This is a genomic window from Agaribacillus sp. DX54 (genome assembly GCF_056858335.1).
In genome coordinates, this window is sequence record NZ_JBXEQE010000030.1 from 1 (window position 1) to 57,671 (window position 57,671).

Here is a 57,671-nt window from a genome sequence, read left to right on the forward strand (position 1 = left end):
TGTCCATACAGCTCAAAATCAAAACTTTTTCGAAGTTATCCACCGAATTTTCCGCAAAATTGCACTTTTTGAAGAGACCAAAATCCAATAATGTCCTTTTAACACAAAAAAAGCTGAACCTACATTAGTCCAGCTAACATTTTTTATGTGTCTTTAACTAATTTTCAAGGAAGGCCCAATTAGCCATAAAAACCTCAATTTCCCTCACCTGAAAACACCTTTCCAAAAATAAAATTATTCCCTCAAAAATTACTTCAGTCCATTTAATGCTTAAAAGACAGTGTAGGAAATCAATATAAAGTACTTTCTGCCTAAAAATTTGTGTTTGAAACATCGTCACTTTCAGGTTCAGATTCCTGGTCAGTGTCCTCTTCCTTATCCTTTTTCCTTTTCTTCTTTTTCTTGTCCTTATCTTTCTTTTTCAAAAAGCCGAAAATACCTTTTTTCTCTTCGGGTGTCTCCGGATCTGCTGCTTCCGGCGGGGCATCCGGTTCTTCACTAATATCAGGTGGGGCAGCTTTAACAGGTCTTCTTAAATACTTCCCAAAAAGCTGCATATATTGTAACTGATCCTCATTATACCGGTCTCTGCGACGAATGCTCCGGGGGGTTTGCCGGTTTTCTGCCATCAGTGAGTCAGAGGCATCATAGATCTCCTGGGCTATGAGAACAGAGTCCAGTTCACGGTCCAAAGTGGGCATTATCACATCCATTTCCACTGTATTCCACTCATCCTGTTTCTTCCTGTAGCTGACTCTTTTGACAATCCCGTACTTATTTTTTCTTACTGTATTATCGAATTTAGGTATTGAATCGACATCAAACTTTGAGAATTGATCATACCGGGCTTTCTCATCCAGGATAAAATAGCTCTGAAAGGCCGGGCAGGTTTTATTTGGCATGCAGGATGTCAAATACAATAACCATATGATATTTAATAAAAATAAATACTTTCTCATTCAATTTCTGATAAATCGATACGATCACGTATCTTATATTCCTTTACCCTTAAATAAAAGCTAACTGTAAATCAGTTAACACTCCTTATGGTTATTGTCATTTACAATAGGTTATTACTTTAAAAAGCTTAAAAAAGTTCACTTTTTATATTGCAAATTTTGTGAATATAACTAATAATTTATTTTCTACCCTAAAATTGGCTGTCCAAAACATTATTTTGGCGTAACATTGCCAAAACCAACCCCAAAATAGCAGACAATTGCTTGAATTGCCGATGATTTCTTACAAACTCAAACGACAAATCGCCCCAATTATGTATAAAATTTTCCCACTAATCTTACCCACCCCCACCTTTCATTTTAATTCTCACTTTCATTCTCATTTTTATTTTAATTCCCATTTTGATTTTTATTTTAATTCCCTCCCCTACCATAGTCCTTAAGAATCTCCATCACCCGCTCAACAGGCAGCGCTTCCACCTTACGCCCCTGATAGCCTTCCATGGATTGGGCTGTGAACAGGCTATTAAGAATCGCCTCCTCAGTCGCTTCTATAGCCGCTAAAAACAGCGGTGTCACAGCATCATTTTTCAACTCAGTACTTTCCAGTGTATGCCCACCGGATTGATAGGGTATTCTCAGGGCTTCATGTGTGGAAACTGCTATGACATAATCTCCACTCCCATTAGAAACAATCCCACCGGTTTTGCCCAAACCGAGCATAGCCCTTTTAGCCAGCCTTTTTAAATTCCTTTCCTTCAAAGGGGCATCGGTCATGACCACAATCATACACGATCCGTCAGACGAATGATGGCGGTTATCTTTGAAAGGATAATTGCCCAGCTCCACCCCCACCGGGACACCGGCGATCTCCAGCACACCGCCAAAGTTCGTTTGCACCAGCACGCCCACTGTGTAGCCTCCGAGTTCTTCGGGAACAACGCGTGAGGAAGTTCCTATCCCCCCTTTGTATCCAAAACAAACCGTTCCCGTTCCCGCACCTGCATTTCCTTGCAGGACAGGGCCACCGGAAGCATTTTTAATGGCTTGCCAAATGTGTGCTTCTTCCACATGCATACCGCGAATATCGTTTAAATAACCGTCGTTGGTCTCACCGACTACCGCATTTACTGATCTTACATTTTCATTACCGGGTTGATCCAGCACATATTTTACCACAGACCTGACAGCATCCCCCACGCTCAAGGTATTGGTCAGAATAATTGGCGTTTCAATGTTACCCAGTTCATTCACCTGTGAGTACCCCGCCAATTTGCCAAACCCGTTGGCAATAAAGATGGCCGCAGGCACCTTTTGCTGAAAAATGTTTCCTTCATGAGGCAGAATTGCAGTGACGCCAGTGCGCACGTGTTCTCCCCGGATCAGTGTGGTGTGGCCCACCATTACCCCAGGCACGTCGGTAATGGCATTTAACTTCCCGGTGTTTAATATGCCCGTTTTAATGCCCAGGTCACGGATTCCAGGTTGGTCTTGTGACATGGCTGTTAGAGTTTTTACAGATGCCAGTAAAAGCAGGTAAAATAGTCTGATGGTCATAGCTAAAAATTTACCGTGAAGTTACGTTTTTCAGCTATGACCGGACTAATGAAGAAAGGAAAATTTTTTTATCAAATAGAGGACTCCCTGTCGAACTTACCGAGGGTCATGCCCAGCTTGATTCCTGGCATCACTCTTTTAAGATTATCTGTGAGATAGACCTGTGGTGAAATCTTAAATTTGCTGGAGTCATTCCCCCCTACGATCATTTCAAGCATCAGGGTTGAGTCATCGAAGTTATTGGTATTATCGTGTAAAAGATAGCCGGCTTTCATGCCTACCCAGAAAGGTTTTTTGTCTTTACCGGAAAGATTGCGGCTGTAACTGGCCGTTACAAAAGTGTTAAAGCCATTATTGACTTCATCTTTATCAGCGACATGCAGATGATCGCGGGAACGATCATTTTCTGCCACTGCATAAAACTGGTACCTTGTATCCACGCCGATACCAATCATGTGATCACATTTTCTATTTACCTCAGAAAATTTAAACAAAACGCCCCCTTCCAGCCCCAGGTTGAAGCTCCGGTCAACAGCAGTCAGGTTGCCGCCTAATATGACCGTCACAGGCTTGTTTTTTTGGACTTTCAGGACGGCATCCTTCCCTGTAAATGGAACCTTATAGCCATTTGCCGGAATCTCCCTTTGTGAGGGTTCGACCGCAGGCTTTGCCCACCCCCTACTCAGCAGCAACGGCCACAATTCCCCTGAAGGCTGATAATCATGATCCGGGGTAAAAAGTGCCGGGATGATGTGCTGATTCTTATTATCGGCAGACTGGATAAGGTTATGATAGATCAGCAACTGGCTTTTGAGGTTGGGATCGGTAATAAAAAACGGATTAATCCCTTCTTTAATTTTTTCAGCACTCATCTCATCCGGTTTTGCACTGGATAAAATGCTTTTTTCCAAATTTGACGGGTCTTTTTGCCCCCGATGAGGAACAGATCTCTCATCGTCTGTCACCACCGCCATGGTAGTAGCAGCCGGTTGTTCTTCAATGACCGTCCAATAATTTTTAACAGAATAAACGGAAACCACCATGAGCGTGATGGCAGCCGCGGCGGCATATAACCAATAAGAGCCCAGTAAGTTTTCAACAGGCCAAAGCGGCAAAATAGTCTTTGTCCGGGTGGGACTGCTTAATTGCTCATTTAATTTTTCCCACCCTGATTCTTTAGACCACGACACATTGGGAGGAAGGCCTTCCAGTCCGTTGACTTCCTTCCTAAACAATTCATCAAATTCTTTAGATTTCATAATGAATCCCGTTTTTTTCCAAAATTTTTCTCAAAAGCGCACGCCCTTTGCTAAGTTGGGACTTTGAAGTATTTTCGCTGATATTTAACTTCTCTGCGATCTCTTTGTGACTAAACCCCTCAATGACGTACAAGTTAAATACAGTACTGTACCCTACCGGTAACTGCAATATCAGATTATAAATCTCTTCGGCTGCAAGCTCACCGGTTATGGTAGCATTTTCACCAATATCAACCATCAAAGCAGCATCCACATTCCTGAAATTGTTGTTTTTTCGCAAGAACATCAGCGACTCGTTAATCATAATGCGTTTAATCCATGCCTCCAGACTGCGATCGCCCCTGAAGTCCACGTTTTTCAGATGATTAAATACCTTTAGAAAACCGTTCACCAAGAGGTCTTCGGCATCGTGCTCATTTTTGACGTAGCGATAACAAACTCTGAACATTTTATCAGCATACAGCTCATAAAACTCCTTCTGAGCACGGTTATCACCTGCAATACAGTTCTGTATAAGTTGCTCTATAACCAATTGGGTTTTATTTTCTAAATATTGCGTACTCATCAGTGATAATGCATCATTAATGGTAGGGGTTGCCTCACAGATTAAAAGTTTACAAAAACCGGGCCTGTCCGAATCAAAATCACAGACCATTACAATCTAGCCAAATTAATCTTTGAAGAATGTTAAAGATGGGTTAAAATTGGTTAATTTAGGTTAAAAATCAGTCTTTTTGCAGATTTTCAGATATTGTTTAATAACGAGAGATATCACCGCCCAGGTTGCCCTTGATATTCTCTAAGCCAGGGCGCCCTTTGTACCTGACGCTACCACCGGTAGATGCTGAACCGGTAATCGACTCACTGGCAAATACTTCTGCGGTACCGCCTGTATTGGCTTTAATTTCCACGTTTTCACTTTCCAACCCGTAGGCAAATAAGTGAGCGCCACTGACTACTTTGGTATGCTGGTTTTTTGCCTGGCCCGATATCTCCAGTTGTCCGCCACTGTGTAAATTAATTTCCACCGAATTCACATCAATTTTCACACGGGCATAGCCGCCACTGGCGACATCGACATATAACTCATTTTGTTCTATCAACGACGCTACAAAAACATCCCCCGATCCTGTGGCTGTAATTTCATTTAACCTTTGGTACACCACATCTACCCGCACATCGATTTGTTTATAAATGCCTTCCTGCATCTTGATTTTCAGTATTCCGTTATCCACAAAGGTGTTCACTTTGGAAATTTCTACTCCCCTGGCCCGCACCTTTACACTTTGCCGGTCGCCTTGTCTTAATGTAACCCGGATGTTACCAAATACTTTGACACCATCGAAGGCCGGGACGTTTCTGGATTGTACACCCTGAGCCCCGGCACTGTTGGTGACAAAAGCCGTAATAAATATTGTCAGAATCAAAACAAGATATTTCATCACACCAGTTAATTTTTTTCAATAACCAAAAATCCAATCAAAAATTATACCTCACCCCCAATTTTTCTATCCCAGGGCATACCCCAAATAATCATTCCTACCTTGGGGCAGCATTTTAATAAGTGCTTATTTCTCCTGTGCAGCAGTCCCCTCCGGGAAAAATATGACAAATATTTAACATACGTCAATTAAAAATCATTATTTTGATGCTACTTTTGCATTAAAAAATACCAAATGGCTCATTTTGGTTGCTATGATTTAACCTTTTTCCGGAAGCTGTTGTTGAGTTTGCTGGTTTGCAGCCTCGGATGCAGCCCTGCTTTTCTCCCGAATAGTGACATTAAGGCCCGGAATATAGAAGTGAATGAAAGTGCTTCGGCAGACAGCACGATTGTCGCCATGATCCGGCCTTATAAAACTAATCTGGACCGTGAAATGAAAACCGTCATAGGCACTGCCAGATATCATCTTGACAACCATCCCGGCCGGGGAGAATCAATACTTGGAAATTTTGTAGCTGATTTGCTATTGCGTGAGTCAGAAAAAAAGTATGGTAAAAAAATAGATATGGCGATAATTAATTCGCATGGCGGGTTGAGAACTACCATCAGCAAGGGGCCCATTACGAAAGAAAAAATTTTTGAATTAATGCCCTTTGAGAACAATATGCTGGTGCTGGAATTGTCGGGTTCGCTAACACAGCAATTTTTTGACCACTGTGCCAAAACCCGGAGAAACAATGTTGCCGGAGCGAGGTTCACTATCGAGAATGACAAGGCGGCCGGAGTCAGGATTAATGGTAAAACGCTCGACCCAAATAGCAGCTACACCCTGGCTATTTCAGATTACCTCGCTGAAGGAGGAGGTGGATTTGGTTTTTTGAACCAGGCCAACAGGCTCGCTAACCTCAACTATAAAATAAGGGACATGATCATCGACCATATCAAAAACCTGACAGATCAAAACAAAATGATAGAAGCGCAACTGGATGGAAGAATAAAAATCATCAATTAGCTATGGACAGAAGACTATTCCTGAAAAAATCAGCCTTTACGGCTGCCGTCCCGTTTGTTCCGGGGGCATTTTTAGCACATGGAAACAAGGTACACCTGACAATTCTGCATACCAACGATATGCATTCCAGAATTGAACCGATACCTGATGACGGAAGAAGGTACGCTGGGATGGGAGGCATGGCCAGGAGGGCCGCGTTGATTAGCAGAATCAGGGCTGAAGAAGAAAACGTATTACTGTTGGATGCCGGTGATGTATTTCAGGGAACACCTTACTTCAATTTTTTTGGTGGTGAATTGGAATTTAAACTAATGAGTGAAATGAAATATGATGCCGCTACGCTGGGCAATCATGATTTTGACAATGGTGTAGCAGGACTTTACAAAATGCTTCCGCATGCCAGGTTTCCGTTTTTATGTGCCAACTATGATTTTTCGGGCAATGTACTGAAAGGTCGTTTTCAACCCTTCCAAATATTCCGGAAAGGCCCTCTTAAGATAGGGGTATTTGGCCTGGGCATTGAACTAAAAGGCCTTGTGAATGAAAACCTGTTCAAAGGAACTAAATATAATGACCCCATAGCCATCGCCAAAGAAATGGTACAAGAGCTGGAGCTGAAAAAATGTGATTTAATCGTTTGCCTCTCTCACCTGGGTTATAAGTATAATGGAAAAAAGGTTTCGGATCATACATTAGCTGAGAAGGTCAATGGTATAGATCTGATTATCGGAGGGCATACCCACACATTTCTGGATATGCCGGTCCTGCGTAAAAACAAGGACGGCCATGAGACGATCATTAACCAGGTAGGGTGGGCAGGTATAAAACTGGGGCGGATCGATTATGTATTTGACAGGAAAAAATCAAAAGTCATCAGAAAATCCGAACCCATTACGATCAGTTAAAGTTACAGCCTTTCCACGAAACCCGGTTTTATTGACCGATGAGCCTGGCGTAAGACTTCAATAACGCTTCGGCACATCGTTCACCATCCATGGCTGCTGAAACAATGCCACCTGCATAACCTGCTCCTTCACCACATGGATATAGTCTTTTTACCTGAAGGTGTTCGCAGGAGTTCCGGTCCCTTGGTATGGTAACAGGTGAAGAAGTGCGGCTTTCAACACCGATTATTTGCGCCTCATTGGTCAGGTAGCCTTTCATTTTTTTTCCAAAAACCAGAAAAGCCTCCTGCAATGCAGTGGCTATAAATTCAGGGAGGACATCCCACATGTTTACAGGGCACAGGCCCGGTTGATAGCTGGAAGCCGGCAGGGAGGTTGAAACCTGTCCGTCTATAAAATCCATCAATCGCTGGGCCGGAGCCGCCTGGGTGTTTCCACCTGCTCGGCAGGCGGACTTTTCTACAGCCTTTTGAAATTCCATAGCCGCAAGTGCACCATGCTGCCTGTAAGCCTGGAAATCCTGAGCACCAACCGATACGACCATGCCGGAATTAGCATATTTTGAATCGCGTCTGGAGGGGCTCATGCCATTAACCACCACCTCTCCGGGAGAAGTGGCAGCAGGAACAACAAATCCGCCAGGGCACATGCAGAATGAAAACACACCCCGCTGTTCACCACCGCCCCCGACAACCTGATGTGCCAAGGAATAAGAAGAAGCCGGCAGATATGTACCCCTTTGTGCACAGTGATATTGAATCCGATCAACTAACTGCTGGCTGTGCTCCACACGTATGCCAAGGGCAAAAGGTTTGGCTTCGACATGAATTTTTCGCTGGTCCAGCAACTGAAAAATATCCCTGGCTGAGTGGCCTGTGGCCAATATTACTGCGATACCTTTAATTTTTTCACCATCCCCGGTAACCACACCTGTCATCTCACCGGCGTCCATGATAAAGTCTGTAACACGGGTGTTGAACAAGATTTCCCCACCGGCAGCCCATATACTTTCTCTCATAGCAGCCACCACCCTGGGGAGTTTATTGGTACCTATGTGTGGGTGGGCTTCGTACAAAATATTTTCGGCAGCGCCGTGGGCGACAAGAATTTCCAGTATTCTGTTGACATCACCTCTTTTCTTCGAGCGGGTGTAAAGCTTGCCATCGGAATAAGTACCGGCTCCCCCTTCCCCAAAGCAGTAGTTTGAGTCCGGATTTACGATATGTTCCTTATTGATGGCTGCCAAATCCCTTCTCCGGGCCCTGACATCCTTACCCCTTTCAACAATTACGGGTTTAATACCATTTTCAATCAACTTTAACGCTGCAAACAGTCCCGCCGGACCCATGCCAACTATAATCGCCGGACTGGCATTGGAAACGTCAGGATAATCTTTTTTGTAAGCAATTAAAGCAGGCGGGGATTCTCTGACGAACACTTCGACGGCTACATTGATCTTTATTTTCTTTGAGCGGGCATCGATAGAACGCCGTTTCGAACGAATGGTGACTTCTGAAAGATCGGTTAACCCGAGTTTCTTTTTAACCACTTGCTCAAAATTGTCCCGGTCGTAAGCCTCCGGAGGGGATAAAACAAGATTCAGCGTTTTTTTCATATCTGTTAAGGTATTTATCCTTAAAAAAGATATTGGCGTTTCAAATCACAGCCACAAAATTAGCAGATTTTAATCCATCATTAACGGGATTGATCAACTATAATTTCACAAAAACCCCAAAAGAGTAAGCAGGATTTGCCAGTACCCGCCTTCCTGAAAATGCCGTGCCCACAGAGGCGGTAATCCCATATTTATCTTTGTAAGTATATATCAATTCAGGGCTAAAAGAGGTATATTCAATGTTATTGGAAAAAACCCCATTGGAGGGCGCTTCAAGATCACTACCATTTTCCAGGGACTCAATACCATACAGGCGGCCTAACAAGGTGAAATTTTTAACCGTTACACCAGCTTCCAGCCCATATCTGATTTCATCTGAAAAATTATTGGTCCGGTTATTAAATCCGATCAAAACGGTAGCGTAAGCGCCAATGGAGGAAAATGACCTGCTTGCCTCGACTGTTACCATTTGATTAAATTCGCCATCACCAGTTTGTAATATCCTGGTATCACCACCAGCCTCATTCCCCAAAGGCAATCCCAGGGTTAGGCTGGCGCTCACCACGACAGGTGCATTTTGTAACAAACCATACTTAATCGTAATATCGGTATCACCGATCGAATTAACCGCATCCCCCTCTTCCAGTAACTCCCTTGTAGAAGCGGAAACCTGCTCATTCAGGGTGGCCCGGCTGAAAAAGGGAAAATATATAATACCCGTGAGCCTGTCGGTAAAACCGTACTCGCCATAAAAACTAACGGTATGAATACCGGCTGTGGATATATCGATAATCTCACCATTCGGGGCAAAGTATTCATCACTTCTTAACCACCAAAATCCCAGTTTAAAAAACCCATGTCCTTTTGGTTGTGGCCAACCTCCTCCGGCATGGCCAAGATAGGGCAGCAGCAGGATAACAAAAAAACAAAGGGTAGCATATTTTACTTTAGCTTTTGTCATGGCTTTTATCAGCATTAAGGGTTTAAAATTTATCTTCACTCCCAAAGTCGATTCTTCATTTATTCTTCAAACTTTCCTATTCCAAAGGCTATACCAAAGGGTTTACAGTATATCAATACATAATCGTAGGTACCTAACTGTACCCCATTACCCACATTGTAAGTTTGCGCTCCGGTATTGGATTGCAAAGCTGCCAACTCTACTCCTCCGGTGGTGCTGGACGCGCTGTTTGTGAGATAAACAAAAAGCCCCGGGCCGTTGGAGGTGGAAAAACCCTCCGAAAAAGTCAACTGCAACTCGCCAGTGGCATCAGACAATGTAAATGTACCGGAAACCTCGTAATCCCTGTTTCCCTGGAAGGTACCCGTTCTTTCATTGCGTGGTACCGTTGTATTTTCCCCTGCAATAACACCAACCATGTCAACGGCTCCGTTGGCCATTGCCGAGATAGTGACGCTTCCTTCCGAATTAGCCATCGCCAGCCCCGATGCATCAATGGAAATAACGGCCGGATCGGAACTGGACCAGGTTACATCGGCATCTACGATATTGCCGAGCTCATCAAAATACTGGGCTTGAAACTGATAAGACTCTCCAACCCTGATGCCATCGGCCCTGGTGGTAATGGCGATCCTGGCAGGCATGGTCTCCTGTTCTACAAGATCGGTACCGATACAACCCGTAAACAATACCAAAAGAAAAAAGTAATTCCTGATAAGTAATTTGATATTCATCGTGCGATTCGACTATAGATAGTTTGGATATACAAAGATGCTTTAATAAACTTTTCTATAAAATGATTGGTTACAGAATCACTACCTTTCGTCGGCCTTGCGACATAATGGTCAAATGGCAAAAGCTGTCAGGTTATCAAAGGAATTTGCTAAAATGCATAGCCGAGGTTGATCCCCAGTCTTACAGGAATGGATAATCTTGGTTTTCTCACATCACTGAAGATTTCCTTGAAAGAATCTTCCGGGGGAAATTTTTCCCAATAGTCACGATAGCCTAAACCTATGCCGGCAAAAATATCCAATGTCAAGCCAGGTTTACCGGCAAATTTCATCATTCTGTTACCCACAATTACCGAATATTCGTACCGGTTTTCTTTGGCATCTATAGAAAAGGAGCCATTGGGCAATCCAGGATCATTAATATTGGCAGAATGGTTTAAAGAGGAAAAGCTCAGCTCATGGCCAAAATATAACATGCCCAGTTTTTGATCTTCCTGATAAAACTTTTGCCGGAAGCGCACCGCAAACCCCCTTTTGTAAAGCTCACCGAATTCAACATTGGAATCATCCGTGAAAAACGGGTCTCTGATGTAATTGAAGAGTAATTCGTAACCCAATCTTTCCTGCATATAATATTCTATAGAAAAAGGCACCGATCCCACCAGCATGGCAACGGGGTTAGTGGCAATGATTATGCCCTTAAATTCATTGATTCTGGGCTGAAAGTATTTCAGCTTTTTGTTCTTAAAAAGAAATTCCGGAATCTCATAGTAGCCGCTCTCCTCCTGACTGAGGACAACCTCTTTTTCCACCGGCGTATATTCAGCCACCCCTTTGTCATCGTAAACGGTAGTGTAGTACCCCGCCAAATCCCCGTTTCTTTTATACAACTTCCATACCCCTACGTTTACCCCATCCTTGATGGTGCCTTCCATACGTAATTGACCGTCCTTGTAGTAACCCCTGAACTGGCCGACCCCATCTTTAAAATCACTTTCTCCCTCCAGTTTGCCATCTTCGTAGTAATACAACCACTTGCCATGGTTTTTCTCATTTTTTATGTAACCGGATATCTTCAGATTACCCCCTTCGTAATATTCTTTGTAAGGTCCATCGCCCTGCACAAAAGTACTTTCCCCCTTAAAAACCCCTGATTTATGATACAACTTCCAGAATCCGTCTTTGACACCTGATTTTTCCATACCCTCGGAGCTTATTTTCCCATTTTCATGGAAGTATGTCCACTGACCCTCTGACAAGCCATTTTTATAAGTTCCCTTTGATGAAAGTTTTCCATTTTCATAAAAATATTCCCAGGAGCCGTTTTTTAATCCATCCTGGTAGTATCCCCGGGCTTTTACATGGCCATTTTCATAAAAATAAACCCATAAGCTGTCGCTTTTTCCTTCATTATTCATGCCCTTGGCCCTGGTGGCACCCGACCGGTAGTATTCGGTGTAAATGCCCCTATCACCCTTGTAACTGGCATTGGCCTTCAAAGTGCCGTCTTCGTTAAAATATTGCCAGGCTCCGTTTCTTTTGCCATCTGAAAACAGTCCTTTGCTTTTCACACCGCCCTGTTCGTAGTAAAATGTCCAGAGGTCATTTCTTTTTCCACCGATCAATACACCTTCCATACTTTTTTGCCCATTTTCAAAGTAATATTCCCATTGCCCGGTAGTGCCGTCAGGCTGTAGGTTCCCTCTCATTTTGATAGCCCCATTTTCGAAAAAGTACTCCCAAATGCCTGTTGACCTATTGTCCCGGTAGGAACCCCTGGTTTTAACTTTGCCGTTGGCATGATAGGCTATGTATTCACCATCCAGTACGTAGGTATTTGTGTCTTTGACATAATAAATTTCACGGAGGGCTTTTTTACCCTCGTAATAGTTTTTTAGCTGAATATTTTGGGCATAGGCAACCTGTGTGGGCAGACAACAAAGCGTAAGCAATGCCCACATGATGAAATGACAATATGGTGCCTTTAAAACTATCATTTTACCAGTAACAGGTTATCTTTCCGGGGTATATCTATTGAACGATCATCGACCTTCCCCAATTGTTTAACTCCTCGTCAGTCCATAAATTGGGAAAGTATACAATTTTCTGAAATCTTGGTGGTAAGTATTTTTGCCAGTTTGAGCCTCCTGTGGCCTTAATATCTTCGGGATCCTTTTGCAGATACCTGACCGCCGATTTGTAATGTGAAAGCGGCCAGTTGACATTTGCATTCAGATCCAGTTCCCTCAAAGCCTCTTCAAGCTGTTCCGTACTGCCATTTTCAATGACGTATTTTTCATATACCTTCAGCAAGTTGTTGTTTTTCATGGCCTCACATTTCCTCAGGAGCCTCGAGGTATACTTTTCCTCAAATTGCCGGAGTGTTAAAGTTTTTTTGCCGGTTGCCAGTTCGGTAGCACCCTTTTTCCAGTAAACTTTATCGTACAAAATCCTGACATCCTTCTCGCCTGCCAAAGCCTCTCTTGATTCCCAGTGCACCAGGTTGATCATATCCGTCGCACATATCTCGATCATTCTATACTGGGCAGACTGAAACCCACTGGCAGGCAAAAGGGCCATACGAAATTTTAAAAACTGGTCTTTTTCCATACCCTTTACCATAATGTCATAGGAGTAAATGAGCTGTTTAAAGTAGTTGTTTATCCTTTCCAGCTTGCCAAGAAAAAACGCTTCGGTGACATTTGCCTGTTCCGATATTTGTTTCATTTCCCATAAAATCAACTTAAAATACAGCTCGGTGATCTGATGATAACAAATAAATATCATCTCATCCGCAAACCCTGTTTTGGGGGTTTGCAGGCTCAGGAGGGTATCCAGATGAACATAATCCCAATAGGTTAAATAATCTGCATATAGCAGGCCATCTAAGTAGGAGGAAATATCCTGCCCCATTACCTCATACTTTTTTTCCAGTTTTTTCAACTGGCCAAGTAGTTTTGGGTCTATTTCAGAATTACTCATTCTTTCAATTTGACTAGTTCTTACAAAGATTGGGTTGCAGCCCTTTTGTATATTACAAAAAATAAGGTTGTTACTATGATATATTCAAAGTTATTTAATTATGTGATCAATAAACCAACTAATTTCAATAATTCCTTACTTTCATGGTCGCTGATGAAAAAACTTAGTTTTTAATATTGTAAATTTGAGGCGCAAATCATAAACAATTTAAACCAATGTCAGGAAATACCATAGCGGCTGATAAGTCAACGCATCATCAAACTCATGTAGACCGATTTACTTCTCCTGATTTTTACGAAATCGACGATCTGCTTACCGAAGAACACAAGCTCATCAGAAGCTCAGCGCGTGATTTTGTAAAAAAGGAAATCACCCCTAACATTGAAACCTGGTGTCAGAATGCCCATTTTCCAGAGGAGATTGTGGGGAAATTCGGGGAAATAGGAGCTTTTGGCCCTACCATACCTCAGGCATACGGAGGTGGGGGGTTGGACTATATCTCATACGGCCTGATTATGCAGGAAATTGAGCGCGGGGACTCAGGCATGCGGTCAACCGCTTCGGTACAGGGCTCATTGGTGATGTATCCCATATACAAGTTTGGCTCGGAAGAACAGAAACGCAAATACCTGCCGAAACTGGCCTCAGGAGAGTTTTTGGGATGTTTTGGCCTTACTGAGCCAGACTATGGGTCCAATCCAGGAGGTATGGTTACTAATTTTCGGGATGCCGGCGATCATTTTGTTCTGAATGGCGCTAAAATGTGGATTTCGAACTCGCCAAAAGCCGATATCGCCGTGGTTTGGGCCAAAAACGAGGCAGGCAGGATACATGGCCTCATACTAGAAAGAGGAATGGAAGGTTTTACCACACCTGAAACACACAACAAATGGTCGTTGCGGGCCAGTTGCACCGGTGAGTTGGTTTTTGATAATGTAAAAGTCCCCAAAAAAAACCTGTTGCCCGGGAAAAACGGCCTTGGCGCTCCTTTGATGTGCCTCGATTCTGCCCGTTTTGGTATCGCCTGGGGGGCTACGGGTGCAGCGATGGATTGTTATGATTCGGCGCGCAGGTATGCCATGGAAAGAATTCAATTCGATAAACCCATCGCTTCTTTTCAACTGGTGCAGAAAAAGCTGTCAGAAATGCTGACAGAAATCACCAAAGCACAGCTCCTTAACTGGAAACTGGGTAAAATGATGGACGAAGGAAAGGCAACTACAGCCCAAATATCCCTGGCAAAAAGAAACAACGTGGATATGGCCCTGAAGATCGCCAGAGAGGCCAGACAAATTCATGGTGGCATGGGTATCACCGGGGAATTCCCTATCATGCGGCACATGATGAATCTGGAATCTGTCATCACTTACGAAGGCACCCACGATATCCATCTGCTGATATTAGGCCATGAAATTACCGGTATTCCCGCTTTTTCCTAGCATACAACACTTCCCCACTCATCTCCCTCCGTGCCTCTCCGTGTCTTTGTGCCTCCGTGGTAAGACAATGGTTAACCACAAAGACACGAAGAGGCACAGAGTATGGGGGATTTTAGTTTCTCGCTTCTTTGACGGAAGCTTTGATGGTAAGCATCGCCACAGATTTTCTGGGATCGTTGGAATAGATTGTGATGGTTTTATGTTGCGTTCCCCTTCTCCCGGCAGAATCAAAAGTCACATCCAGACGAGTAGAATCGCCCGGATGAATATCGTACTTTTCCGGCTTTGAAACCGTACACTGGCAATTACCAACGACCTTCCTGATATTCAGCACATCCCCGCCATTGTTGAAAATGGTGAAACTGGTACGCACAATGTCCCCCGAAGTAATCTCACCAAAGTCATACACATTTTCGTCAATTAAAATGTGAGGTGCTTTTTTGTAAGCTTCATTGGTCATGGGTGGGAAAAATTCCTCTACCGTAGCCATAATATTTAATCTTTTATCCGGCATGCCGGCATCATCGGTGGCAAGCACCAGGTGATCGATGCGGTAACCCAGATCAGCTTTTACAGTAGGATCAAAGGTAACCGTCAACGTGCCCTTTTGCCGGGGATCCAGAGTTTTTGGTTCGACAACCACATTGATGTGTGCGGGCGTTATGCTGTTTTCTTTAAAGTTAATGGGCTGTGCTCCGTCATTGTAAAGTGTAAATATTTTTGTCACCGGCTCTGTATGGGTAATCTTGCCAAAATTCAGCGTCCGGTACTTCAAACGAAGATTTCCCATTAAGGCCGGATAATCATCAGCAGGCGTTTTGGGCTTGGGGGTAACATTTCCCTCAATAGACAGAATCGTAGCACCAAAATTGGTATTGACGGTCAATGATTTCTTAAACGGTCCCGGCCGGGGGTTATAGCGGACTTGTACAAATCCTTTTTTCCCGGGCAAAACTGCCTCTTTGGACCATCCTGGTGTCGTACATCCACAGGAAGCCTTCACCCCTCTGATCAAAATTGTATCATTACTTGTGTTGGTAAACTGAAATTCATGCGTTACAGGGCCATCTTCTTCCTTGATATTACCAAACTTATAATTGCTTTGGTCGAATTTCATAGGGGGTTGCTGGCCATTGACATGAAAAAAAAGCCCCATAGCCACCAACCAGATTATACCTTGCTTTACACGTGTCATCTCTTAAAAAAAATTATACTTGGTACACATCATTTCCATTACCAAAAATAGGTAATAAATTTCCACCATCGATCTGAATTGACCACTAATTACAACAAAACCTTACGTGAATTATTTTTTGGCGATAATCCACCTTTTATCCCGTCACCAACGCTGACTATTCCAAACCCAGCGCATCGCGATAAGTTTCATGTTCAGGTTTGTTTTTGGCCCAGTAATCCAACAGCATGGATTCATTTTTAACAGCCTTGGTGGTCAGCAATTTACCACCCGCACCCCGGTAAGAATCTTCCCAGCCGGTGATCCTGTAGGGAAAGGCTGATTCAAAATATATTTTAATCGTTCTCTCAGGATTTTTATAGGCAACAGTATACTCCATGACGCCTTCACCACCGAATTCAGCATTTTTATTGTTATTCAAACCAGCCACTGCACGAGTGTTTTGCAACTGATGGTGTGTTAGTCTTGAAGCAAATGAACCTGGAATGATGTTGATCTGCCCAACAGGTAATTTGTCGGGGTTTAGCCGGATGATATTCCATAATTCATCCTCTAAAACTGATAATTTAAGGCTTTGCTGTTGATCGCCTTCAGATTCAAAATAGGAGTATCCGCTCAATTTATAATCATTTTTCATTTTATTCAACTGCAGATAAGTATGTCCGCACCATTCTTGTGATGAGGTGGTGAGTTTTACTGAACGGGGGTTGTTATCCGTATCCACGGGGGTAAAGCAGGAAAACATCATGGAATAGGGATAAATGCCGGTCGTAAAATTCTTGGTAAAATTAAGTTTCATTACCTTAACTGCGTCATCTGCATTTTCATAGGGATCGTCCAGTTTTACCTGCTTTTCCCTTGAAAAATCTTCCGTAACAAAAATTAATACCGCGCTTCCATCGTGCAAATCACCGTATCTGGATTGTGTAAGATGGTAACTGGTCAACTCGGCTTTGCCAGCATACCAGTAATCATTAAATTTCCGGGAGTGAGGGTTTTCGGTACCAGCATCCGGCTGTGCCTTTCCATTGCAGGCCGCCAAAACGATAACCGGTAACATCGGCAAGAAATTTTTCAAAGGTCTCATTAATATAGTGGTGTTAATGTACAAAAACGTACTGGATTTAAGATTGTTTAACAATTTCCGGTATAAGATTATATACGCACTTACGTTTATTCTAAAATTTATCACTTTTTCCGAATCTATGTTACAATACCGGCAGTTTGCTCAAAGCGATATTTGATTATATTTGCATGACACATTATACTATATCCGAACAAAATTCTTAAAGAAAAAATTTATGCCTGGAAAAATAAACGTAGGAATTTTATTTGGGGGTAAATCCGTTGAACACGAAATTTCTGTCAGATCAGCAACCAATGTCGCTGCTAACATCGATAAGGCAAAATACAACGTTGAATTAGTTGGCATTGACAAAAAGGGTGGGTGGTATCATTGTGCGTCAGTAAATGAAGAAATTACCAGGGGAGACCCGGTTTCTTTGAGGTTATCTTCCAAAGGACATTTTTTCTACAACCTTTCCAGAGATGAGGAAATTTTGCTGGATGTGATATTTCCTGTACTGCACGGCACCGATGGCGAGGACGGTAGTATTCAAGGGATGTTGACAACATCTGGTATTCCTTGTGTGGGCTCTGGCGTTCAGGGCTCTGCCAATTCAATGGACAAATACATTTCAAAGCGACTTCTCAAAGAAGCCGGGGTACCTGTCAGTAAGTTTTTGTATGCCAATTTCAGACAACGGGATAGCCTGAACTTTCAGGACATTGCCACCGCTGTGGGTGTGCCCTTTATTATTAAACCTGCCTGCTTGGGTTCGTCAGTAGGCGTCAGCAAGATCAGCAACGAAAGCGAATTCACAAAGGCCGTCCAAAACACCTTTACTTATGACAACGAGGTGATATTTGAGGAGTTTATTGAAGGAAGAGAGCTGGAATGCGGTATTATCGGGAATAGCCAGCCCATTGCTACCAATCCCGGTGAAGTAGTGGTAAGCGGTGATTATGCGTTTTACACCTATGAAGCCAAATATCTCGATCCTAACGCCGCACAAATCATTATTCCGGCAAAGGTACCGGACCAAATAAAAAACAGCATAAAATACTGGTCTGTAGCCGCTTATCAGGCATTAAATTGCGCAGATTATGCGCGGGTGGATTTATTTTTAAAAGCCGATGGCACCATTTTAATTAATGAAATAAATACTATTCCGGGATTCACGGATTCCAGTATGTTTCCTATGCTTTGGAATGACGTCGGCATTTCTTATACTGCATTGATTACCAAGCTAATAGAGATGTCTTTGGCCAGGACCAAGGAAAAACAAAGGCTGGAAACCAACTTTGCCGCCCGGGAGTATCAAAGTTGAATAAAATACGATTTATTTATAAGGCAATCAGAGTTATGATATTTAAACCCAATTCCATAAAAGACGTTCTTGGACATGTTGGCATCATGGTAGCTATTAGTATCGGATTGATATTACTCTTTTTTTACTGGTACTTACCAAAAGCTACCAACCATGATGAAACCATTACGGTACCTGACCTGGAGGGACGTCACATTGAAGAAATTGCCGATTATTTATCGGCAAGAGAATTAACCTATGAGGTTTCGACAGATTCCGGCTACTCAGTGGATCACCGGCCTCTGACGGTGCTAAAGCAATACCCAAACCCTCAAACACTGGTAAAGGAAAAAAGAAAGATATACCTTACCCTGAATGCCCGGAATCCACCAAAAGTTAAAATGCCCAAACTGACTGACCTTTCTGTGAAAATCGCCCGGATCAAACTGCAGTCATTGGGACTCAAGGTGGGAGCTATTAAATATGAACCTGATATGGCTTTCAACGCGGTGCTGAGGCAGGAATTTGAAGGGAAGGAGATTTCTGAGGGAACCAGTATTTTCAAAGGATCGAAAATTGATCTTGTGGTGGGTGATGGTTATGGGAAAAGGGATTTTCCGGTTCCTGACCTATTGGGCATGCAACTGGAGGAAGCAGAGTTTGTGCTGGCAGGAGTTGGATTAAAAACAGGATCGATACTGGAAGCCCGGGAAATTGAAAATGATACGCTACCGGCCGGTACCATTATCAGGCAAACCCCTGAAAAAGGAGAAAAAATAAGGATTGGGGAAGTGGTGGATATATGGGTGAAAGAATACGAAAAATATCTGGACGAAAAGGAAGAAAACGAGTCCTGAGACGTTATTAAGTTAAATGCCACTTATGGGTCACCGTGCTGTTCGAAAACATTTTCTTTTTTTAGGATTGCTTTTTCTCATAAACCAAGGGCTTTTTGCCCAGCTTGAGATAGTACCCATTCGCAAAAATACAAATAATAAAAACCAGCCATGGCAAAAACAGGCAAGAACGGCAGAGGTCGAACCATTGACACTTCCTTTTTGGGATGATTTTTCTACTTCGACTGAATTTCCGGATACCGCTTTATGGTTGGGAAGCCAGAATGTACATATTTCCCAAGGCGCGGGAATAGAACCACCCACCTTTAACGTGGCCACCTTTGACGGGATAGATGCCAATGGAGATGTATATTCCAACATTGAAACGGCAACAGGACTGGCAGATTCTTTGTTATCCAAGCCCATTAACCTGAGTGGCATTAACGTGAACCTCCAAAATACGGTGTATCTAAGCTTTTTTTGGCAGTTGGAAGGGTTTGGGGAAATCCCTGACCCTGAAGACTCGCTGAGACTTCAGTTTAAAGATATCAATGACAATTGGATAACCGTATGGAGCATGACCGGTGGAAACACTGATATAACCGATCAATTTACACAGGAAATTTTGCTCTTGGACCCGGTTCGGTTTTTACACGATAATTTTCAATTCAAATTCGAATCTTTCAGCCGTTTGATCGGTGTATTTGACACTTGGCAATTGGACTACATACTATTAAACAAAGGCAGGGACGGCACCGACCCCTCTCATTTAGATCATGCCATTACCTCCTACCCCACCAGCTTATTCGGACGTTACACGGCAGTGCCGTCCACCCAGTTTTTTTCAGACAACTTCAACGTCCGGGATAAGTTAACCGGTGCCTCGGTCGGGTACTTTAACCTCGATAAATTTTTGCAACCGATCGAATACACCGCCATTGTCACCGATACCATCCGGGGAGAAGTGCTGGACACCCTTAATTTTAACGAACCCGACCCTACCATCCCCGGACCATTTGAAAGAGACATTTATACCACCAACCTATTGAATATCAATAATATACCAGAAGTCGATACGGCTGTATTAAAGTTAGACTTTTACATTGATACAGGAGATACTTTGCTCATAGACGAGGTGATTGGCGCCGACACGACCTTTAGCGAACGGTTTGATCTCAGGAGTAATGATACAATCACCACTTTTTTTACCATAAATGATTATTTCAGCTACGATGACGGGAGCGCTGAATTTGGTTTAGGAATCAATCAGACCAGTGGCAGGATGGCTTATCAGTATGAACTCTTTACCACTGATACCCTAACGGCCATCGACATTTATTTTCCTAATATTGGAGCTACCTTTGACAATACACCTATAGAGCTGTTTGTATTGCGGGATCTGGAAGATAACGATAATTCTGTCCTGGCGCAATTCTCTACCTCGATAAAAAATACCATAGGCATCAACAAATTACAATCTTATGAACTCAATCCTCCTATCGTGGTTAATGGCAAAATATATATTGGTTTCAGGCAAAGTACGGACCGGCGAATTCCGGTTGGGCTCGACCATAACACGGATAGTGGCGATAAAATATTTTTTAATGTTTCAGGGGACTGGGAACAATCCAGTGAGATTGCCGGCAGCCTTTTAATGCGCCCGCGTTTTGGAAGAGTGGCCATCGTGACGGGCATTCAAAAGCCCGAACCTATCGCCAATGCGTTGACCGTATATCCCAATCCATCTTCGGGCGTTTTTCAGATTGAAGGGGCATTTGACAAAGTCGTATTATACAACATCAACGGACGCCTGATACCCATTAAGCTTTCCAAAAAAGCCCCAAACCTGGCCACGCTCGATATCACCGGCCAGGCCCCCGGCATTTATCAGCTCCGCTTTGTCAAAAACGGCAAAACCTTCGGCAAAAGAATCATCCTGAATCATTAGCATATATTCTGCCCCTTCCATTCAAAGCCACATAAGCTAAGCGACACAGCCCCCCTATATATTTAACCGCAAACCACGACCTCCATGTCCCATAGGGACAAAATATCGGTAGCAAAACGTTCTGTTTCCCATCAATGACATTCATTGAGGAAAAACATCGATACCAAAACACAAACCAAAAACAATGTATTCCAACAAGAATAACAGTTTATCCAGCGATGCGATATGTCATTCCCATTCCAAACCAACGTTCGGTAAAAAGGTAATGCCCTACGGTTACATGGGTTCCCGGCTTATAGTTTTTAGCTCCGGGCAAGGTGAAGCTAAAGCCTTTAATTCGGATTGACGATTACAGGCAACAGAGGCCTGCGCAGATTCGGATTCCTTTTTTTCATTCATTTTCACATTGAAAGGTGTCGGGCTAAATGAAACAACAAAGACAATCAGGCTGATCCAGCCCAGAATTTTTCTTTGCAAGGACAAAGGTTTGTCATAATAGGCAGGGGGATGGTAAACACCAATCACACGGCCGATGATAAAGGCAAAAACCAGCCAGCCCAGATAGCCTTTAATCGTAGGGTCATAAAAGCTGATTAAAAACTGGCCCGTCAATATGAATACCGCTATGAGCAATTTGTCTATTGGGCTCCTGTCCAGTCTGCCAAAAAGAAAATATAAAGCTGCCAGATAGAGTGGTACATGCCATAAGATTTCAGTAAACTCCGAGGTAGGGCTTATTAAACCAATGCCAGCATAAAAAATCAGTGCATAATACAAAAACTCTGAGATCTTCTTGTGTTTTTCAAACCCAAACAACCCATACAACACATGGCCACCATCCAGTTGGCCAATTGGTAATAAGTTTAAAGCTGTGAAGAACAAGGCAAGATAACCGGCAAATAACCAGGGATAATGCATCATCTCATAGACGTTAGGTATTTTCGATGGGTCGGTGACCACATATTTTTCAAAGAACTGAAAAGTCAGATTAGAACCGAGGGCAATGACAGAATATGAGCTTAGCGCTTCAAATTTGCCATCGGGATAGGCTTTTTTAAAATTGATAGAGTCATATTGCCGCTGATATTCGTAAGAGTAAACCTGGTCCTTGTAATCCAGCCCAAATTCCTGGTATTCAGGGTGTATAGTATAAATATGTTCAGGTTCAGGTAGGTGGGTAAACCCGTAATACAAAACGCCCAATGCCACCACAAAGCCCGCCAGCGGCCCTGAAATACCTACATCAAAGAATTCCTTTCTGGATTTGATACCCTCTTTTATACGAATTACGGCTCCCATAGTCCCGATTAGAGGTACCTGAAACCAAAAAGGGATGTAATAAGGCAAGGTGACATTGATCTTGTACCACCGGGCAGTGAAATAATGTCCAAATTCATGAACAGTTAAAATGCCCAAAAAAGGTATGGAAAAATAAAATCCACTGAGAAAATCGTCAAAACTGTAATCCTCGGAATAGAAAATGGATCCACTACCGATCCATTCAGCCCCAGAAAGTGTAGTCGTGATAACTGTGGTAATAAATAACAAACCCTGCAGCATGGGCGTACCATACTTCTTATAAAAACTCATCCCTTATAAAACCCAAATTTAGCTTATTCGACCGTACCCAATGCGTCTGAATGTTCAATACTGCTGCCCCGTTGATGTTATCCCTGTTGTCTTCAAAAAATATCGTTTCTTCAGGCGCCAGATTTTGCTCGTCCAGAACATGCTGATATATCTCCGTATCCGGTTTTCTTTTATTGATCCGATAAGAATAATAAATATAGTCAAAAAGCTGATGATATTTATGCAGATCATAACTTTGATCAATAATTTTTTCAAATGCCTGTATATGTATGTCATTGGTATTGGAAAGCACAAACAGGTTATATTTTTCCTTCAATTCCTCGATGAGCAACAGCCTGTCAGATGGGATATCAAGCAGCATTCCATTCCAGGCATCATCAATCTCCTGATCCGTCAGATCTTTCCTCAGCAGTCTTTTAATACCCGCCCTGAATGTTTTTGACGAGATAAGGCCCTTCTCATAATCATGAAATAGCGGGGAGGACTCTACCAAACTCATTACCTGTCTCACCGACATCCCGCCTAAGCTGGCAAGGTGTTGAAATGTTTTAGGGATATCCAGATTGATAATCACACCTCCTAAATCGAAAATGATATTTCTGATTTTTTTGCTACTCAATTTCAATTAATTATTTGAATATTAAACCACAAATATGTAACATTGCACTCCGAAATTCAAAGTGTGACACCATAAAAGTGTACCAAAAACTACTCAAACCCAAACCCACACACCAACTCACACTCAATTCGGGCCCATAGCTCAGTTGGTTAGAGCACTTGACTCATAATCAAGGGGTCCCAGGTTCGAGCCCTGGTGGGCCCACCCCCAAAAGCTTCATCTTCTTCCAGGTGAAGCTTTTTTGTTTTTGAGGGAAGCGTTATCCAGGTTGCAAATCTATTATTTTAAACCTGAAACTAAAATCCACGCTCACAGCCTGGGCCAGATTATTCGTTGTTTAGTTAAAAAAATGCCCGGTGACGTAAAAAGCGCCATGATCAACCGTGATTTCAAAAATCAGAAAATTTGCTGCAAATCCAGCTTTCTGACATTGCCTTTAGTTTTTGAATTTCATCTGCATCTACTTCTTTTTTTATCGTCGTATTCCATTCCGCCTTTTCCAGGGTCTTTGAAAAAACAAGGTTTGGGGTTTGGATTTTCTACATATCCATCTATGGATACCGTCATAGATAAAACTAGCTTTCTCATGGGTTTGGATCTGGATGATGATCAAATCAAAGTTGGGGTGTTGTTTTTCGAATCGCTATTCCTTTCCAGCACAGATTTTTTGCTGGCCTCCGGCAGTTTTTAAAATACAAGCTGGTTATAAACCCCAAAAGCTATACCTAGTAATAGTTATTCAGGTTACCTAACACTGGCGATTTACATGCTCCGGCAAGCTGTGTATCTTTGTCCAACTTAGAATCGATCTAAATAAATGAAAGTTACCATAAACCTGCTCCTTATTCCGGGAATGAAGTTAAGTGTTTTTGCACAACAGTGCTCAATCACCCAACAGGTTACAGCGGTAATGTGTCTTTCTCCTTTTACCGGAGATTTTTTTACCACTGTAGATGGTAATAGCTACCTTGCGGTAATCAAAAAAACAATCAATGCCATACACGATCACGATCCGGTGACCGGAAAGGCCGGCAAAGCCTTCAATGCTAACGGAGAAACTTTAATTGGAATTTACGATTTATCCTGAAATAACGCATGAGTATCTTAACTACCTTTCTCGCAGGCTTTTTACTATATGGTACCTCCAGGTACTTTCCGGAATCATTGCACGCATTTCAGAGATATCTGGTGGCCAGAAAGCTTTTGACCAGGACACTAGGCATATTGCTGATGGTGGTCGCTGTGCTGATGTTTTCTTTCCATTACACCTGGGGGACGGCCATCATTGTTTTTACAGCCACCTTCATAACTGTATTGAGTCTGCTAATTGTGTCCTTAAAACTTAGTCGTTATGCATTAATCGGTTGGGTGGCGGTGATTGTGGTGGCAGTATTAATTGAAAATATTTGAAAAATGCCAGCAAAATCAAAATATCTTTCTCCTGCCAGCAAAAGAATATCAAAAGTCACTGTAGCTGTTTTAGGAAGCTATGTGTTAACGATGGCTATACATCTCGCAGTAGCTGTAATGCTTGAAGACAAGTCCCCACTTATTTTCACTACCGGCTACAGCGCCTTTTTTATGTGGGTATTTTTTATGGTCATGGCATTTTTGATCAATAAGGCCTGGCATGTGTGGGGACTCTATAGTATTATAACTATGATATGCACCGCAATCATCTATATCTTCAAATGACATGAAACTGAAAGGATTAGGAAACAGGGCTTACAACGTGTTATTCCACACGCATACCGTCACCGGTATTGTGATCAGTTTTGCACTTTTTGTTATATTTTATGCGGGTGCTTTTTCACTTTTCAGGCATGAAATTTACAAATGGGAAAATCCCGCAGCAAGGATTGATGTACCGGCCGGTTTTGATTACGACCGGGCTTTCAGGGCGGTAGATGAGGTATTTCACCTTGACCCCCACGCAATCACCCATATTGTATTTCCCAACCGGCATGATCCCTTTTTCAAAGTATATGGCGCAACCCACGACACAGATAGCACAGTGAAACGGATTAGGGCCGCTGTTCATCCGGCAACTTATGCGGTAACTGACCTTTCCGAACCACCTACCACGGTAGGTGATACTATTTATCACTTGCATTACTTCGGCCAGATTCCGGTTGCCGGCCTGTACATCTCAGGATTTGTGGCGCTTTTTTTCCTTTTTGCCACTATCACAGGGGTGCTCATTCATTGGAGAAATTTAATTACTAAATTCTATGCCTTCATTATCAAAGGGAAATGGAAACAAATATGGACAAACGCCCATACGGTACTGGGGATACTGGGCTTGCCATTTCAGGTAGTTTATGCAGTAACCGGGGCATTTTTTGGTTTACTTACTTTACTGTTACTACCCAGCGTCCTGGTATTATTTGACGGTGACCGGTCACAGGTTTTCGAAAAGGCAAGGCCCTGGATGGCGATCGAGTTGGATGGAAATACTGCCAGCAGTGATAATATCAGCATGGAGGAATTGATCGACCATGTAAGACAACAATACCCTCACTACCAGGTAATTCGTGCAATTGTCAGGAATTATGGCAAAACAAATGCCCTTTTAACCGTAAACATCGACGATCAGACGGGCATTTTGGCGTCGGGTAATATCACCATGAAAATGAAAGATGGTACGGTTATACCGGAGGCAAGTATACTTCCCGATACCAAAACATATAGCCACGCTGCGCTGGAGTTGATTGCCAAGCTGCACTTTGCGAATTTCGGGGGCATTTTCCTTAAAGGGATCTATTTTATACTCGCATTGATTACCGCCTTTGTCATTATCAGTGGCATTCTGATCTGGAGAACCGCCCGTGACAATGGGAAATATACATTGAAACAAAGGCTGTTTCATCACCGTGTCACCAAGGTTTATCTGGCCATTTGCTTAAGCCTGTTCCCCGCGTTTGCCATTATCTTCCTTTCCAATAAACTGGTCCCGATTGATTTGAACGGGAGAGTGGCCATTGTCAATCAGATTTTCTTTATCAGTTGGTTAGCCTTAACGGTGACCGGACTGTTCCTGAACAGTTATTCGCGCCAGAACAGAAACTATTTGCTTATCGGCGGTTTCTTGTCCTTACTGGTGCCTGTTGTCAACGGAATAGTTACCGGAGACTGGTTCTGGCAGGTTTGGCGTACTTTGCCTCAGGTAGCCTATGTAGATATTTTTTGGCTTGCAACCGGAGTTTTTGCTTTGGTAATCGTTTTTAAAGTACTTAAAATAAGTAAAATTAAAGATATTCCTACCGAAGAAAAATCGTTGGCATTACCTGTAAGAGAAAAAACTGTTACGCCGGTATTTCAGCCAGAAGTATTTGAAAAGCCTTAAATCACGACGGCTCGTTCAATGGTGATATAAAATGTAATGCCATTTTCCAACCAGCCTGTAAGCGCTATTTTAGTATGGTTTTGCCACGGCTTACATCTGGCAGCACTTTGATTTTTTTAAAGAACATCACACATATTTTCCTGATCTGTTGAAAACTGGCTGGTTACCGACGATCAACAAACCGGAAGAAAGATATTTATATCTCAGAGATTTAGCCGTGACCGAAGTTCCTGTAAATCATCATAATCAAATGCTTCATTTGCAAAAATCCGGGGGTAATAGACATCCTTTAATCCCTGGTGAAATGACTCAACTTCCCGAAGAAAAGCAAGATGGCTGTTCCGGTCTGTTTGTGCCATTGAAGATAGTCTTTCATGCACTGCGGCAGCAGGGGCCAGCCATTGCCATTGATTAAGTAGTTTATTTCTCGCCGCCACCTGCTCCTCAAACTGTTCATTGAGGGTCTTTGCCTGAGTGTCAAGCAGGGTGAAGCTTGCGTAATACCACTTGTGAAAATCTGTGGTGTCACCTTGGTTATACTGTGGATGTTCCGGATAAAACTGATCAAAAACAAAAGACTTTGGCGACTTCCAGTTTTTATCATTGAGAGCCCTGACAGAATGAATTACCTCTGAACGCTTGGGCAAAGGTTGATCAGCCAATACAAACAGGTTGAGCATCGCCGGGGTGATCAGGGTCAAAATCAGCCAAACCCCTAGCCCCATCATGGCACTGAGTGCAGCACTTTTCCGCAACCACACGATACCTGCCATTATCAGCGCCCATAAAAAACAATAGCCATAAATAAGCAATAACCATTGCATAAAAAGCCCCACATGCGAGGTAAAGGATATGCCTTGAAGCAAAAAAGCCAAAATCAACAACAACGTGGCAAGCAAAATGACAACAGCAAAACGTAAAAAGCCTCTACTCGCTAAAGTGAAAAACAAGGGTACAGGCTGAGACTGTAAAAGCAACAGGGTACCGCCTTCTTTTTCAGCAGCATAAAGGTTGTAAAACAGGGCAACAATAAGTAGGGGCAGGAGAAAAATGTAAACATATGACAGGTCAAAGTTCCCTGTAAGTAATTTCATAGGGTTAGCCAGCTCTCCTACGTATATCTGCTTGTGCAGTGACGAGACATCGAATCCATAGTAAGAAGGAAAAAGATCCCTTTGTCCCAGGCAAAGGCCTGCCAAGGGTGATGGATCATTAGCGAGATAATAGGTGAAATGCTTGTTCCACCCAACACCAACAGGCGATAGGGCTCGTTCAAACTTTTCCTTGTTTCTAACCAGGGTAGTATCCAGGGTCGCCCAATGCAATAAGCTATCAAATTGCTGAATTTCATGTTGCTGAACATGAGTGATACGGGTATTTTGTTTGTCTATTTCAAATTTCCCAAAGTAAATACCGTAAATCCCGGCACCTAGTGTGACAAGAAGCAAAATTTTAAGTGTATCACTTCTCCTGAGAGCCATCCATTCGAATTGGAAAATGTGCAAAAGTTTTTTCATGGTTTTGCGCTTTAATTTTATTTTCACCATTACAGTCCGGAAATCCTATTGGAATACTTTACCGAAATGATCAAAAGTATAATCAACCAAAAAGCGAGTGCTGCCATTCCGCGCCATTGATCACGTAATATGCTTACGGTATCCGGAAGATGGTATTCAAAAGGCTCAACCTGTGCCCACATATCTTTATCTGCATTATAGTCAGCATAAGCAACTCCGGGTTTGTGATTGAGCTCCATATCTTTGTTCATTTTTTTAACAAAGGCCCTGCGATAGTTTTCAGCCTTACGTGCAAAAAGCACATGGTGGTTAAAATCTGTTCCGGCCAGCCCCATTGAAAGATGGCGGATAGCAAGATAGGGATCAATAAAGCCCATCCACTCCGAAAGCCGGTTTTGTTGTTTAAATATCTGCTCAATTTTTGAAAACTCCTGATCATACACGTCGTCGGTATACTCTTCCCCTGCCTGCATAGCAATACCACCCCAGTTAACCGGGAGTTCTTCAACGGTAGAAACGCCATATTCATCCAGCACCTGCTGTTTTAATGTGGCCAAACGTGCATCGGAAGGATTGTGGCCATCGATCCCGTTTTTTACCTTTTCCTTAATAGCCTGTCTGAATTCAAACTGTGACGGTGTTAGATAGAGCTTACCGGCAAAGTTAGTGGTCGCCTTGGGAAGAATAATGCAGGCTACAATCCATATGCCAAGCAACGTGAGTAACGAAAATCCGGAATTCTTGCTAAAACCAGAAATCAGGACAGCCATCATCACAAACAACAGGAAATATAAGGAATACAAACCTGTTAAACTAAGAAATTTGACCGTCACTTCCGTATCCAGGCTGGAAGACTGCCTGTCCAATAGTAAGTAAGCCAAAAAAATAATTGGAATAAACAGCAAAAGTACCATAAAGTAAATGCCCCAAACCTTTCCCATTAACAATGTTCTCATAGAAAGCCCCTGTGCATGTATCATTTTTAAAGTACCTTCTTCGCGCTCTTTTGTGAAAGTATTAAAAGCCAGAAATATAATAAGCAGCGGCAGCAATAGTTGAAATATCAATGCTCCGGTGAGCTCACCAAAACGGGTCATGCCATTGCTATCCTGTGCACCACTAAATAACACCTCATTCTGCTTGTGCGCTTCCAGAAAAACCGAAACACCGGTATAGTGATCAAGTCCCACATCTAAAAAGCTTAATACCGGCTTGGGCTTGAATGCGAACTGGCCAAAGTGCGCGGCACTATGGGGGTGTTTGTTGCCCTGATTCAGCCATTGGTCATACATAGCGGATTGTGCAGCTTCACGCTGCTTTTGTATTTGCCGCTGTCCTTCTTTTCCCACTAAAACTGCAGTGATCATCAGGGACAGCAGTATCGCTGCCGAAACCTGCAACCGAACGTCCCTTACAGAGGAGAGAAACTCCTTTTTAATGATAATTTTAAGCATATACCGTAGATTTCATGGTTTCCAGATACAGCCTTTCAAGTTCGTTTAATGAAATGTCTGAGCTTTTTAAGATATGAATAAGCTCTCCGGATTTCATAATACCGATGTGGGTTCCGGACGCTTTTGCCCGGAACAAGTCATGGGTGGTCATAAGGATGGCCACCCCGTTTTCACGCATAGACATCAGCAACTGTGCAAAGTCGTTGCTCGCTTCCGGATCCAGGCCGGAAGTAGGTTCATCAAGTAATAGGTTTTCGGCGTTTTTAGCTTTGGCAATGGCAATGCCAACTTTTTGCCTCATTCCCTTGGAATATTGAGAAACGCGTTTAATGACAGCTTCTTTCTGCAACCCAGCTTCTGTTAACAATTGCGTAGCAGTTGCCTTATCGGGCGGGGTTCCTCCTAACCCTGCAAAAAATTGCAGGTTTTCCATACCGGTCAGATTACCATATAAATTCAGGTTTTCAGGAATATACGCCAGGTGTTTTTTGGTTTCTTTGGCGTGGCGTGTTACATCCAGGCCATTGATTTTCACCTCACCCAAAGTGGGTTCAATAAAACCCATAAAAAGATTGATGGTAGTGGTTTTTCCTGCACCATTGGCCCCAAGCAGGCAAAACAGCTCACCTGGCGATACTTTTAGATTGAGACTTTTCAATGCTTCGTGTTTATCAAAAGTTTTGGATAGTCTTACAGCTTCTAACATAATAAAGATGGTTTTGGGTAAAATAATGATTCTGAGACCGGCAATTTTAATAAACTTGCCAGGAAATGAAATTCTACTTCCGGGGCAGAAATATTTCTGATGAATTTAGGAAAGGAAAGCTGGGGGACCTCTTTCATAGACCGTAAAAAACATTAAAAGATTGAATCTCTATAAAAAAAAGATGACTACCAAAGTAAGTACAAGGCTTTTGATCTGTAAGTGTTAATTCAAAGGTTTGGTCAAAAAACAGCTCACAAAAAAGGCAGGAAGGTCCCTGCGAGGTAGCCGTAAAGTCCCCATTACAATGAGCGCCATATCCGGTTTCATGTTGCAGCGCATGTAAACTAAAAAAAAGCTGCAAGGAAAACAGATACCCTGCGGAAAATAGCATCACTATTTTTCTTACCGGTCTCATAACAAATTCTAAAATACGCAACCGGTTGATTTAATGCAACATCATTGCATTAAAGAAAGACTATTTCTTTCAAAAAAAATTGCTTGGCCGACTAAAACTAAATAGCCAAGTTTAATACCCGTTAATATTCACGGTGACAAATTAGGACAAAGGGCCACCTCAATCATTAAGATGACCCTTAAAAGGTGATTTCCAAAGACTGCGACGCTTACGGATCAGCCATACCCTTTATCGGAAAATGGTATCGATTCCTAATTTCCCTGCCACGAAGCCGCTCCATTGCCTGTACCATCGCTGGTGTAATCAAAAGGTCCTGGGTTGGTAATAAACTCACCTGTTGTCCAGATACCTTTGGTCACCGCTACATCTACCCGGCCACTGGCTCCCACATCTTCACCATATTGCATGAAATCCAGCATGGCAGCAGCATCACCAAAACTATTATCAAGATAAACCGCAATATCAGAAGCATTATCATTTAACGCCCTTTCAAAGCTGATAACCTCATCCGGGTCAAGCGTCAAATCTGCCCCATCAGTGGTCAGCGTATTTAACCGGGCATAGGATCTTAAATTACAAACCCAGTAATCAGTTAAATCCGACGGGGCATTGCCAAAGTTCTTCAGATAAAACCTGTCCCCCGCAGGATCCACTTTAAAAATTCTTACATTGGCGGTTCCGGTTGCTCCGGTCCAGAAGGAAGCACCGTTTTCATTCCCATTTCCGTTATAATCAAATGGTGAAACACCAGTCACAAACTCACCTGCCGTCCATATTCCCTTGGTCACCGCTACATCCACCCGGCCGCTGGCTCCCACATCTTCACCGTATTGCATAAAATCTATCATAGAAGTGGCGTCGCCAAATTGATTGTCAAGATAAACAGCAATATCAGAAGCATTATCATCCAATGTCCTTTCAAAACCGATCTCCTCATCAGGGTCGAGCGTCAGATCTGCCCCATCAGTAGTTAGCGTATTTAACTGGGCATAGGACCTGAGGTTACAAATCCAATAACCGGTTAAATCTGCCGGAGCATCGCCAAAGTTTTTCAAGTAAAATTTGTCTTCAGAAGCATCCACCTTGAACAGTCTGACATTTTCTTCACCTTCAGGAGGCGGCGCTTCGTCATCATCATTGCAACTGGTGAAAACAAACGCAGAAAGCGACAGGGCATACACGAAAATATTAGTAATTTTTTTCATAACTTTTGGATTTTGATTATTTGATAATACCATGGGACAAGCCCGAATCATTTTAGTTGTAAAAAATAGAGATCGATGTTTAAGCTGTTAATGTATTTCCCGAATTGATACCGGTTAATTCTTGCCAATAATACAACCGTAGCGCCTAAATCGTTATCATAAATGACAGGGAAATAGCTGAACTGGGAAAAAATCACGCTGAAAGCAAAAATATCTGTTTAAACAAGCTGTTGCAATGACATGCCTCAATACAGGAACCAACACATCCCCTACCTACAAGTAGTGATACAAAATGCCTAATAATGGCGATTGATCCCGGTTTCCTAAAGCTTCATATTTGCGTTATTTGGAACAGGTCTAAATAATTTCGATGAATGAAAAAACTGATACTAACCTCTTACTTAATTTTCACGTACCTGCTCACTTGTGCCCAGTCCGGAACTGTGACCGGCAAGGTAACGGATGTCTCAGGTGAACCACTGGGATTTGCCAGTATTGCTGTAAAAGGCACCTCAATGGGAACGCAGTCGGATGACAAGGGTTATTTTACACTTTCAAACCTGGCTCCCGGAAAGCAAACCATTCAGATCAGTGCGGTTGGTTATAAACTGCTCGAAAAAGAAGTCACAGTGAAGGCTGGTGAAACGGTTGCACTCGAACTGACACTCAATGAGAAGATCACCAACCTGCAAACGGTTGAAATCATAGGCCGTAAGGAGCGTGGCTATGCCAACAGCACCTCATTTCTGGCTACCAAAACATCATCTGCCCTGCAGGATGTGCCACAATCCATCGGTTATGTGACCAAGAAAGTGAATAACATTTTTGATAAAACCCATTGGGTTGGAGGATATGACTTCATCAGGGCTTTTCCGGGGGCCCCCAGAAATGTTATGACTACTGTTTCTTATACATTTTAACGTATTTTTGCTCACTACAAAGCCCGTGGCAGGCCTTTATGGTAAAAATCAAAGAAAATAATAAACTCTGGGCTATACATAGCTGGGTGGGCCTGTATGCAGGGGTTATCATTGCATTTTTAAGCATTACAGGTGCTGCAGCCCTTTTCAGGGTCGAGCTGGATCATGTTTTTAATCCCCACCTAAGAAGTGTGACGCCCGAAGGCCGGCAATTAGCCATGACCCCTGTGGTGGAAAAGGTAAAAGCACAACATCCGGATAAAGTGCTTTTTGAAGTAGAACTACCAGTCAGTGCAACAGGTAGCTGGAACATCCGGCTCCTGCCCAAAGAACAGCGCCGGCTATTCCCCATTTTCTGGGAAGTTTTTGTTAATCCATATACAGGGGAAATATTGGGAGAAAGAAATTACTACAAATCCTTTACTTATTATCTGAGAAACATCCATGTACGGTTTTATGAAGGTTTTTACGGCAGGCAAATTGTTGGCCTTGCCGGTATTGCCCTGCTGATTTCTACAGTCACCGGTTTACTTATTTATGGCCGGTTCATGAAAAAACGTTTTTTTGGCACCATCAGGAAAAAGAATCTGCGGGTCTCCCAGGCCGACTACCACAAACTGATTGGCATGCTGGCTTTGGTCTTCAACCTCATGATTGCCATAACCGGGGCCTGGCTTGGGTTGCAGGGGTACCTCCAAAAGTGGTTGAATATAGAACGCCCTAATACCTTTAAGCTTATCGAAAAACCTTACGGCAAGGAAGAAGACATCGCACTTACATTTGATTTTGATTCTATCTATCTTGCCTCACGCACACACTTTCCCCAGCTCATGCCTGTTATTATCCGTCCCTCTACCAATGGCGATGGCGTGGTAGAGGTGATAGGCGATGTGCCAAAACAGGTGTATGAGAGGAACAGTAACAAAATTGTGTTAAGCAAAGATAATTACCAGCCACAATTCATTTATAATATCAGCCATGACAACGCAGGGGCAAAATTGTTTTATGTTCAGGAGTCACTGCATTTCGGTGATTACGGAGGGCTGGCGCTTAAGTTGTTGTATGGCGTGTTATCCCTCACTTCAGGTTTTCTGGCCTTATCAGGTTTTATCGTTTATCTGGAACGGACCCGCAAAAAAAGGCTTGAAAAGCCAAAATTCGTTGAGCTTCGCCCGCTATTGCTCCGCTGGACTGCAGGTATCCTCGGCACCTGCGTCATCATCGGTATCCTCAGTGGCATCTGGGGTATAGGAATACCGACACTGGTCGTTGTAATACTATTTTATGGTTTTATCCTGCTGATATTGCTCAAAACAGTTTTTGGCAGAATTAAAAGAAGAATCGCCAAGTTAAACAATCAAATCACTTGACTCCAACCTCGAATCATACAAAAGAACACCTGCTGATTCCTTTGCTGATTATTACGGGGCTGCCTTTACTCATTGGCTTATTCTATTTATGCCATGAGTATCTGATGGTTTACACAAACAGCGAGACGCTTGAATTCTATGCGTTTAATGACACGGATTCCAGGAAAAAATACCTTAACTCCACCATGACCGGTATAGTGACCTGCTTTGTGTTGTTCACATTAAGTGTTTTGTCAGTCAGCTTTAAAAAAAGCTGGCTTTTGCTACTGTTGAGTTTGCTTAACTTTTCTCAGCTAACTTATTTACTGCTTTATCATTAAAGGCTTGTCCTGCCATTTCATCGAGGCTGTTCAATAAGTTTGCGCTGGTTGGGAAATGACGCAACATAATAATTATTACACAGCCCCAAACGGCTTTCATAATAAAAAACTCAGCCCGTAAACTTAAACCTTTTTTGATCCTTTCCGTTCTAGTAATAGTAATACTATCATGAATAAATGTAAAGCTAATGAAAAGTCTATCAGTTCAACCCAATGCATCGGAAGTAAGTAAAAAAAAAGCTGTGAAAATAGCAGTAGCTAAAGGTGACGGAATAGGTCCTGAAATTATGGATGCCACATTGAAAATACTGGATGCCGCAGGAGCCATGATTAAGCCAGAGTTTATAGAGGTGGGAAATTCCGTTTATTTGTCCGGAAATTCTTCAGGGATTACTTCAGCGGCATGGGATGTGGTAAGGGAAAACAAGGTCATTTTAAAGGGTCCCATTACCACACCTCAAGGTAAAGGATACAAAAGCCTGAATGTAACTTTACGAAAATCACTGGGACTTTTTGCCAATGTCAGACCTGTCATGTCATTGTCTCCTTACGTTCAGACAAATTTTCCGGAAATGGATGTAGTCGTTATCCGGGAAAATGAAGAAGACCTGTATGCAGGTATTGAGCACCGGCAAACGCAGGATGTGGTACAATGTCTCAAGCTAATTACAAGGCCGGGTTGTGAGCGAATTGTACGTTACGCGTTCGAATACGCCAGCGCTTATGACAGGAGCAAGGTAACTTGTATGGTCAAGGACAATATCATGAAATTAACAGATGGACTTTTTCATAAGGTTTTTGAAGAAATTGGCGCCGAATACCCTGAAATTGAGAAAGACGTCCAGATTATAGATATCGCCTCGGCAAGACTGGCAACAAGGCCGGAAGACTACGATGTAATCGTTACCTCCAACCTGTATGGTGACATTATCTCTGATGTGGCGGCGGAAATTGTAGGTTCGGTGGGACTTGCAGGTTCTGCTAATATCGGAACAGATATAGCCATGTTTGAGGCGATTCACGGATCAGCGCCTGACATAGCCGGTCTTAATCTGGCCAATCCTTCGGGATTGATCGATGCCGCTGTGATGATGCTGGCTCATATTGGGCAGCAAACCGTAGCCGACAAAGTAAAAAATGCCTGGCTGGCAACCATTGAGCATGGCTATCATACCAAAGATATTTTTACCCAGGGTAGAAGCACCAAAAAAGTGTCTACCGATCATTTTGCAGAGCAGGTTATAGAAAGGTTAGGGACAGCGCCTGAAAATCTGAAAAAAAGTACCCTGAGTAAAGGAAACGGTCAGATTGTCATCCCGGAGTTTTCAAGAAAACCGGTAGAAAAGAAATTAGTGGGGGTGGATGTTTTCCTTGATTGGGCAGAAAAAGATACCAACAAATTGGGAGAAGCATTGGATGCCCTGGGCAGCTATAATCTCCAACTGAAGATGATCACCAACCGTGGAGTCAAGGTTTACCCCCACGGAATTCCTGAGACATTTTGCACGGATCATTGGCGGTGCAGGTTTGTATCCGTTAAAGCCAGGATTGCCAATGATGAGCCTATCTATCAGGAGATCAACTATGAGCAGGTAGTCGCCCTGTTGTCAAGACTGAATTCAAGCGGATTTGATGTAATAAAAACAGAAAACCTTTATGAGTTTGACGGAAAGAGGGGTTTTTCATTAGGCCAGGGTGAATAGAAGGGACTACAATCACATTTAACTATCACAGTCAGGATAAGGACCAGACCTATAAGTCTGGTTTTTTTAGTTATGATCAAAAAAGAAAAACAATCTTCCGTCAGGCGCAGTATTGTTGAATTGCTTTGGATTACTGCCGGCGTGTTTTCCGCCGGCTTTGGACTTAAAAGCCTATTGCTGCCTAACAATTTTATCGATGGAGGAGCAACCGGCATATCCCTGCTTATCGCAGAAACAACCGTATTGGATATTTCTTATGTAATTCTGGTGGTCAATATTCCTTTTATTACCATCGGCTATCTACAGATGAGCCGCAAATTTGTGATTAAAACCGCCCTTGCCGTATTGACTTTATCTCTTGTCCTGGCTTTATTGGAGTTTCCCATCATCACCGAAGACCGGCTGTTGGCAGCCTTATTCGGTGGCTTTTTTCTTGGAGCGGGTATAGGGCTTAGTGTAAGGGGTGGGTGTGTGATCGATGGTACGGAAATCCTTGCGCTCTACTTTAGCCGAAGGCTGAACATCTCCATGGGTGATATCATTATCATCATAAACATACTGATATTCGGGGCCTCAGCATGGCTGCTCGGAACAGAAGCCGCCTTGTATTCTATGCTAGCCTATTTTGTCGCCTCAAAAACCATGGATTTTATTATCCAGGGTATAGAAGAATACCTCGGACTCACCATTATCTCAATACACAGTGAGGAAATAAAAGACGCTATTCTCTCTGAAATGAATACAGGGGTTACGATTTTGCATGGCGAAGGAGGATACGGTCGAAAAGAAAGTTCACCACAAAAAATAGATGTTTTATACACAGTTGTAACCAGGTTGGAGCTGCTGAAGATAAACAGAATAATTGATGACACTGACCCGCATGCATTTGTGGTCATCCAAGGTGTCAGGGATGTAAAAGGAGGGGTTTTGAAGAGGAGGACTATGCCACAATAACCAGCCTCCCTTCCCAATAATTATTGGCCTTAAATGTAGCAAAAATACAACCACATAGCCATTTTTTCGTATATTATAGTAATACTATTAAATAATTAAGCTATGCAATTATATAAAACTGTATTACTATTAGTTGTTGCATTCCTACCGTTTACAAATGCATACCCAACCACACCCGACAATAGCTGGATTTATACAGGCCAGTCTTACATGACCCGATGGGACTTCAATCAGGCCATTTTTTACTTTTCGAAAGCTATTGAAGACAACCCCAACCACACCAAAGCATATTTATACCGTTCGAAAGCTTACCTGATGATCAACAGATATCATGAAGCCATGGGCGACTACCAAAAGGCATTGGCCATTGATCCGAAGTATGTCAAAAACTTTATGGGAAAGAAAAGACTGGAAAAAAATAACAGCAGGCATTTTGCCAATCCCGGACTCCATCCCATACCCAATTAAAGTTCTAAACAAAATCTTACCGTCATGAAAAAATCCATATTTCTTATATTATTGACCACCCTGGTAATTGCCTCAGGCTGTACCGTAGTCAGGCAGGGAGAGATAGGCGTAAAACGTAAGTTGGGGAAATTGAATGATCAGTCCATACAGCCGGGAGCAATAGTTTACAACCCATTGTTAACCAGAATCATTAAGCTGCCCGTTCGCACAATAAACCTTGAAATAGATGCTAATTTACCCTCAAAAGAGGGATTGAATGTAGGAGCGGTTATTTCGATCCTTTACCGTATTAAACCTGAAAATGCACCCAGCATCATAGAAAATATTGGTACTGAATATGAGCAGGTGGTCATCACCAGTGTATTCAGATCGGCCTCTGCCGATGTCTGTTCGAGGTTTTATGCGAAAGATATGCATACGGCACAGCGGTCGACAATAGAGTCAGAAATTACCAGACAGATGTCACGCCTTCTGGGAAATAGAGGTTTCGAAATAGAAGCTGTATTGTTAAAAACGATCCAACTGCCTGAAGGGCTGGCACGGGCTGTTGAAGAAAAGCTGGAAGCTGAACAGGATGCCCAGCGTATGGAGTTTTTACTGCAACGTGAGAAGCTGGAAGCGCAACGGAAGCTCGTAGAGGCAGAAGGTACCCGTGATGCACAAAAAATAATCTCGGAGGGGCTAAGTAAGCAAATACTGCAATGGCAGACGATTGAAGCCTTTAAAAAACTCTCCGAATCCCCAAATTCCAAGGTGATTATTACCAGCGGGAACTCTCCCTTGCTGATGAATGAAATCGAAGGTAACTAATGTATAAAATGTTTGCTATGAGTAGTTTTCTGAAATACACCAAAACAGTGATTCAAAAAGTGAGCTTTGATCGCCATTTACTTAATAAAGAATATAGAAAGTGTCTTGGTTACCTTTCAAATAAAGAGAGAAAAGAGTTTAATTCCTGGTTGAAAAATCAACCCTACTATTCCACGATGGAGTCGGTGGAACATTGAACATCGTACCGGCAGCCATGACTTGGATAGTTATTACAGAAGATCCACGGCCTGACAAGTATATACCGATACTTGTCAGGTCACAGCAAGAGGCCATAGAACTTAGTGTGAAACTCAATAGTTTTCAGGTGTTCAATAACGAGGACGAAGCAATATCCCTTGCCACGCAATTGAAAGAAAAATACCGTGTGAAATCTATAAGGATATTTTATTCAGAAGGTTATTCAAAAAATGTCACGATATGAAAAAGCAACATAAACCCGCACAAGCTTCCCTTAGTTTGCTACTGCTGTCACTGCTGTTTTTAGTAACCCTGTCGTCGCACCAAAGTGTATCTCAGGTGCCTGAAAAGTTTGATGACCTCGAGGAGGCGCTTCGCTCCCCTGATGAGGTAGAGTGGCTGGATCTGAAAGACAAGGGCCTGAAAGAGTTCCCGGAGATAATTTTCAAGTTTAAAAATCTGCGGTTTCTCGATCTTTCGGGTAATAGCCTGGCTGTTTTACCAGACGAGATATCCACTTTTACAAAGTTAAGGTACCTGGATGTTTCTGGTACCAAAATCAGTAAAGTGCCGGAATCCATGAGGTTGCTAAGTGCACTAAATACCATTCACCTGGCTGACCTTCCCAATCTGGACTTCGAGCAGGTATTTCCGGTGATAAGTCAAATCGAAACACTCAAGGTCCTGGACCTGAAGAATGACAACCTGCAAACAATTCCTTCATCAATTCAGTTCTTCGAGCATCTGGAAGTACTTGACCTCTCAGGGAATCCCCTGGAAGTTATCCCCCGGGAGCTTTCCCTGCTGCCTAACCTGAAGATACTTTATTTGAATAATGACAATGTGCTGGATCTGGAACGCAGCATGAATGCACTTGTAAAATTTGACCAGTTAAAAGAACTTCACCTTGAAAACGACGGAATAAGCCGCCTTCCCGACGAGATCAGTAATTTGGTAAACCTCGAATACCTGTATGTTAATCAGAACCGGCTGGAAAAACTGCCGTTTTCAATGGGACGAATGCAAAACCTGAAATACCTGGACGTTGACGGTAATCCTATTCCGGATATCTTTTTGGATGAGTATCAGAGGTTTTTACCACCGTTAATTAAGATCAATATCCGGAACCGTTACAAAAGGTGACTGAATATTCCCTGTTATTTCCCTTTATTCTATGTCCTCATATAATCTCTATGCAGTGGGAAGTGTCTGCATGAGCGACTGGCCTCTCACATGATATAGTATCAGGGAAGGATGATTACGGACAAGAAAGGGTGAGCCGGGGAGCCAATGTCAGTTGCCAAAGATACCCATGTTTTTCTAATGTACTAACCACTGGGCTTCACTCACCAAACAGACACCCCCTGATTTTGTCAGCACGGTCCGCAAAGGTTCGGTAATGCTTTCGAGTTCTTCAGCCGAGCAGGCAACAATGATATAGGTATTCTGGAAGGCATTGTGCAGGCCTTCCCCGTCTTTAATGCCCTTGTCCCCTCTTCCCAGGACATTCTTGATCATTGTATATCCATCGATTTTATTGTCATCCAGTATTTTGATGACTTTAGAGGACTCCAGGGTCCCTACCACTATTTCTACACGTTTTAAAGCTTTCATAGCCGTACTAAATTAACCAGTCAAGTATATAATAGTAAACAGGAATTCCAAGAATAATGTTGAATGGAAAAGTGATTGCCAGCGACATAGGAACATACAATCCCGGATTGGCCTCGGGGACACTTAATCCTATAGCAGCAGGGACGGCTATGTAAGAAGCACTGGCCAGCAGAACAACAAGTAACAAAGAATCTCCCAGATTTATTTCAAACAAAGTACAGATGACAATTCCCAGCGCTGCGTTGAATAAAGGGATCAGAATACTAAAAGCAATTAAAAAGGTACCGGCCTTTCTCAGTGAACGGATTCTCCGACCGGCAAGCAAACCCATATCCAAGAGAAAAAATGCCAGCATCCCTTTAAAAATATGATCGGTAAACGGCGCCAGCGAAGTGGCAGCCCGCTCTCCTGCCAGAATCCCTATTAACAAACTGCCCAGAATCAGTACTACCGAGCCATTCGTGAGCGCTTCTTTCAGTATATGCCCATAACCATTACTTTTACCATTCTTTTTGTCTGTGCGGTATATATTTATCAGCAAAACACCGATAATGATCGCCGGTGACTCCATCAACGCCATGGCAGCCACCATATGTCCCCCATAGCTTACGTCAATGTCCTTCAAAAAGGCTGTAGCGGCAATAAATGTTACTGCACTTATCGATCCGTAGGTGGCCGAAATAGCACCTGCGTCATAAACATTTACTCGCTTTTTGAGTATGTAGAAGGTGTAAAAAGGAATAATAAAGGCCATCAAAATCGCAATACCCAGGGTGAGCAATACATTACCCGTAAAGCCGTTATGCTGCAACTCTACCCCCCCCTTAATACCTATAGCCAATAAAAGGTATAAAGAAAGAAATTTGGGAATTGGCTGAGGGACTTCCAGATCAGATTTAATAAAAACTGCTATCAGTCCCAGAAAGAAAAAAAGGACACTTGGGTTTAAAAGATTATGAAGAATGACTTCAGGATTCATTTTTTTTATTATGTTCGGGAACATTGCAAAGATATAATTGTTTTTCTATTATATGTTATAGTAATACTATTATTTAGACATGGATTTTTTCAAGACCTGGGTGATATGTCTCGACATGTCACTGACGGACAACTACATTATAAGAAATGTGGCCAATCTTGCTGATAAGTTTCAACCGGAAACCCTTCATTTTGTACACATTACTCATAAACCCGACATACCTGATGAAGTACTCAGGGACATTCCCGATTTGCAGATTCCTGAACTGACGTACTACCGGTCGAAGATTCAGGATTATATCGATGGACATTTTACCGCTGATTACCATATAAAAATTCATGTGGTGGAGGGTAATCCTTTTACAGAGTTGCTGAGGTTAATTAACAAATTACCCTGTGATCTGATCATAGTTGGAAACAAAGGCGATGAAAACCAGGGAGTTATCACTCGTAAACTAACCAGAAAAGCACCCTGTAGTGTCCTTTTCCTGCCGGAATTATTCAAAGAATCGATCGATACCATTGTGGTACCTACCGATTTCTCAGATTACTCTGAAATGGCGCTCAAAATGAGTCAGACCATTGCTGAAAAGTATGATAAATGTAATGTACACATACTGCATGTCTACAAAGATTCGTCCAAATACCTAAGCCAGATCTTTGAAACCGTCCATGAAGTGGATCAAATACTGGTAAAAAGGCGGACAATAGACGAAAAACTGACTACTTATGCCCGTCATAAACTCGACACATACCTTGACAAATTTAAAAAAGAAGGGTATGACTTTATTCCCCACATCACCAGTATAGACAGGGGAAAAGAGATTGGGAATGCGATTGATGAATGGATTAAAGACAACACCCCTGATTTAGTCATTATAGGGGCTAAAGGGCAATCGGCTGCAAGTGCCGTTTTGCTGGGAAGTGTATCAGAGCAGGTTTATACAAAGGGGTCAGACTATTTACTGATGATTATAAAAAGAAAAGGGGAAAACAAAAGTTTGCTAAAAGCCTTATTGCGTACTTAAATCATTTGTTAACATCACGTTAAATCACTACTTTTTCTTTCCTCTTATTGCAAGCGGCCGGATTGGAAATATCTATAACTTTTTTTATATTAATACGTTAATATGTGATAGTAATACTATTATACAAAAAAGTTATACTATGGGTTACTTACTGTCATCTACCCCTCCGGAGGAGTATCTTGAAGAATTTCTTCAACATTCCGGTACGATGTATCATTTTGCGTTGAAGCTCACTAACAATAGTGAAGATGCTCAGGACCTGGTTCAGGATACCTTTTTAAGAGCTTTTAGATATTACGATCACTATAAACCCGGTACCAATTCCAGGTCATGGCTCTTTAAGCTCATGTATAACTTGTTCATCAATAACTACCGCAGGAAACAAAACAGTCCTTTGATCGAAGTAGATGAAGATAGAAGTAATAATCCTTATTATGACAAGCCGGTGAGTCCCGATGTTTTCAAAAATTCATTTAGTGACGAGGTGATGCTGGCTTTCAACAAATTGAAACCCGAATTGAAATCAGCGCTTTTTCTCAGGGATTTTGAAGGATTGAAATATAATGAAATTTCCAAGGTGCTTAATATCCCTGTTTACACCGTTAAAACCCGCATCCACCGCGCGAGAACACTTATGCGAAAGTCCCTGGTTAACTCGGGCGTTTATTTACGTAAAAACAAAAGGTTGACTTAAAACCGGTGCCCATTAGGGGTTCCGGGTTTCCCCAGGTTGCAGGCTTAAAAGTATGGCGCAAGCGTCTCCCGGCTGTTTCACAACATTTTCAACAAAATTCTTTGTGTCTTGGTGCCTCCGTGGTGAAAAATGGTTAACCACAAAGGCACCAAGACATGAAGAGACACAGAGGTTTTCGCCTGTAAAAAAAATACAAGCACAGCCTTAAGTTATCCAACACCCACCTCCCACTTATGCCTTTCGACCTCCGAGAAGCACAACCGAGCCCCTTCCCCTATCCCATACCCTTAATAATGAGAGGATGAAACGATTTCATAATGGCGGAACCAAAAGTGTATACCAAAAAATAATTGTCAATTATCCATTGTCAACTGTCAATTACCAATTACACTTATCTGCTTACATTATCCTGGAAAATAGCGTGCTGGTTTCTGAAAGAAAACGTTTTTTATCGGGAATTGGCAAGAAAATTCCTCAACACATAATGCAAAATACCACCATTTTTATAATATTCCACCTCGATGTTAGAATCCAGCCTGCATAAAACTTCGAAAGTTGTCTCACCATTATCTTCAGTTTTAACGATTACCTGCAGCGTTTTTGCCTGTACCAGTCCTTCCTCTATACCTGTAATGCTAAAATATTCTTTTCCGGTCAAGCCAAGACTTTCAGCGTTTTCCCCGTTTTTGTATTGGAGGGGCAATACACCCATGCCTACAAGGTTGCTGCGATGAATGCGTTCGTAGCTTTCGGCGATTACGGCCTTAACCCCGAGCAAATTAGTCCCCTTAGCCGCCCAATCCCGCGATGAACCACTTCCGTACTCTTTACCAGCCAGTACAATCAGGTCCGTTCCGTCATTTTGATATTTGAGTGAGGCATCAAAAACTGACATTTCCCGGTTGCCAGGAAAATAGGTTGTAAAACCACCTTCTTTGGTAGCGATCTGATTTTTAATACGAACATTGGCAAACGTTCCGCGCATCATTATTTCATGGTTACCCCGTCTCGATCCATAGGAGTTAAAAGATCTGAAATCAACCCCTTTATCCAACAGGTAGCGGCCGGCGGTAGAATCTGACGAAAAGGCACCGGCAGGAGATATATGATCTGTGGTTATAGATTCTCCAAGCTTGAGCAACACCCTTGCCTCATGAATATCTTTTAACGCATCATATCCTTCAGAAATATCTCTGAAAAACGGGGCTTCTTTAATGTAAGTCGATTCATCGCTCCATTGATAATCCTGACTGGTAGGGGCAGTCAGTTGTTGCCATTGTTCTTCGCCATCAAAAATCACTTTGTATGTATCTTCAAAATCACTTTGCGCAATGGAAGTGTTGATGATATCATTTATTTCACTGATGGTCGGCCATAAATCCCGCATAAATACAGGTTTCCCCTCAGTATCATACCCCAATGGTTCGGTGGTCAGATCGATATTGACTCTTCCCGCTATGGCATAAACCACTACCAGCATAGGAGAGGCCAGGAAATTCATGCGCACCTGTGGATGAACCCGCGCTTCGAAATTTCTGTTTCCTGAAAGTACTGAGGAGACATTCAGATCGTACTTGGTAACGGTCTCTGCGATCGGGTCGGGAAGCGGACCACTGTTGCCGATACAGGAAGTGCAACCATAACCTACCGTATGGAAATTAAGTGCATCAAGATCTTCATTCAGTCCTGATTTTTCCAGGTACCGGGTCACCACTTTAGAACCCGGGGCCAGACTGGTTTTGACCCATGGCTTAACATTCAGCCCTTTTTTCCTTGCTTTTCTGGCCACCAATCCCGCACCGATCATTACACTGGGGTTAGAGGTATTGGTACAACTGGTAATGGCGGCTATCACAATGGCCCCATCGTGTAACACGAATTCCTGGCCATTATAGTGTACATTAGTTGACCTCAGATGAAACTTCTGATCCCCGGTATGCACAAATTCTGTCAGTGCCCCCCCTTCTCCCAGCCAACCGGATTCCGCCTCATTATCGGCGGTGCTTTTAAGATGGCCGTATTCCTGCTCTATGAGGTCATAAAAAGTTCCTTTCAGGTTTTTGATTAAAATCTTATCCTGCGGTCGCTTCGGGCCTGATACAGTGGGTTCCAACGCAGATAAATCAAGTGAAAGCACATCTGTATAAGTAATGTTTTCCTTGCCTGTTCTCCAGAGATGATTGGCTTTCGCGTACGCCTCTACCCGGCTCACTACCTTCTCCGGTCTGTTGGTACGGCGCATGTATTCCAGGGTTTGATCATCGATGGGGAAATAGGTCACCGTACAGCCAAATTCAGGTGACATGTTTGATATCGTAGCACGATCTGGCACGGTCAGGTGATCCAGCCCTTCGCCAAACACTTCCACAAACTTACCCACCACGCCATATTTTCTTAACAGCTCGGTGATAGCCAGTACCATATCGGTAGCTGTAATTCCCTCGGAAAGCCTCCCTTTCAATGCCAGTCCAATCACCTGGGGACAAGTAAAATAAATGGGTTGTCCAAGCATAGCGGCTTCAGCTTCAATGCCACCTACTCCCCATCCTAACACACCGATACCATTCACCATAGGCGTATGTGAGTCAGTGCCCACCAAAGTGTCCGGGAAAAGCCAGCCGTCTCTTTGTACAATACCCTGGGCAAGGTATTCCAGGTTAACCTGGTGGCAGATACCCATACCCGGAGGCACCACACTGAAGTTGTTAAATGACTTTTGCCCCCATTTTAAAAGGGCGTATCGCTCGTGATTGCGTTCATATTCTCTGGCAACATTTTTTTTGTAGGCTTCTTTGCTGGCAAAAAAATCTACCTGCACAGAATGGTCCACAACGAGATCCACCGGGATTGAAGGATTAATCTTGCTGCCATCCTTGCCTTTTCGGATCACCTCAGACCGGATCGAAGCGATGTCTACAATGGCCGGCACCCCTGTAAAGTCCTGCATCAGCACCCTGGCCGGTTTATAGGGGATATCATTGTCAGTTCCTTTAGGATTCCAGTTTGCCAGGATATCGAAGTGATCATCGGTGATGGCGAGACCGTCTATGTTTCGTATTACATTTTCCAACAAAATCCGGATAGAAAAGGGCAGGCTACTGACGGCCCCTACCGCGCCCAGGTCAGCAATTTTAAAGGTTTCTCCGTCAAATTGAATCGTTTTTGTGTATGGTGACATGATGCTTAGTTAGTTTTTTTTCATTTCCGTACATTAATATAATCACTTTTTTTCCGAAATGTTTATTTACGCCTTATAATTTGTAAAAAGAATCCGAGACCATCAGTACGGAATATTGTCCTTCGGTTGGGTCTTTTCCGGCAGGTTAGATTCATCCGGTATATCACGGAGATCGATCGCGATGGTACGTGTCAGGGCCGTCATGGGAGACCTTATGCAGCATGTGAAGGTGGCCGTTTATACAAAGTTTTACTTAGGGGTACGCTCTTAAAATTGCTTGCACGGTATGTGAGTCCGCATGCATCAGGCTGTTTTGCACAGTCCGGAGGCCATTTTCAGATTTAGCCCATTCAAATATACAGGCCGACAGGATTGGAATATGCGATACGATCATCACATGTGTACTTTTCGGCGTACCGTCCAACTCTCCTTTAAGCCACTCTTTCTGAGGCTCATCGATTCTGGCGGTATACCATTTGCCGTTAAGCATCTGGGCGCTATCCGGCACGATAAATTTCCATTTATCTGACATCCTGAGAAGCGTGTAACAAGAAAGAATATTAATGTCAGATACCGGTATCCGGTTTTGAAAATTGTGTCAAATACCTTCATGGCGCGTCTGTATCGTAAAATATACCTGGATAGACAGTTCGGTCAATTTCCTTTGGTGATAAATCCAGCAAACGGACAATCATGGGCGTAATATCTTCCAGTCCCATGACAGGAATTGTAACACCTTCCCTAAAGCCGGCTCCCCAACCAATAAATCCGGTATGTATTTCAGGGAAATCAGGGATATAACCATGCATTCCCCAATAGAAAGAGGAAGATTTAACTGAGCGGCCCTGGAAATCATCCTCAATATAAATTCCGGGAATAGGATTCAGTGCTAGCCGGGCTGCAGGATCGGCTCCGGCTTGATTTAATTCTTCCCTGTTTAAAACTTGAAAAAGCTTCTTTTGGTAGTCCGGAAGATTTTTCAAAAGCTTTTCTACTTCCCTTAGTGTAGTTTTATCAGAAGAGTCTGCAAGATGTAAAAAGGCACTTGCACCGGCTACGTGGAATATCGCTTTGTTGCGCTCAGGATTGCTTTCATTGATAATACCTGACTCCGCAAGCCAAACGTTAGGGCACAAAACGGTGTTTACATCAACAAATCCATGATCTCCGGTGATGATGAATGTGGTCTCTTCCAGTATATTGGCCCGGTGCGCCGCTTCTTTTATCCTTTCTATTGCCCTGTCGGTGGCAGCCACTGCTTTAGCCACGGTTGGCCCATTTCTCCCCTCAATATGCTGAATTTCATCTGTAGCGATAAAATGCACCATCAAAAGATTAGGTTTGTACTTTTCCAGTGTATAGGCGGCAATGGCTCCTGTATTGTCAATGGTAGTGAGATCATGAATAAATATTTTTGACGTAAGCTGTTTGCCACTGGCAAATTCTTCGATTTCCTCAATGTAGCCATTGGGTATTGCAAGTTCACGCATTTTTTCCCAGTTCCAGTAGGAATGATCTCCTTCATGGTTATAGGTATAGGGAATACAAAAATCTATCGGAGCGCCCGCACTGACGGGCCATAAGATAGCAGCGCAGGATAAATTGGCATTTTTAGTGATATCCCAGAGAGTGGGTACCTGTATATCGCTGGCATCAGTGTACCGGCCTCTTTTACCCTGTATAGAACATTTATTGTTATAGTATATTCCATGCTTGAGAGGTGAGACTCCGGTGATCATAGTGGTATGCGCCGGTAAGGTTACTGAAGGAAATACAGCTTTCACCATATTGGCCTTTGTTCCAGTCATTGCCATTTTTTGTACCGTAGGCATAGGCCATTTATCGTCCGTATAGAAGCCGTGCCTGAATCCGTCAATTGACACCAACACCACATGGCTTGTTTTGTGCTTATTTTGTGCAAGCAATATAGTGTTATTGGTAAGGAAAAAAATCGATGCAAAAACCGTCAGACTAGAGATATAGCAATTCTTTAACATATTCAATGATTTATATTAAAATGAGTCGAATGTGAACGGGCATCAAAATTACCTCACATACCCGTTCTAATTATTTTGAGATGTATTACCTATCCCACCACAATGGACTATTTATGTTATCTGTCCCTCCCATCGCGCTGATGACATCCTGGTAACTCTCAGCATTTAAGGCTTGTTCATCGGTGGGGTAAAAGTATCGGGTGGGCACCCGGTCATTATTCACATTATCCATGGACGGCGGTAAATCCGGCAAGCCTGTGCGCCTGAAATCCAACCATCCTTCGTAACCTACAAAAAAATTAGCCAGCCACTTCTGTGTAATAATCTGTTCCACCGCTTTGCTTTCATCAAAAATTATTTCAGGGTTTTGCAGATAATCACCTACCGGTGATCCGGTTATACCATAATACGCTATAGAAGCGGTAATACCCAGATTGTAATGAGCCTCCGCCTGGCTGTTGCCGCCTGTGATTAATCCCCTATGTGCTGCTTCTGCCAGTATGAACTGCAGCTCGGAATAAGAAATAATCACCGCGTCAACCGCGTCCGGAATTTCCCTGTAGTTCTCGCCCAGCAGTGAAAAATCGTTAAGGTCTATCCCTAATTGTGCCTGGGAATCCCTGAAAAGGCCGACCGGTAATCCTTTGTAAGCGGGACTTCCGGCTTCAACAGAAACGGAGGTTGGACGAAACCAAACCTGTTTTCTGGGGTCGTTCAAGGTGTTTAAAACTTCCTCCATGGTGTCGCTCATTTTTATGAAGTTAAAGTCACCGAATCTTACGGTATGAAGAGGAAACTGATTGGGGGCTGAGGGTAGGTAGTCAATCAAAGCACTTTCAGCATTGTTTTCAAAAACAGGCTCTTCGTCCACTATTTGCTGCATTTCTGCCGATACGTCTTCGACATTCGAAATTCGTAGCAAATAGCGTAGCCGCAAGGTATTGGTGAATTTCCTCCAAAGGAGAAAGTCCCCATCGTACATGATATCGCCGGCAATCAGATCATTGGTATTTTTTAACAATTCATTGGCTTTGCGAAGGTTGTTCAATATGCCTTCATCGGTTTTGTATATAGCTTTCTGGCTATCATAGGCGGGTTTGAATCGATTGTCCGATTTTCCCCGAATAGCTTCCGAATAAGGGACATTACCCCAGAGGTCTGTCAATTGAGAAGCAATTACTGATTTCAGGGTTAAACCTATGGCTTCATATCCGGCATTACCCTGTTCCTTGCCCAATTCAATTTGTATGTTTACCTCTCTAAGCATACGGTAAAGGAGGTTCCAATAATTCACATTACTGTCAAAATCATATCTTTCTGTCTGATTAAAGTCAAATTTAGCCGTATACTGAGCAAGGCCATTTCCCCGGTCCAGTGCCTGTCGAGTAAGGTTATCACTCAATTGATAGAGGGTGTTTGACAGAATGAGGTTAGGATTTACTTTATCCGGAGAATTTGGATTGGTATTGATCTCCTCAAAGTTATCTGTACATGCAGGCGTACAAAACAGGGCTAGCAGCAGTATTAATAGTCTTGGTTTCATTTTAATGTCTTATTTAAATCAGAATTTCACATTAATATTAAATCCATAACTTCTGGTACTTGGATAGGCCATTTCCTCCACACCCGGAACCGGGCTGTTGCCTTCATAAGTCAAAGTCTCAGGATCAAAGTAACCCTGGTCGGTCCAAAGTTTCAGGTTTCTTCCCACCAAAGAGATACTTTCTGCTTCGAAAGGGAGCGCCGAAAGAATGACTTTTGGGAGCTGGCAGGTCAGTTTAACCTCTTTTAATTTGACAAATGAAGCATCAAATGTTGAGCTTTCTTCGTGGTTACGATCGTAAAATGCCTTGTAAAAGGTTTGTGCAGGTGTTCTTGCATTGTCCGGAAGCTGCTGATAATCGGGATTTTCACTTGTTCCTGCATTGTAAACCCCATCAGGTTTAACACCCCCTTCCCGGCCGATGGCAGTTATGTCAGTATTGCCGGCGGTAGTGGCGATAGCAAACATTCTTGACACCACTACACCTCCTTTTCTCCAATCAAATAAAAAATCAAAGCTTAGCCCTTTCCAGCCAAATTTGGCCCCTGAACCTAGTGTAAAATCCGGATTATAGTTACCCAAAAGTCTGAGTTCCGGATCTGGTATTGGTAAAGGGATAGAATTTGGATCATTGGGGTCCCAGTTGTAGATGATTTGACCATCTTCGGTTTTTTGAAATCCGGTGCCATAAATATCCCCCAAAGTCCCGCCTCTTCTGCTTATGGCAAACACTTGTGCTTCCTGCCTGGTGTTTACTGCTGTTGCAGCATAAACATAATCATCCTGATCATCCAGTATTTCAATCACCTTGCCTTGATTTTTGGTGAAGTTGGCAAATATGTCGACAGTCAAACCATTGGAAAATTCTAAAATCCTGCTGTTAAGCATAAGTTCGACGCCATAATTTCTGATTACACCTCCATTTACGAAACGGCTGGCATACCCACTGGATCTGGAAACCGGTAAGCTGATCAACTGATCCTCGCTTCTGGTGTTGTAGTAGGTGGCATCAAGATTAAAACGGCCACTAAAAAGCCTTAGATCCAAACCAATTTCCCAGGATTTTTGCCTTTCGGGCCTTAGGTCTTGGTTAGGCAAATCATCCTGTTCAATGGCTGTTTGTGAGGAGCCATAAGGAATACCGAATTCATAAACAGATACCAGGCGATATGGGTCCGTATCATTCCCGACCTCTGCGTAACCACCCCTGATTTTTACGAATGAAAATGGTTCCGGCAGATTAAAAATATCCGAAGCAATGGCACTGATTGACACAGATGGATAAAAATACGAGTTGTCAGATTCCATATTGCCATCAGGATTGGTCAGGGCACTGGACCAATCATTCCGTCCTGTAATGTCGAGAAAAAGGTACTCTCTGAAGGCAATTTGTCCTAAACCGTAAATACTGTTTATTCTTTTTTCGGTATCAAACTGGGAGGTAACCAGGGGAATGCGGCTATTCGATAGTGTATATAATGCGGGCACCGATAGTTCATTGGCAATGTTACTGGTAAAAGTATTTACCCGATGCATACGGTTGGCCCCGGCCGAAAGCGTAAACCGGACTTCACTGCCGGTATTCCGTTCGTAAGTTAAAAGTACATCTGAGTTTGTTTCCTGGAAGAAAACATCATCTTCCCGGTACATACCGAATGGAAACCTTTGCGTACTGTTTGCCCTTTTACTGATCCGGTTGTCATAAAAAAAGTCCGTTCCGGTTCGTAACATCAAGCTTAACTCACTTGTAAATTGAAAATTGAGGGCAATATTTCCAAGGAGACGGTTTTTTGCAAATCCATTAGTATTTTCAAAGGCTGTCATGTATGGATTATCGTGCCACGCACTGTTGTAATTAAATTGCTGAATACCCTCGAACCCTCGTTGCCAATATTCCTTTAAAGCATCCGTATCCACTTGTCTCCCGTACCACGCAAAAGCATACATCGGATTTTCAGATCCATAACCCATCGACGGCCGGTTGTCAGATTCACCATTGAGGTAAGAGGCCGTTATCCTGGCACTAAACATATCGTTGAATCGATACCTTGTTTTCAAACTAAAAGTATTTCTGGTAAGGTCATTGTTTGGCGTTACACCTTTGGCATCCATTCGGGTGTATGAGAGTCTGAAATCCCCTTTTTCGCTACCCCCGGAAATGGCAATACCCGGGGTGGTGGTGACACCGGTTTCAAAGAAATCTTTGACGTTATCCGGCCTTGCCAGCCAGGGTGTGGGGGTAATTGGAGCACCCCGCCGGGCGAGCCAATCCCCGCCCCTCAAAACTTCCCCATCCGGCCCGACTGATTGGCCGTCAAACTGAGGAATGGAACCTGTAGGCCCAAATTCAGGTCCCCAGCTAGTATCTTCACTATCTTCTACTCCTCCTCCAAGGCCATCCTCATAGGAAAATCGACCTCCTGAACCCTGGCCATACCGGTTTTGCCAGTCGGGAATGACAAGGACATTTTCAAATGTGGTGGTAAAATTAAAAGTTACATCAAGTCCTTTGGTCATTTTACTTTGCTTGGTGGTAATCAATATGACACCATTGGCCGCCCTGGATCCGTAAAGTGCGGCTGCATTCGCCCCTTTCAGAACAGTTATGGAGGCAATATCATCGGGGTTTAATTCGGAAGCGCCATTACCGTAATCCACTTCCTGAGGCCCGGAACTCGAAGGTTCGGTGATACTGGGGTTTGTGAAATTATTAATTGGCACCCCATCTACAACAAACAAAGGCTGGTTGTCGCTACTCAATGAAGTTTCCCCCCTGATAATTACCCGTGCAGACGATCCAACACCCGAATTCCCCTGAATAATATTAACACCAGCCAGCCTTCCGCTCAAAGAGTTTAAATAATTATGATCCCGAACTTTTTCCAGTTCATCTTCTTTAACTTCCTGGACTGCATAACCTAGCTGTTTCTCCTCCCTTTTAACGCCCAGTGCCGTTACAACTACCTCGCTGAGTCCAAGTGCGTCACCCACGAGGCTGATACTGATGTCGGTTTGATTGGCAACCGGGATTTTCAGTGTTTGATATCCTACATATGACACGGATAAGACAGCATTTTCAGGAACATTTAAGTTAAAATTACCGTCCACGTCAGATACTGTTCCAATTGAGGTTCCTTTTACTGAAATAGTTGCACCGGGTAAGGGTTCACCATTTTCATCTGTGACCTTTCCCGTAATCGCAATGTCAGGGGTGTTTTCTCTTTTTTCCTGTTTTAGGGACTTTTGTTCAAGGGCTTTTGTAACCGATATGTTGGTGTTGATCTGCTTAAAATTCAAACCGCTTTGCTCACCGACCTTTTTAAGAATGTAAGCTACGCTTGTATTATCGAAATTAAGAAAAAATCTTTCCCTGGATTCGATGACGTTTTCGCCATAGATAAAGGCAAATACCGTTTGCTCCTCAATGGCATGAAATACCTCTGTCAGCCTTGCATTTTCAACATGTATATTGATCATTACTTTTTTAATGCTCTGGCTACTGGAAGTGCTGGCAAACAAAATCTGCAAGGCTAATACCTGTACAATAAAGACATAAAAGGCTTGCTTTGATGCGAACATCAATATTTTTAGTATATTTGATTTCATTTAATTAATGGATTAATTATTTGAATAGAAAGGCTCATTATCTGTTGGTGCAGGGTGGGTCTTTTTAGTTTTATATTCCTGGTTTTTAGTTAGGCTCCGGTTTTGATCATAGGCATATTTTTAGTTACAGGGCTTTCCTTCTAAAGTTACTTTGTCTTCATCTATGCGATATTCGATTCCTTTAATGTACTTGATACTCTCCAGTATATTGACAAGGTTATCGCTGTTGTATTTACCGCTTATCAGGCAATCGCCTAAGGCTTCGTTTGCAAAAACTATTTCAATATTATACCACCTTTCCAGAATAACGACAGCTTCCGAAAGTGTGGTTTTATCAAGCCTTATCTCATCATTTTTCCAGGCAAGGAAATGAGCCGGATCAACTTTTTGCTTTACCATCTCTCCCGAAGAGGTGTGATAGGTCACCTGATGATTGGGAGTAAGGATTTGGCTTCCGGCTGTTCCCTTTTGGTTCCTGGTTTTCACTAAAACCTTACCTGTTGCTACTGTCACTGCTATTTCATCTTTCTCCGGATATGCCTGAATGTTAAAAGAAGTACCGAGTACTGTGGTACTTAACTCGCCGGTTTTAACAATAAAAGGCTTGTCCGGATTTCTTTTTACCTCGAAAAACGCCTCTCCCGTTAGTGCTATCTCCCTGGTATCACCTGTGAATTTTTCCTCAAAGCTTACAGCGCTTTCAGCATTCAATTTTATGATGGAGCCATCACTTAATGTAATGGTTGCCCTTTGGCCTCTTTGTGTGGTTTTTGTAACGTGGTGGATGTGCGTTATATCCGATGCTGTTTTATATATGGCCAAACCCATACCTAAAATTATGATCACCGAGGCCGCCACTTTAAATGCAGTCTTGTAAAAAGACCTGGTTTTCAGGGTTTTATCCTTTTCCTGTCGTTGAATTTTATGAATAACGTTATTCAGTTTTTGCTCTACTTGCAGGGATTCTGTGGTAAGGTCAGGCGCCGGCAAATTGTTCAGACAATCGTCCATTAGCTCTTTTACCTCATATTCATTTTTTCCATCCTTCAAAAGCTGAGATAACACTTTGAATTCTTCTTTGGTGCAAGTATTGTCCATATACTTTCTGAAGAGCTCATTTAATGTTTTTATGTTACCGGAGTTACTCATCTATCAGTAGTACTACTTCCGAAATGACACAGGACTAGGTGTCATTTAATTTTTTTAAAAATTTTCTTGAAAGCCGGAGTTACAACAAGCAAACACGGCTAAGCCTGTCAAACCGGTAAAGCAAGTATCAAAAGTAAAATTGATTTCTTAGAGAATTCTTCGCTTAAGATAAGGTAGGATTTTAATGATTTCAGTGCTTCAATCATATGATTTTTAACGGTATTTTTAGAGATTCCCAACCGATGGGATATTTCTTCGTGGGTCAGCCCGTTTTCCCTGCTTAGTTTGAATATAAGCTGTTTCCGGGGTGGTAAAGTTTCGATGGCCTTTTTGGTAATCCGCTTACAATCCTCAAAAAGAATGGCTTCTTCCGTGTTATTTTTGATAAGTTCCAATTTATCCCAGAGCGCCTCTGTCAGTTCATCATGTCTTATGGCTTTCTTGAGGTAATCGAAAGCCATGTTTCGGGTAATGGTAAAAAGAAATGACTTGAAAGAATTTTCGGTGTTTACTTTGTGCCGTAAATTCCAAAGCTTAATAAAAACTTCCTGCACAATTTCTTCGGCATCATGTCTGGATTTCACCATTTTAATGACAAAATGAAGGAGCCTGGGATAATATTTCCGAAAAAGCTCACTGAAAGCACCCTCACTTCCATTAACAAAAGCAGATATAGTAGCTTTTTCTGATTCTCGGTTCATTTTAGGGAAAAAAAATCTTGTAAATCCAAATAAGCCGGATTTACTTTTGAGAATCCAGTATTACAGATTAAGTTTTTTTTAAATTAATGTTATTTGAGTTTGTTTTGGTTGTGGGACTGTTCAATAAGGTTGGTTATCAGCAAAAAAAGTAGTATTAATGCTAATCCCCAGGTCTTTTTTTCATCCCCTTTTTAGTGATAATAAGAACAACACCATTTGCCGCTCTGTACCATACAAGGCTGAGGCAGTTAGCCCTTTAAGAATGGAACCCGACTCGATGTCATCAGGGTTGATTTCGGCGGCACCGTTTCCGAAATCTGCTTCCTGCACCCCTGACTGCACTTCAGTGGTCAGGTTTACTACCGTTTGGTTATATAATTGGAATGCCATCTACTACAAACAGGGGGGAATTATTATTAAAAGAAGAATCGCCTCGTATAGTTATCCTGGATAAAGACCCCACTCCGGTAGGGCCATTGATATCTGTACCCCGGCCACCCTGCCTGAAAGATTGTTAAGAAAATTAGGATCTTTACAAAAATATCATGAATTACATCATCGGATAACTCAGGGGACTTGCAGATCTTCAATACAAATGGATATAGCTGATATACATACCTTTCATACAATTTATGAAAGGCCTCCTGATCACCATTTTTCAGGGCAATCAGGAGATAATCATCATTTCTATTTCGGTTTGACTCCAAATGAAGAATTTTTAACAAGATCCAGGCCATACAAACTTTCCCGGTAGCGCTGGTACAATTCATCAAAAGCAGCCCATTGCCCCTCCCTAAGTGAAGCTATTAGTGTTTTGTCTGTGCATCAAGCAAAAACCTTCACTGAAACTTTTCCGGTAAAAAGTTCTACCTCTATCGAGGGGCTATCTTCAAAGGATTTGATATTAAAAGTGGTTTCTAAAACGTTTTCAATCAGGTTATTAGCATACACAATAAAAGGTTTTTCAGAGTCTTCCGATACCTCGAAACAGGTCTCACCATATAATTGAATTTCCCGCTTGGTATATCTGCTAAAATTATTCATGTGCTGAATTACTGATCCTGGTTGCAGGTATATGTTACTATCATCTGCAAAGGTGTATCTAAGCACATTTTTGGAAGTATTTATTTTGCTGACCAATCGTATTTTTGATTTTATAGCGCTTTCTTCAATCGTATCACGCTTCGATGGATGATCAACTATCGACGTTTCGGTAGGTTGAAAGGAATTTAAAAAGCAGACCGCGGCGACAATAAGCAAGGTAACCGCATCAGCAATTTTTAAGGATAGTGATAAAATCCTGACCCTGTGGGACTTCTTCTCGAGCTTATTTATACTTTCATCGATTCTTGAAATTTTAGGTATTTCTGATCATTGTTTTCAAATAATTATTGATTCTACTTTAATTAAGGCAGAAACTCAGGCGAGCGGAGGTATCACGAATACTTCCACTCCCGGCTTTTTTTCGATTTGTATTAAATACCGGGAGAAAAAAATCAAAGACATCACAAAGCCACTTAATCGCTTTTTTTGTATCATTACATGCTAATGTGTGGATAAATCTCGATTTAGTTTCCATATTTTTTTTCTGCTAAATTCCACATGCTTCATTCAATAGTCTTATAAAATGGCTACATTTTAGCCATTTGGTATACCGTAAATGGAAACTGAATTGCTTTTTCCCCTTAGTCTGAGGGTAGTCAGGTATTGGGGTAAAAAATTAATAAAGCTCAATCATTCTCCTTTTTCTAATTACGTCTTCGTTTTTCCATGTAAGCACAACTTCATCAACAACATATTGATAGATTTGGGCATCGTATTTTTGAAGCACCTGGTTGAGATCGTTAAAGCACTTTTGTAAAAAACGGCTGTACTTTACATGACCAAGCCTTTCTGCGATTCCAGTTGAATTATTGAGGTCCAGGAACATAAAGGTACGGTCTTCCTCGATAGGCATCCTGTATTTACCCATAAGATAATTGAAAATAATACCATGCCCAAACCGGTTGCCAATGGCCCTGAAAAAGTTTAAAGTAGCCCCCAATAACATCAGATAAATGTAAAGCGAAAGGAAAATGTCAGAATCAATATAGCGCCATACTTTTTTAAACGCTTCAGAAGGATGGTCACCATGCAGAATCATGGCAACCGACATGTGTACAATCACGGCACTTGTGATAACCACCAGTGAAAAAGTAAAGAATTTCAGTAAAAAAAGCTTAACCCTGTTAAGACGGCCCGATAACTTCTGGAATAAACTGAATTCCAATAAACCAAAACCTACCCCAATAATAATACCTGCCAATGTAGGAATTATCCAATGAAAGCCATGCTTTTCCAACAACATCTGGTTATTTTGCTCATCCAACCCGG

General features: G+C 42.5%; 53 protein-coding genes and 1 tRNA gene (1 of these 54 running past the window's edge). 23 read left to right on the forward strand and 31 right to left on the reverse strand.

Annotated elements, in window-relative coordinates; genetic code table 11:
* Positions 1-311: 311 nt before the first annotated feature.
* The 5 genes from AC04NP_RS23810 to AC04NP_RS23830 form a co-directional block, all read right to left on the reverse strand.
* Entirely contained in the window at positions 312-902 is a 591-nt protein-coding gene (locus AC04NP_RS23810) for a hypothetical protein (protein ID WP_482862497.1), read from the reverse strand.
* A 471-nt stretch (positions 903-1,373) separates the two neighbouring features.
* Positions 1,374-2,516, reverse strand: coding sequence for a DmpA family aminopeptidase (locus tag AC04NP_RS23815; RefSeq protein WP_482862498.1), 1,143 nt, complete (start codon positions 2,514-2,516; stop codon positions 1,374-1,376).
* Positions 2,517-2,587: 71 nt separating this feature from the next.
* Complete coding sequence (locus AC04NP_RS23820) at positions 2,588-3,775, reverse strand: hypothetical protein (protein WP_482862499.1); 1,188 nt, start codon at positions 3,773-3,775, stop codon at positions 2,588-2,590.
* The gene (locus AC04NP_RS23825; RefSeq protein ID WP_482862500.1) at positions 3,765-4,430 is read right to left on the reverse strand and encodes an RNA polymerase sigma factor; all 666 of its coding nucleotides are present in this window, start codon (positions 4,428-4,430) and stop codon (positions 3,765-3,767) included. The genes AC04NP_RS23820 and AC04NP_RS23825 overlap by 11 nt, the downstream gene beginning before the upstream one ends.
* A 100-nt stretch (positions 4,431-4,530) precedes the next feature.
* Positions 4,531-5,217, reverse strand: coding sequence for a head GIN domain-containing protein (locus AC04NP_RS23830; RefSeq protein WP_482862581.1), 687 nt, complete (start codon positions 5,215-5,217; stop codon positions 4,531-4,533).
* Positions 5,218-5,451: 234 nt separating this feature from the next.
* On the opposite strand from AC04NP_RS23830, the gene AC04NP_RS23835 reads away from it, so the two are divergent.
* Entirely contained in the window at positions 5,452-6,231 is a 780-nt protein-coding gene (locus AC04NP_RS23835; protein ID WP_482862501.1) for a 5'-nucleotidase C-terminal domain-containing protein, read from the forward strand.
* Between the two features lie 2 nt (positions 6,232-6,233).
* Positions 6,234-7,136: a bifunctional metallophosphatase/5'-nucleotidase gene (locus AC04NP_RS23840; protein WP_482862502.1), complete on the forward strand. Its 903-nt coding sequence runs from the start codon at positions 6,234-6,236 to the stop codon at positions 7,134-7,136.
* 28 nt (positions 7,137-7,164) lie between these two features.
* On the opposite strand, the gene AC04NP_RS23845 is transcribed toward AC04NP_RS23840, so the two are convergent.
* From AC04NP_RS23845 to AC04NP_RS23865, 5 genes are all read right to left on the reverse strand, one after another.
* The gene (locus AC04NP_RS23845; protein ID WP_482862503.1) at positions 7,165-8,751 is read right to left on the reverse strand and encodes an NAD(P)/FAD-dependent oxidoreductase; all 1,587 of its coding nucleotides are present in this window, start codon (positions 8,749-8,751) and stop codon (positions 7,165-7,167) included.
* A 97-nt stretch (positions 8,752-8,848) separates the two neighbouring features.
* Positions 8,849-9,712, reverse strand: a complete 864-nt coding sequence (locus AC04NP_RS23850) for a hypothetical protein (protein ID WP_482862504.1) — start codon at positions 9,710-9,712, stop codon at positions 8,849-8,851.
* 59 nt (positions 9,713-9,771) lie between these two features.
* Positions 9,772-10,446, reverse strand: a complete 675-nt coding sequence (locus AC04NP_RS23855; RefSeq protein WP_482862505.1) for a DM13 domain-containing protein — start codon at positions 10,444-10,446, stop codon at positions 9,772-9,774.
* Positions 10,447-10,595: 149 nt separating this feature from the next.
* Positions 10,596-12,443 (reverse strand): toxin-antitoxin system YwqK family antitoxin, encoded by a 1,848-nt coding sequence (locus AC04NP_RS23860; protein WP_482862506.1) that lies wholly within the window; start codon positions 12,441-12,443, stop codon positions 10,596-10,598.
* 34 nt (positions 12,444-12,477) lie between these two features.
* Positions 12,478-13,428 (reverse strand): tryptophan 2,3-dioxygenase family protein, encoded by a 951-nt coding sequence (locus tag AC04NP_RS23865; protein WP_482862507.1) that lies wholly within the window; start codon positions 13,426-13,428, stop codon positions 12,478-12,480.
* A 215-nt stretch (positions 13,429-13,643) separates the two neighbouring features.
* Between AC04NP_RS23865 and AC04NP_RS23870 the strand changes: the two genes are divergently transcribed.
* Positions 13,644-14,867, forward strand: a complete 1,224-nt coding sequence (locus AC04NP_RS23870; protein WP_482862508.1) for an acyl-CoA dehydrogenase family protein — start codon at positions 13,644-13,646, stop codon at positions 14,865-14,867.
* Between the two features lie 112 nt (positions 14,868-14,979).
* Here the strand turns inward: AC04NP_RS23870 and AC04NP_RS23875 are convergent, their stop codons facing one another.
* Together AC04NP_RS23875 and AC04NP_RS23880 are read right to left on the reverse strand one after the other, a co-directional pair.
* On the reverse strand, positions 14,980-16,062 hold the full coding sequence (locus AC04NP_RS23875) for a DUF1573 domain-containing protein (protein WP_482862509.1): 1,083 nt from the start codon (positions 16,060-16,062) through the stop codon (positions 14,980-14,982).
* 157 nt (positions 16,063-16,219) lie between these two features.
* Positions 16,220-17,122 carry a hypothetical protein gene (locus AC04NP_RS23880; RefSeq protein ID WP_482862510.1) on the reverse strand — a complete coding sequence of 301 codons (903 nt, stop codon included), beginning with the start codon at positions 17,120-17,122 and terminating at the stop codon, positions 16,220-16,222.
* A 241-nt stretch (positions 17,123-17,363) separates the two neighbouring features.
* Here AC04NP_RS23880 and AC04NP_RS23885 point away from each other — a divergent pair, with 241 nt between their 5' ends.
* Genes AC04NP_RS23885 through AC04NP_RS23895 form a run of 3 tightly spaced genes read left to right on the forward strand, consistent with a single transcriptional unit; the run spans position 17,364 to position 21,215 of the window.
* The gene (locus AC04NP_RS23885) at positions 17,364-18,452 is read left to right on the forward strand and encodes a D-alanine--D-alanine ligase family protein (RefSeq protein ID WP_482862511.1); all 1,089 of its coding nucleotides are present in this window, start codon (positions 17,364-17,366) and stop codon (positions 18,450-18,452) included.
* Between the two features lie 35 nt (positions 18,453-18,487).
* A complete protein-coding gene (locus AC04NP_RS23890; RefSeq protein ID WP_482862512.1) occupies positions 18,488-19,288 on the forward strand; it encodes a PASTA domain-containing protein in 801 nt (266 codons plus the stop codon).
* 25 nt (positions 19,289-19,313) lie between these two features.
* Positions 19,314-21,215, forward strand: a complete 1,902-nt coding sequence (locus tag AC04NP_RS23895) for a T9SS type A sorting domain-containing protein (RefSeq protein ID WP_482862513.1) — start codon at positions 19,314-19,316, stop codon at positions 21,213-21,215.
* Positions 21,216-21,491: 276 nt separating this feature from the next.
* Here AC04NP_RS23895 and AC04NP_RS23900 read toward each other — a convergent pair whose 3' ends face one another.
* Entirely contained in the window at positions 21,492-22,805 is a 1,314-nt protein-coding gene (locus AC04NP_RS23900) for a site-2 protease family protein (protein ID WP_482862514.1), read from the reverse strand.
* Positions 22,792-23,424, reverse strand: coding sequence for an HAD family hydrolase (locus AC04NP_RS23905; protein WP_482862515.1), 633 nt, complete (start codon positions 23,422-23,424; stop codon positions 22,792-22,794). Before AC04NP_RS23905 ends, AC04NP_RS23900 begins: the two co-directional genes overlap by 14 nt.
* Positions 23,425-23,554: 130 nt before the next feature.
* On the opposite strand from AC04NP_RS23905, the gene AC04NP_RS23910 reads away from it, so the two are divergent.
* From AC04NP_RS23910 to AC04NP_RS23930, 5 genes are all read left to right on the forward strand, one after another.
* A tRNA-Ile gene (locus tag AC04NP_RS23910) sits at positions 23,555-23,628 on the forward strand.
* Positions 23,629-24,241: 613 nt separating this feature from the next.
* Positions 24,242-24,511, forward strand: a complete 270-nt coding sequence (locus tag AC04NP_RS23915; RefSeq protein ID WP_482862516.1) for a hypothetical protein — start codon at positions 24,242-24,244, stop codon at positions 24,509-24,511.
* A gap of 8 nt (positions 24,512-24,519) precedes the next feature.
* Positions 24,520-24,834 (forward strand): hypothetical protein, encoded by a 315-nt coding sequence (locus AC04NP_RS23920; RefSeq protein ID WP_482862517.1) that lies wholly within the window; start codon positions 24,520-24,522, stop codon positions 24,832-24,834.
* Positions 24,835-24,837: 3 nt separating this feature from the next.
* Positions 24,838-25,119: a hypothetical protein gene (locus AC04NP_RS23925; protein ID WP_482862518.1), complete on the forward strand. Its 282-nt coding sequence runs from the start codon at positions 24,838-24,840 to the stop codon at positions 25,117-25,119.
* Between the two features lies 1 nt (position 25,120).
* Entirely contained in the window at positions 25,121-26,770 is a 1,650-nt protein-coding gene (locus AC04NP_RS23930) for a PepSY-associated TM helix domain-containing protein (RefSeq protein ID WP_482862520.1), read from the forward strand.
* A 203-nt stretch (positions 26,771-26,973) separates the two neighbouring features.
* On the opposite strand, the gene AC04NP_RS23935 is transcribed toward AC04NP_RS23930, so the two are convergent.
* The 4 genes from AC04NP_RS23935 to AC04NP_RS23950 all read right to left on the reverse strand — a co-directional run bounded on the left by AC04NP_RS23935 (position 26,974) and on the right by AC04NP_RS23950 (position 32,067).
* Positions 26,974-28,287 carry a DUF3526 domain-containing protein gene (locus AC04NP_RS23935; protein WP_482862521.1) on the reverse strand — a complete coding sequence of 438 codons (1,314 nt, stop codon included), beginning with the start codon at positions 28,285-28,287 and terminating at the stop codon, positions 26,974-26,976.
* 29 nt (positions 28,288-28,316) lie between these two features.
* Entirely contained in the window at positions 28,317-29,741 is a 1,425-nt protein-coding gene (locus tag AC04NP_RS23940) for an ABC transporter permease (RefSeq protein ID WP_482862522.1), read from the reverse strand.
* A complete protein-coding gene (locus AC04NP_RS23945) occupies positions 29,734-30,447 on the reverse strand; it encodes an ABC transporter ATP-binding protein (protein ID WP_482862524.1) in 714 nt (237 codons plus the stop codon). Before AC04NP_RS23945 ends, AC04NP_RS23940 begins: the two co-directional genes overlap by 8 nt.
* Before the next feature lie 666 nt (positions 30,448-31,113).
* Complete coding sequence (locus AC04NP_RS23950) at positions 31,114-32,067, reverse strand: hypothetical protein (RefSeq protein WP_482862526.1); 954 nt, start codon at positions 32,065-32,067, stop codon at positions 31,114-31,116.
* A gap of 374 nt (positions 32,068-32,441) precedes the next feature.
* Between AC04NP_RS23950 and AC04NP_RS23955 the strand changes: the two genes are divergently transcribed.
* The 10 genes from AC04NP_RS23955 to AC04NP_RS24000 all read left to right on the forward strand — a co-directional run bounded on the left by AC04NP_RS23955 (position 32,442) and on the right by AC04NP_RS24000 (position 39,953).
* Positions 32,442-32,987: a carboxypeptidase-like regulatory domain-containing protein gene (locus tag AC04NP_RS23955; protein ID WP_482862527.1), complete on the forward strand. Its 546-nt coding sequence runs from the start codon at positions 32,442-32,444 to the stop codon at positions 32,985-32,987.
* Between the two features lie 38 nt (positions 32,988-33,025).
* A complete protein-coding gene (locus AC04NP_RS23960) occupies positions 33,026-34,357 on the forward strand; it encodes a PepSY-associated TM helix domain-containing protein (protein ID WP_482862528.1) in 1,332 nt (443 codons plus the stop codon).
* Positions 34,354-34,677 (forward strand): hypothetical protein, encoded by a 324-nt coding sequence (locus AC04NP_RS23965; protein ID WP_482862529.1) that lies wholly within the window; start codon positions 34,354-34,356, stop codon positions 34,675-34,677. Before AC04NP_RS23960 ends, AC04NP_RS23965 begins: the two co-directional genes overlap by 4 nt.
* Before the next feature lie 188 nt (positions 34,678-34,865).
* Positions 34,866-36,380: an NADP-dependent isocitrate dehydrogenase gene (locus AC04NP_RS23970; RefSeq protein WP_482862530.1), complete on the forward strand. Its 1,515-nt coding sequence runs from the start codon at positions 34,866-34,868 to the stop codon at positions 36,378-36,380.
* Positions 36,381-36,452: 72 nt separating this feature from the next.
* The gene (locus tag AC04NP_RS23975) at positions 36,453-37,334 is read left to right on the forward strand and encodes a YitT family protein (protein WP_482862531.1); all 882 of its coding nucleotides are present in this window, start codon (positions 36,453-36,455) and stop codon (positions 37,332-37,334) included.
* A 102-nt stretch (positions 37,335-37,436) separates the two neighbouring features.
* The gene (locus AC04NP_RS23980) at positions 37,437-37,802 is read left to right on the forward strand and encodes a tetratricopeptide repeat protein (protein WP_482862532.1); all 366 of its coding nucleotides are present in this window, start codon (positions 37,437-37,439) and stop codon (positions 37,800-37,802) included.
* 24 nt (positions 37,803-37,826) lie between these two features.
* On the forward strand, positions 37,827-38,612 hold the full coding sequence (locus AC04NP_RS23985) for a prohibitin family protein (RefSeq protein ID WP_482862534.1): 786 nt from the start codon (positions 37,827-37,829) through the stop codon (positions 38,610-38,612).
* A 17-nt stretch (positions 38,613-38,629) separates the two neighbouring features.
* Positions 38,630-38,809, forward strand: a complete 180-nt coding sequence (locus AC04NP_RS23990) for a hypothetical protein (RefSeq protein WP_482862535.1) — start codon at positions 38,630-38,632, stop codon at positions 38,807-38,809.
* Between the two features lie 17 nt (positions 38,810-38,826).
* Positions 38,827-39,054, forward strand: a complete 228-nt coding sequence (locus tag AC04NP_RS23995; protein ID WP_482862536.1) for a hypothetical protein — start codon at positions 38,827-38,829, stop codon at positions 39,052-39,054.
* The gene (locus AC04NP_RS24000; RefSeq protein ID WP_482862538.1) at positions 39,051-39,953 is read left to right on the forward strand and encodes a leucine-rich repeat domain-containing protein; all 903 of its coding nucleotides are present in this window, start codon (positions 39,051-39,053) and stop codon (positions 39,951-39,953) included. The genes AC04NP_RS23995 and AC04NP_RS24000 overlap by 4 nt, the downstream gene beginning before the upstream one ends.
* Before the next feature lie 177 nt (positions 39,954-40,130).
* Here AC04NP_RS24000 and AC04NP_RS24005 read toward each other — a convergent pair whose 3' ends face one another.
* Positions 40,131-40,424 (reverse strand): P-II family nitrogen regulator, encoded by a 294-nt coding sequence (locus tag AC04NP_RS24005; RefSeq protein WP_482862539.1) that lies wholly within the window; start codon positions 40,422-40,424, stop codon positions 40,131-40,133.
* A gap of 7 nt (positions 40,425-40,431) precedes the next feature.
* The gene (locus tag AC04NP_RS24010) at positions 40,432-41,403 is read right to left on the reverse strand and encodes a sodium-dependent bicarbonate transport family permease (RefSeq protein WP_482862540.1); all 972 of its coding nucleotides are present in this window, start codon (positions 41,401-41,403) and stop codon (positions 40,432-40,434) included.
* A 79-nt stretch (positions 41,404-41,482) separates the two neighbouring features.
* Between AC04NP_RS24010 and AC04NP_RS24015 the strand changes: the two genes are divergently transcribed.
* Both AC04NP_RS24015 and AC04NP_RS24020 read left to right on the forward strand, forming a co-directional pair.
* Entirely contained in the window at positions 41,483-42,430 is a 948-nt protein-coding gene (locus tag AC04NP_RS24015) for a universal stress protein (RefSeq protein ID WP_482862541.1), read from the forward strand.
* 139 nt (positions 42,431-42,569) lie between these two features.
* Complete coding sequence (locus tag AC04NP_RS24020; protein ID WP_482862543.1) at positions 42,570-43,124, forward strand: RNA polymerase sigma factor; 555 nt, start codon at positions 42,570-42,572, stop codon at positions 43,122-43,124.
* 448 nt (positions 43,125-43,572) lie between these two features.
* Here the strand turns inward: AC04NP_RS24020 and acnA are convergent, their stop codons facing one another.
* From acnA to AC04NP_RS24075, 11 genes are all read right to left on the reverse strand, one after another.
* Entirely contained in the window at positions 43,573-46,302 is a 2,730-nt protein-coding gene (gene acnA / locus AC04NP_RS24025) for an aconitate hydratase AcnA (RefSeq protein ID WP_482862544.1), read from the reverse strand.
* A gap of 253 nt (positions 46,303-46,555) precedes the next feature.
* Positions 46,556-46,834 carry a hypothetical protein gene (locus AC04NP_RS24030; RefSeq protein ID WP_482862545.1) on the reverse strand — a complete coding sequence of 93 codons (279 nt, stop codon included), beginning with the start codon at positions 46,832-46,834 and terminating at the stop codon, positions 46,556-46,558.
* A 76-nt stretch (positions 46,835-46,910) separates the two neighbouring features.
* Positions 46,911-48,299: an alkaline phosphatase family protein gene (locus AC04NP_RS24035; RefSeq protein WP_482862546.1), complete on the reverse strand. Its 1,389-nt coding sequence runs from the start codon at positions 48,297-48,299 to the stop codon at positions 46,911-46,913.
* An 85-nt stretch (positions 48,300-48,384) separates the two neighbouring features.
* Entirely contained in the window at positions 48,385-49,842 is a 1,458-nt protein-coding gene (locus AC04NP_RS24040) for a SusD/RagB family nutrient-binding outer membrane lipoprotein (protein ID WP_482862547.1), read from the reverse strand.
* An 18-nt stretch (positions 49,843-49,860) separates the two neighbouring features.
* The gene (locus AC04NP_RS24045) at positions 49,861-53,448 is read right to left on the reverse strand and encodes a SusC/RagA family TonB-linked outer membrane protein (RefSeq protein ID WP_482862548.1); all 3,588 of its coding nucleotides are present in this window, start codon (positions 53,446-53,448) and stop codon (positions 49,861-49,863) included.
* A gap of 120 nt (positions 53,449-53,568) precedes the next feature.
* Entirely contained in the window at positions 53,569-54,597 is a 1,029-nt protein-coding gene (locus AC04NP_RS24050; RefSeq protein ID WP_482862549.1) for a FecR family protein, read from the reverse strand.
* A gap of 107 nt (positions 54,598-54,704) precedes the next feature.
* The gene (locus tag AC04NP_RS24055) at positions 54,705-55,298 is read right to left on the reverse strand and encodes an RNA polymerase sigma factor (protein WP_482862550.1); all 594 of its coding nucleotides are present in this window, start codon (positions 55,296-55,298) and stop codon (positions 54,705-54,707) included.
* 180 nt (positions 55,299-55,478) lie between these two features.
* Entirely contained in the window at positions 55,479-55,688 is a 210-nt protein-coding gene (locus AC04NP_RS24060) for a hypothetical protein (protein ID WP_482862551.1), read from the reverse strand.
* Positions 55,689-55,714: 26 nt separating this feature from the next.
* Complete coding sequence (locus AC04NP_RS24065) at positions 55,715-56,005, reverse strand: RNA polymerase sigma factor (protein ID WP_482862552.1); 291 nt, start codon at positions 56,003-56,005, stop codon at positions 55,715-55,717.
* Between the two features lie 118 nt (positions 56,006-56,123).
* The gene (locus AC04NP_RS24070) at positions 56,124-56,558 is read right to left on the reverse strand and encodes a FecR domain-containing protein (protein ID WP_482862554.1); all 435 of its coding nucleotides are present in this window, start codon (positions 56,556-56,558) and stop codon (positions 56,124-56,126) included.
* A gap of 460 nt (positions 56,559-57,018) precedes the next feature.
* Positions 57,019-57,671: the 3' portion of a hypothetical protein gene (locus tag AC04NP_RS24075; protein ID WP_482862555.1), read on the reverse strand. The gene runs 88 nt beyond the window's last position; 653 of the gene's 741 nt are visible here — the last part of the coding sequence; its start codon lies beyond the right edge, outside the window; its stop codon occupies positions 57,019-57,021.

Excerpts from the sequence above, each read along its gene's own strand:
- AC04NP_RS23860 (WP_482862506.1), bottom strand. The coding sequence starts at position 12,443 with ATGATAGTTTTAAAGGCACCATATTGTCATTTCATCATGTGGGCATTG.
- AC04NP_RS23920 (WP_482862517.1), top strand. The coding sequence starts at position 24,520 with ATGAGTATCTTAACTACCTTTCTCGCAGGCTTTTTACTATATGGTACC.
- AC04NP_RS23855 (WP_482862505.1), bottom strand. The coding sequence starts at position 10,446 with ATGAATATCAAATTACTTATCAGGAATTACTTTTTTCTTTTGGTATTG.
- AC04NP_RS23925 (WP_482862518.1), top strand. The coding sequence starts at position 24,838 with ATGCCAGCAAAATCAAAATATCTTTCTCCTGCCAGCAAAAGAATATCA.
- AC04NP_RS23820 (WP_482862499.1), bottom strand. The coding sequence starts at position 3,775 with ATGAAATCTAAAGAATTTGATGAATTGTTTAGGAAGGAAGTCAACGGA.
- AC04NP_RS23950 (WP_482862526.1), bottom strand. The coding sequence starts at position 32,067 with ATGAAAAAAATTACTAATATTTTCGTGTATGCCCTGTCGCTTTCTGCG.
- AC04NP_RS23900 (WP_482862514.1), bottom strand. The coding sequence starts at position 22,805 with ATGAGTTTTTATAAGAAGTATGGTACGCCCATGCTGCAGGGTTTGTTA.
- AC04NP_RS23990 (WP_482862535.1), top strand. The coding sequence starts at position 38,630 with ATGAGTAGTTTTCTGAAATACACCAAAACAGTGATTCAAAAAGTGAGC.
- AC04NP_RS23970 (WP_482862530.1), top strand. The coding sequence starts at position 34,866 with ATGAAAAGTCTATCAGTTCAACCCAATGCATCGGAAGTAAGTAAAAAA.
- AC04NP_RS24010 (WP_482862540.1), bottom strand. The coding sequence starts at position 41,403 with ATGAATCCTGAAGTCATTCTTCATAATCTTTTAAACCCAAGTGTCCTT.
- AC04NP_RS23980 (WP_482862532.1), top strand. The coding sequence starts at position 37,437 with ATGCAATTATATAAAACTGTATTACTATTAGTTGTTGCATTCCTACCG.
- AC04NP_RS23975 (WP_482862531.1), top strand. The coding sequence starts at position 36,453 with ATGATCAAAAAAGAAAAACAATCTTCCGTCAGGCGCAGTATTGTTGAA.
- AC04NP_RS24035 (WP_482862546.1), bottom strand. The coding sequence starts at position 48,299 with ATGTTAAAGAATTGCTATATCTCTAGTCTGACGGTTTTTGCATCGATT.
- AC04NP_RS23865 (WP_482862507.1), bottom strand. The coding sequence starts at position 13,428 with ATGAGTAATTCTGAAATAGACCCAAAACTACTTGGCCAGTTGAAAAAA.
- AC04NP_RS24015 (WP_482862541.1), top strand. The coding sequence starts at position 41,483 with ATGGATTTTTTCAAGACCTGGGTGATATGTCTCGACATGTCACTGACG.
- AC04NP_RS23835 (WP_482862501.1), top strand. The coding sequence starts at position 5,452 with ATGGCTCATTTTGGTTGCTATGATTTAACCTTTTTCCGGAAGCTGTTG.
- AC04NP_RS23840 (WP_482862502.1), top strand. The coding sequence starts at position 6,234 with ATGGACAGAAGACTATTCCTGAAAAAATCAGCCTTTACGGCTGCCGTC.
- AC04NP_RS23810 (WP_482862497.1), bottom strand. The coding sequence starts at position 902 with ATGCCAAATAAAACCTGCCCGGCCTTTCAGAGCTATTTTATCCTGGAT.
- AC04NP_RS23895 (WP_482862513.1), top strand. The coding sequence starts at position 19,314 with ATGGGTCACCGTGCTGTTCGAAAACATTTTCTTTTTTTAGGATTGCTT.
- AC04NP_RS23960 (WP_482862528.1), top strand. The coding sequence starts at position 33,026 with ATGGTAAAAATCAAAGAAAATAATAAACTCTGGGCTATACATAGCTGG.
- AC04NP_RS23850 (WP_482862504.1), bottom strand. The coding sequence starts at position 9,712 with ATGACAAAAGCTAAAGTAAAATATGCTACCCTTTGTTTTTTTGTTATC.
- acnA (WP_482862544.1), bottom strand. The coding sequence starts at position 46,302 with ATGTCACCATACACAAAAACGATTCAATTTGACGGAGAAACCTTTAAA.
- AC04NP_RS23830 (WP_482862581.1), bottom strand. The coding sequence starts at position 5,217 with ATGAAATATCTTGTTTTGATTCTGACAATATTTATTACGGCTTTTGTC.
- AC04NP_RS24000 (WP_482862538.1), top strand. The coding sequence starts at position 39,051 with ATGAAAAAGCAACATAAACCCGCACAAGCTTCCCTTAGTTTGCTACTG.
- AC04NP_RS23845 (WP_482862503.1), bottom strand. The coding sequence starts at position 8,751 with ATGAAAAAAACGCTGAATCTTGTTTTATCCCCTCCGGAGGCTTACGAC.
- AC04NP_RS23815 (WP_482862498.1), bottom strand. The coding sequence starts at position 2,516 with ATGACCATCAGACTATTTTACCTGCTTTTACTGGCATCTGTAAAAACT.
- AC04NP_RS23995 (WP_482862536.1), top strand. The coding sequence starts at position 38,827 with ATGACTTGGATAGTTATTACAGAAGATCCACGGCCTGACAAGTATATA.
- AC04NP_RS24020 (WP_482862543.1), top strand. The coding sequence starts at position 42,570 with ATGGGTTACTTACTGTCATCTACCCCTCCGGAGGAGTATCTTGAAGAA.
- AC04NP_RS23915 (WP_482862516.1), top strand. The coding sequence starts at position 24,242 with ATGAAAGTTACCATAAACCTGCTCCTTATTCCGGGAATGAAGTTAAGT.
- AC04NP_RS23930 (WP_482862520.1), top strand. The coding sequence starts at position 25,121 with ATGAAACTGAAAGGATTAGGAAACAGGGCTTACAACGTGTTATTCCAC.
- AC04NP_RS24055 (WP_482862550.1), bottom strand. The coding sequence starts at position 55,298 with ATGAACCGAGAATCAGAAAAAGCTACTATATCTGCTTTTGTTAATGGA.
- AC04NP_RS23885 (WP_482862511.1), top strand. The coding sequence starts at position 17,364 with ATGCCTGGAAAAATAAACGTAGGAATTTTATTTGGGGGTAAATCCGTT.
- AC04NP_RS24050 (WP_482862549.1), bottom strand. The coding sequence starts at position 54,597 with ATGAGTAACTCCGGTAACATAAAAACATTAAATGAGCTCTTCAGAAAG.
- AC04NP_RS23940 (WP_482862522.1), bottom strand. The coding sequence starts at position 29,741 with ATGCTTAAAATTATCATTAAAAAGGAGTTTCTCTCCTCTGTAAGGGAC.
- AC04NP_RS23875 (WP_482862509.1), bottom strand. The coding sequence starts at position 16,062 with ATGACACGTGTAAAGCAAGGTATAATCTGGTTGGTGGCTATGGGGCTT.
- AC04NP_RS23890 (WP_482862512.1), top strand. The coding sequence starts at position 18,488 with ATGATATTTAAACCCAATTCCATAAAAGACGTTCTTGGACATGTTGGC.
- AC04NP_RS24040 (WP_482862547.1), bottom strand. The coding sequence starts at position 49,842 with ATGAAACCAAGACTATTAATACTGCTGCTAGCCCTGTTTTGTACGCCT.
- AC04NP_RS23985 (WP_482862534.1), top strand. The coding sequence starts at position 37,827 with ATGAAAAAATCCATATTTCTTATATTATTGACCACCCTGGTAATTGCC.
- AC04NP_RS23955 (WP_482862527.1), top strand. The coding sequence starts at position 32,442 with ATGAAAAAACTGATACTAACCTCTTACTTAATTTTCACGTACCTGCTC.
- AC04NP_RS24045 (WP_482862548.1), bottom strand. The coding sequence starts at position 53,448 with ATGAAATCAAATATACTAAAAATATTGATGTTCGCATCAAAGCAAGCC.
- AC04NP_RS23870 (WP_482862508.1), top strand. The coding sequence starts at position 13,644 with ATGTCAGGAAATACCATAGCGGCTGATAAGTCAACGCATCATCAAACT.
- AC04NP_RS24030 (WP_482862545.1), bottom strand. The coding sequence starts at position 46,834 with ATGTCAGATAAATGGAAATTTATCGTGCCGGATAGCGCCCAGATGCTT.
- AC04NP_RS23945 (WP_482862524.1), bottom strand. The coding sequence starts at position 30,447 with ATGTTAGAAGCTGTAAGACTATCCAAAACTTTTGATAAACACGAAGCA.
- AC04NP_RS24005 (WP_482862539.1), bottom strand. The coding sequence starts at position 40,424 with ATGAAAGCTTTAAAACGTGTAGAAATAGTGGTAGGGACCCTGGAGTCC.
- AC04NP_RS23935 (WP_482862521.1), bottom strand. The coding sequence starts at position 28,287 with ATGAAAAAACTTTTGCACATTTTCCAATTCGAATGGATGGCTCTCAGG.
- AC04NP_RS23880 (WP_482862510.1), bottom strand. The coding sequence starts at position 17,122 with ATGTTACCGGTTATCGTTTTGGCGGCCTGCAATGGAAAGGCACAGCCG.
- AC04NP_RS24060 (WP_482862551.1), bottom strand. The coding sequence starts at position 55,688 with ATGGCATTCCAATTATATAACCAAACGGTAGTAAACCTGACCACTGAA.
- AC04NP_RS23825 (WP_482862500.1), bottom strand. The coding sequence starts at position 4,430 with ATGGTCTGTGATTTTGATTCGGACAGGCCCGGTTTTTGTAAACTTTTA.